The sequence below is a fragment of the Streptomyces candidus genome (assembly GCF_014207445.1).
GTDB classification, from domain to species: domain Bacteria; phylum Actinomycetota; class Actinomycetes; order Streptomycetales; family Streptomycetaceae; genus Streptomyces; species Streptomyces candidus.
Genome location: NZ_JACHEM010000010.1, coordinates 284,495 through 327,937, shown reverse-complemented (window position 1 = coordinate 327,937; position 43,443 = coordinate 284,495). Strand labels below are relative to the sequence as shown.

Sequence of the window (43,443 nt, the reverse complement as noted above, 5' to 3'; positions counted from 1 at the left end):
ACTCTATCAGACCGTTTCCAGTGCCGATTTTCTCGGTGCTTTCCAGGTTTTCCGCTCTCGCGTTTTCCCTTTCCGGCGGTTCCGACTCTATCAGATCCTTTCGGGCCTGATTCCCGGTCGAACTCGGGTTGCCTTCCCGGCTGTTGGGCCGTTCCGACGAGTGAGACATTAGCGGATTCCTGTACCCCGATGCCAATCGGGGTGCGTCCTCTCGAACGCGGATTCCTCATTTCGCAAAAGCGCATGGAAATGGAGAAGACAGGCGTCGACTCGTTGCTCATGGATGCTGCGGAATGGCTGCCCCGGGCCGGTGGGAACCGGTGCTCACATAGGACAACCCGCAGAACCTTACGGATGGGGTCGTCCGTCGTCAAACCGAGGGCCGCACCGGGCCTTCCAGTCAGTCCGACCAGTCGGTATGTTGCCGTTCAGTCGTGTGCTGTCGCCGTTCCGAGGAGGGCTCCATGTCCCAGTCCCCGCCAGTCGTACCGCGCGTGGAGGGCCGCTGCGACGAGCGGTTCGCCGCAGTGCGCAAGGCCTTTGAGGAGAACTTCCGGCAGCGCGACGAGTTGGGCGCTGCCGTCAGCGTGCGTGTGGGAGGGGAGGCCGTGGTCGATCTCTGGGGCGGCTGGGCCGACGCGCAGCAGGAACGCCCGTGGGAGCGGAACACGCTCGTCAACGTCTGGTCCACGACCAAGGGGGCCACCGCGCTCTGCGCACACATACTGGCCGATCGGGGCGCGCTGGACCTGGACGCGCCGGTTGCCGCGTATTGGCCGGAGTTCGCCGCGGCGGGCAAGGAAGGGGTGCTCGTACGTCATCTGCTGTCGCACCGCGCGGGGCTGGCGGGGCTGCGGGTTCCACACTCCGTGCGGGAGCTGTACGACTGGGACCTGACCTGTGGACGGCTCGCGGCGACCGAGCCGTGGTGGGAGCCGGGGTCGCGGTCCGGGTATCACGCGCTGACCTACGGGTTCCTCGTCGGCGAGGTGGTGCGCCGGGTGAGCGGGATGCGGCCCGCCGAGTTCTTGGAGCGTGAGGTGACCGAGCCGTTGGACATCGACTTCGCGATCGGACTGCCGGAGAAGGAGGCAGGACGCGCCGCCGAGCTTGTCCATGCGCCGGTGGGGTCTTCGAGCGAACAGCCGGCCGAACAGGCGGCCTTGTTCGCACAGCTGGAGCCGGTCGCCCTGGCCGCGTTGGTCAATCCCGGGACGGGCGCTCGCGAGGGCAATTCCCCGGAGTGGCGCGCTGCGGAGATCCCGGCGGCCAACGGGCACGGGACAGCTCGCGGCGTGGCTGCGCTGTACGAGGTCTTCGCGCGGCAGGGGCGGTGCGGTGACCGGCGGCTGCTGTCGGCCGACGCCGCCGAGCGGGTGCGCGAGGGACAGGGCGCGTGCCGGGACCTCGTGCTGGGGATGGGGTTCGCGCACGAGACGGAAATGGGGCTCGGGTTGTGGCTGAGCGGGGCGAACGCCTCGTACGGGCCCAACCCCCGGGCGGTCGGGCACGACGGGTTCGGCGGTTCGTGCGGGCTCGCGGACCCGGAGGCGGAGGTGAGCCTCGGTTACGTCATGAACCGCATGGGGCCGCACATCGCCGACGACCCCCGGAAGATGGCCCTGGTGGAAGCGGTGTACGCGTCGCTCTGAGGTGAGGCTTTCCGGCCGTCCGGTCCGTTGGTCCGGGGATCAGCCGGTGAGGGGCGAAGGGATGGGTCGGGTTCCCGGGGCGAGCGGGGATGCATGCCAGGTCGCGGGCTCGTGGACTGCGTTCGTTCGATGGGCGGGCCACTCCGGCCCGTGAAGTACCGGGCCTCTGCCCTTGTCGGGAGTGCGGCCCGACCGCGCGGCCCGACCGCGCCCGGGGCGAGTGCGGTGGGTGGGGGATGTGGTGGAGGCGCGTGTGACTCACGGCTCATGGGCCGGCCCGCCGTGGCGGCCTATTATGCAACTAGTTGCAGAAGAGTCGTCGCGTGAGCGCATGGAGGCGTCGGATGAGCCCGTCGAGTCGAGTTCCGTCGAACCCGTCGAACCAGTACCCCCACCTGTTGGCCCCGTTGGACCTGGGATTCACCACTCTTCCCAACCGCGTGATCATGGGCTCCATGCACGTCGGTCTCGAAGAGGCCGAGGGCGGGTTCGAGCGGATGGCCGCGTTCTACGCGGAGCGGGCGCGGGGCGGCGTCGGGCTCATGGTCACCGGTGGCATCTCGCCGAACGAGGCCGGTCGGCCGTATCCCGGCGGGGCCATGCTGACGACGGCCGAGGAGGCGGCACGGCACCGTGTGGTGACGGACGCCGTGCACGAGGCCGGGGGGCGGATCGCGATGCAGATCCTGCACTTCGGCCGGTACGCGTACCACCCGGAGCTCGTCGCGCCGAGTGCGCTCCAGGCGCCGATAAGCCCGTACGTACCCAAGGAGCTGAACGCGGAGGAGATCGAGGGGACCGTCGAGGACTTCGTACGGGCGGCCGGGCTGGCGCGGGAGGCCGGGTACGACGGCGTCGAGATCATGGGGTCCGAGGGGTACCTGATCAACGAGTTCATCGCCGCGCACACCAACAAGCGGACCGACCGGTGGGGCGGGTCGTACGAGAACCGGGTGCGGTTCCCGCTGGAGATCGTGCGCCGGGTACGGGAACGGGTCGGGCCGGACTTCATCCTGATCTACCGGCTGTCAATGCTGGACCTGGTGCCGGGCGGTTCGACGTTCGAGGAGGTCGTGGAGCTGGCGAAGGCCGTCGAGGCGGCCGGGGCGACGATCATCAACACGGGGATCGGCTGGCACGAGGCACGCATCCCGACCATTGCGACGTCCGTGCCGCGCGGGGCGTACGCGTGGGTGACCAAGCGGGTGATGGGGTCGGTGGGCATACCGCTGGTGACGACGAACCGGATCAACACCCCTGAGCTGGCCGAGGAGCTGCTGGCGGGCGGGTTCGCGGACCTGGTGTCGCTGGCGCGGCCGTTCCTGGCGGATCCCGAATTCGTGGCGAAGGCCGCGGACGGGCGGGCCGGGTCGATCAATACGTGCATCGGGTGCAACCAGGCGTGTCTGGATCACACCTTCAGCGGAAAGATCACCTCCTGCCTGGTGAATCCGCGGGCCTGTCACGAGACGGAACTGGTGCTGTCACCGACCCGGCTGCGCAAGCGGGTCGCGGTGGTCGGCGCAGGCGCGGCCGGGTTGGCGTGCGCGGTGACCGCGGCCGAGCGGGGGCACGCGGTCACGCTGTTCGACGCCGCGGACGCGGTGGGCGGGCAGTTGAACGTGGCACGTCAGGTGCCGGGCAAGGAGGAGTTCAACGAGACGCTGCGGTACTTCCGTAACCGGCTGGTGGAGTACGGGGTGGAGGTCAGGCTCTCCACCGCCGTGACGCCCGCGGTGCTTGAGGCGGGGGCGTACGACGAAGTGGTGCTGGCCACCGGGGTCACACCACGCGTCCCCGAGATCGAGGGGATCGGGCATCCGAGCGTCGTGCGGTACCTGGAGGTGCTGCGGGGCGAGGTGCGGGTCGGCGAGCGGGTGGCGATCCTCGGCGCCGGCGGCATCGGCTTCGACGTCGCGGAGTTCCTGACTGACGAGGGGGAAGAGGCGAGCCTGTCGCCGGAGGTCTTCTTCCGGCAGTGGGGCGTGGACATGGCGTACGAGGCGCGGGGCGGGCTGCGGGCGCCGGACCGGCCCAGGTCGACCCGGACGGTGCACCTGCTCCAGCGCAAGGAGACCAAGGTCGGCGCGGGGCTCGGCAAGACCACGGGGTGGATCCACCGCACCGAACTGGCACAGCGCGGCGTGACGATGGTCCCCGGTGCGACGTACGAGCGGATCGACGACGACGGCCTGCACGTGATCGTGGGCGGTGAGCGCCGGGTGCTGGCCGTGGACACGGTGGTGCTGTGCACGGGGCAGGAGCCGCGGCGGGACCTGTACGAGGAACTGGTGGCCGGGGGCATGCCGGTGCACCTGATCGGGGGTGCCGACGTGGCAGCCGAGCTGGACGCGAAGCGCGCGATCCGGCAGGGGACGGAACTGGCGGCCGGGCTGTAGGAGTGTGCCGGGTGCTGTGTGTGGGGTGCCGTGTGCGCGGGTCGGTTGGTCGGCCGGCGTTGGGGCGGGGCCTTCCGGATCCGGTCCGTCCGTTCTTTCACCCGCTGCCTAGGATGCGCTCATGTCACTCCCCCACGCGATCCTGACCGCCCTGCTGGAGAAGCCCTCCTCGGGGTTGGAGTTGACCCGCAGGTTCGACATGTCCATCGGGTACTTCTGGTCTGCCACGCACCAGCAGATCTACCGCGAGCTGGGGAAACTGGAGCAGGCCGGATTCATCCGGGCACTCCCCCAGGACGTGCCGACGCGGGGGCAGAAGCGCGAGTACGAGGTTCTGCCCGCCGGGCGCGAGGAGCTGGTCGCGTGGGTCGCCAAGAGCGAGGATCCCAAACCGCTGCGGGACGCTTTCGGGCTGCGGCTGCGGGCGGCGGCGATGGTGGGGACCGGGGAGTTGCTGGCCGAGGTGGGGCGTCATCTCGGCCTGCACCGGGTGCAGTTGGCGACGTACCAGGAGATCGAGAAGCGGGACTTCGGGCACCTGGCCGGGGGGCCGGACGGCCGGGCTGCGGAACGGACGGACGGCCGGACCGGGGAGCGGGCCGGGGGGCGGTCCGGCGGTCGTGCCGACGAGCGCGTGGGTGGACGGGAGGAGCGGTTGCAGCATCTGGTGCTGCGGGCCGGAATCCAGATGGAGCGCTTCTGGGTGGAGTGGCTCGAGGAAGCCGCGGCCGAGCTGCGGGAGTTGGACGGGTAGGGGCCGGACTCGGGCGGAAGGCCGGTCCGGCACGGCGCGGCACGAGTGACGGTGGGGCCGGGTCCCTTCGGGGCGCGGAGGACGGAAGGGCCGGGTGCTCTCCGGGTACGGGTGACGAAGGGCCGGGTCCTCTGGGGCCCGGCCCTTCGTTCGTGCTCAGACCCGGTTGCGGGACGCCCAGAACTCGTCGAAGTCGAGCCGGCCGTCGCCGTCACCGTCGTGGGCCTTGATGATGGCCTGGGCCACCGTCTCGGTCACGTGGAAGTCGCCGAGCTGTGCCATCAGGCTCTTGTACTCGGCGGCCGTGATGACCCCGTCCTGGTTCTTGTCGAACTGGTCGAACGCCTTGCGCGCCGACTCGATGTCGATGTCCGCCACGTGGTCCACCCCTTGGTGCAGTCAGGCCGGACGATCTCGGCCGTGCCAATCAATACGGCGTCAGGTTAGCGGCCCCGCGGAAGGCCGGATGGGGCGGGTTTGGGATCCGGTTTTCGGGGTCGTCGCGGGCGGCTGTGGTGGGTCGCGGGGGAAGGTGTCTGCGGCGGGGGGAGGGCTCGTTGCGTGAGGCCACGCGTTTCGGCGACGTCCGGAAGTCGGGGACGGCGGGGGCAGCGGTGTGGGCGGGTACGGGCGGTGCTTGGATCTCGTCATGACGGAGACGAGCGGAACGACTGGAACCACGAAAGCGCCGGGCGTCGGCAACTCCCTCGTGGGATTTCTCGACTCGGCGTCCCGAGGTGTGTTCCCGCCGCCGGACGGCGGCGTGACGGTGGTGCCGCAGGCGGAGGAGCGGGTGGCCGGGGTGCTGTCGTTCACCGCGCACTCGGTGATCTTCACGGACGCCGATCCTGAGTGGGTGCGGACGACACTGGCGGCGACGCCGTGCGATCCGCTGGCGGCGTCGATGAACCCCGTGTTCCTGGTCGCGCTGGCCGAACGGACCGGGCGGCGGATGAACGACACGATCGACATGCTGTCGATGGCTCCGGCACTGCCGGGACCGCCTGACCCGGAGCTGGGGCTGCGGGAGATCGACAACCCGGCTCACTCGCGGGTCGCACGGGCGAGGGCGTTCCGGGAGGGGGTACGGGTGTGGACGGCTGCGGAGGGTGGTGTCCTGGTGCTTGGGCGGGGCGTGGCGGGACGCTGGGAGGCGGCGATCGAAGTCGACGAGGCGGCTCGCGGGCGGGGCCTCGGACGTCGGCTGGCGCTCGCCGCGCGGCAGTTGGTGCCGGGGGCGGTGGTGTGGGCGCAGCAGCCGCCGGGGAATGCGCGGAGTGTGCGGGCGTTTCAGGGGGCGGGGTATCGGGCGGTGGGGTCGGAGGTGCTGATGGTGCGGGGGGATTTTGAGGGGTGAGAGGTGCCCCGGGGTGGGGCTGAGTGCGAGGCCGGGCTGAGGTCCGGGGCGGGACGCGGCAGGGGACGTGTGGGCGCGGGGCGTGTGGGCGCAGGGCGTGTGGGCGCAGGGGCGGGCGTAGGGGCGGGGGTTGCACCGTCCGGTGGGGCCGCCCCCTTGCCCGCCCGTTCCGCCCCCGGGGGGCGGCCCCGCCGCCCAAGGGGGTTACCGAAGGACGGTGGGGGCGGGAGGGGGTGCTCCTGGGGGGTTAGCGGAAGATGCCGGTGTGGCCGAGGGAGTAGCGGCCCGGTTGCGGGTAGACCGCGAGGCCGTGGGGGCCGTCGCCGACCGGGATGCGGGCCAGCTGGCGGCCCGAGGTGGTGTCGATGGCGTACACCTCGGAGTCGTATCGGCCCGCCAGCCACAGGACCTTCCCGTCGGCGGACACGCCGCCCATGTCCGGGCTGCCTCCGTCGGGGAGGCGCCACTTCTTGGTGAGCTTGTTCTTCGCGAAGTCGAACACGGAGATGGACCCCTCGCCCCGGTTGGGAACGTACATCTCCTTGGAGTCGCGGGAGATGTAGAGCCCGTGGCAGCCCTTGCCGGTGGGCAGGAGCTTGGGCGTCGTGAACTTCTCGCCGTCCAGTACCCACATGCCGTGGGCCATCATGTCGGCGATGTAGAAGGTTTTGCCGTCCGGGGAGATCTTGACGTCCTGCGGCATGGCTCCCTGGAACGGGAGCTTCTGCTGACCGACGACCTTCATCTTCTCCGTGTCGACCTTGAGCAGTTCGCCGGAGAACTCGCAGGAGACGATGAAGTAACGGCCGTCGGCGGAGAAATCGGCGTGGTTGACGCCCGCGCACGTGACCGGGACGGTCTTGACGCGGTTCATGGTGTGCGGGTCGCGGAAGACGAGTTCGCGGTCCATGGACGCCATCACGACGGCGTGCTTGCCGTTCGGGGTGAAGTAGAGGTTGTACGGGTCGTGCACCTCGACCGGCTTGCCCGCCTTGCCGTTGGCCGGGTTGATCGGGGTGAGGGAGTGACCGCGGTTGTTGTTGACCCAGAGGGTCTTCATGTCCCAGGACGGGACGACGTGCTGCGGCTGGATGCCCACCGGGATCGTCTCGATGACCTTGTACGTCTTGGGGTCGATGACCGAGACGGTGTTGGAGTTGGTGTTGGGTACGTACACGCGGGACGGGAAGTTGCGGGCGACCGGGGCGATGTTGCCGGGGCGGTTGGCCGCGTAGATGTCCTTGGGGTCCTGCACCGGGGGCATGCCGGGCAGGCCGGCCGGAGCGGCCTTCTTCGGCTGGTCGGGCGAAGTGGCGGCCTTGGAGCCGAGCGCTTCGACGCCGGTCCTGCCGGAGGAGGGTTCCGCGCCGCAGCCCGCGAGAGCGGTGACGGCGGCGAGCAGGACGGTGGCCGCACACCAGGGGCGGGTACGGGTGCGAGGACGGGCCGAGCCGTCCGCGGCGGGGGTGCCGGAGGCAAACGTGCGGGAGGCGGGGGTCGGGCGGGTCATGGCGTCAGCAGCTCCGTGGTGGTCACCGCGCGCAGCTTGCGGCGGTCGAGATCGTCGAGGAGGGCGGGCAGCGCGGCGACCGTGTCCGCGTACCCGAAGTGCAGGCTCACCACGGATCCGTTGCGGATCTCTCCGGCGACCTTGCGGGTGACGGCCGTCGCGCCGGGCGAGGTGAAGTCGAGGGAGTCCACGTCGTACGACAGGACATGGGGGTAGCCGGCCCGGCGCGCGAGGCGCTGGACGAGCGGGGTCGCGTACCGGGTGCGCGAGGGACGGAACCAGGTGCCGATCGACCCGGTGAGGCGTTTCAGCCGACGTGCGCAGTCGGTGATCTCGCGGTACGCCTCCCCCTCGTCCATCTCGGAGACGGTGAGGTGCCGTTGGGTGTGGTTGCCGAGGTCGTGGCCGCCGTCGAGGATGCGGCGCGCGAGTGCGGGGTGCTCGTCGAGCCAGCTGCCGACGGCGAGGACGGTGACGCGGGCTCCGGCCCGTTCGGCCTCGGCGAGGAGGGACTTGGCGATGGCGGGGTCGCCCTGGCCGTGGAAGGTCAGGGCGACCCGGGCGCGGTTCCGGGGACCGTGTTCGATCTGGACGGGGTGACCGGGGAAGCGGCGGGGGGCGGGTGCGGCGGCGGAACGGGGAGCGGGGCTGCGTCCGGTGCGACCGGCGGGAACGGCTTCCTCCCCGGAGCCGGAGCCCGGCCCGGAGCCAGTGTCCGAACCCGAACCCGAACCCGAACCCGAACCCGAACCCGAACCCGGACCCGAACCCGAACCCGAACCTGAACCCGCGCCCGGCCCGGAACCCGGCCCCGCCCCGGAGTCGGTCCCCCTCTCCCACCCGGAGCCATCAGTTCCGTTCGTGCCCCGGCCCCCGCACCCCACGGCGAACGTCCCCGTCAGGGCTGCTCCCGCCCCGGCGCGCAGCCAGGTACGGCGGGCGGTACCCGGTGCCGTGGCCGGTGGAGGGGGCGAGTGCGGCGGTGTGCGGGGTGCGGTCGGTCGTGCGATGGGGCTCACCTCGCCGGGCGGGGGGCGGAAGCTGCCCCGGGTGAGCACCATAAATGCGAAGAGGGATGAATCGAGCCATTGCCCTATTAAGGGCGTTTCGGGCTCATCGCCGCCGTGAAGGCGGAGTGCCACCGAAGCGTCGCAGCCAGGCGTCACGGATCAAGGAATCACGCAGCGAATCCCATACTTATGCAGTAAATGCGAGGTCAGTGGCCCACCTCACCAACGATTCACTTCTAAAGTGTGCTGTTACGCGGCGGTTTGCCCGAGTAGGTGCTTTTGGCTTGAAGCCTCCTGTCTGCCATAGTCGGACACACGAACTCCCCTTGACCCGAGCGTTCGTACTTCAGGCCCTGGAGCACACCCCCTTCGCTCCATGGCCCCCTTGGAAGCCCCCGTAGCGCGCCCCACCCCGGCGCCTGGGGGCTTCTGGCGTTCCACGGGCAGGCCTGCGGCCTCATCGGTCGCGGTCGACGACCCGCATTTCGAACCATGTGGTCTTGCCGCGCGGCAGCAGATCCACGCCCCATCGGTCGGACAGCTTGTCCACCAGGAACAGTCCCCGGCCGCTCACGTCGAGTACGTCCACGGGCATCAGGCACGGCAGGCCGCGCGAGGGGTCGCGGACCTCGATGCGGATCCAGCCCCGGCGGCGCAGTATCCGCAGCCCGAAGACCCGGGCGCCCGTGTGCCGCACCGCGTTCCCGACGAGTTCGGAGACGAGCAGGACGGCGAATTCGGAGACCTGCGGGGAGAGCCCCCACTGACGCTGCACGACGCACTGCGTCAGGCGGCGGGCCGTACCCGCCGATTCCGGCCGCGACGGCAGACGCACTTCCGCGTCCGCCGGACTCCCGAACTCCTCCAGTGCCGGATGAGTCCGTTCGTCCTCGTCGCTCGGCACCCACCGCGCAGCGGTCGCCTGCCCCTGCTGCCGCGGCTCCTCCACACCTTCCAGGCCCGCCATGCCCCCCATCATGGCGGGAGCCCTCGCGGTCCGGGGGCGTTCCGGGGGAATCCACCCCCCGGAACCCGCCCCCTCCACCGGGGCTTCCGGCATATGACGCGAGCACAAACTCGCCGGTAGCCCGGACCTGACCTGCGACTACCGGGCGCTTGCGAGTGATCACCCGCGGTGCGCGGGGAAGTCCGTCTTAACCCTCCCTTAAGCCTGCGCTAAGTGGAGCGCGCCGAATCGCACCGTGGACCGTGGGTCAACTCAGCTCCGTTCAGAGGAACTTGGCCTTGCCGGGGCCCTCGTCCACGAAGCTGCGCATCCCACGCTCCCGGTCCTCGGTCGCGAACAGGCCCGCGAACCAGGTGCGCTCCACGGCCAGCCCGGTCTCCAGGTCCGTCTCCAGGCCCGCGTCGACGCATTCCTTCGCGGCGCGCAGCGCGAGCGCCGGGCCCTGGGCGAGCTTCGCGGCCCAGGCGTGTGCCTGCTCGTACACCTCGGCGGCCGGTACGACACGGTCGACGAGACCGATCGCGGCGGCCTCCTCCGCCTTGACCATGCGGCCGGTGAAGATGAGGTCCTTGGCCTTGGCGGGGCCGACCAGGCGGGCCAGGCGCTGGGTGCCGCCCGCGCCGGGGATCAGGCCGAGCAGGATCTCCGGCTGGCCGAGCTTGGCGTTGTCGGCGGCGATGCGGAAGTCCGCGCAGAGCGCCAACTCGCAGCCGCCGCCCAGCGCGTAGCCGGTGATAGCGGCGACGACGGGCTTGGGGATGCGGGCGACGGCGGTGAAGGCCTCCTGCAGGCCTCGGGAGCGCAGGACCATCGCCGTGTGGTCCATGGCCTGCATTTCCTTGATGTCCGCACCTGCCGCGAACACCTTCTCGCCGCCGTGGATGACCACCGCGCGTACGTCCTCGCGGCGTGTCGCCTCCTCGGCGAGCTCGCGCAGGCGGTCCTGGGTGGCGACGTCGAGGGCGTTCATCGGGGGGCGCTGGAGGAGGATCGTGCCGACGCCTGAGGTGACTTCGAGGGTGACTGTCATACCGGCGAGGTTAGTCGGCACCGGCCCGGGAGTGACCCCCCGGACGGCCGCGTACGCGGAAGGGCCCGGTGCACGTGGTTCGGTGCGCCGGGCCCGGCCTTCTCCGCGTATCGGGAGTTACTTGGTCCACTCCGCCCAGGACATGTTCCAGCCGTTCAGGCCGTTGTCCGGGGCGATCTGCTTGTCCTGGGAGTTGGTGACGACGACGACGTCACCGATCAGCGAACTGTTCCAGAACCAGGCCGCCGGGGTGCCGCTGTCGCCCGCGCCGCGCCGGTCGCGCAGGCCGACGCAGCCGTGGCTGACGTTGGCGGAGCCGAACGTGCCGGAGGAGGCCCAGTAATTGCCGTGGATGAAGGTGCCGGAGTTGGACAGGCGCATCGCGTGCGGTACGTCCTTGATGTCGTACTCGCCGCCGAAGCCGACGGTGGCGCCGTTCATCCGGGTCACCTTGAGCTTCTCGCTGATGACCATCTGGCCGTTGTACGTCGTGGTGGCCGGAGCGCCCGCGGTGATCGGGATGGTCCGGACGAGCTTGCCGTCGCGGACGACCTTCATCGTGTGGGCCTTGGCGTCGACGGTGGAGACCTGGCTGCGGCCGACGGTGAACTTCACGGTCCTGGACTGCTTGCCGTAGACACCGGGGCGGCCCTCGACGCCGTCCAGGTTCACCTTGACGGTGACCTTGGTGCCCGCCGCCCAGTACTTCTCGGGACGGAAGTCGAGGCGGTCGTTGCCGAACCAGTGGCCCTCGACCGGCACGGACGGCTCGGCCGTCACCTTGATCGCCCGCTCGACGGCGTCGGGGTGGGTGATGCCCCGGGTGAAGCGGAAGGACACCGGCATGCCGACGCCGACGGTGCTGCCGTCCTCCGGCAGGAACTCGCCGATGAAGGTGTTCTTCGGGACGAGCGTGGTGAAGGTGGTGTCCTGCGCGGACACCCGGCCCTCCGCGTCCTTGGCGAGGGCGTGCACCTTGTACGTCGTGCTGGCGGCGAGGTGGTGGGACGGCTCCCAAGCGGCGCCGTCGGGGGTGATCCGGCCGTCGATCTCGTTGCCCTTGGAGTCGGTGACCTCGACCTGGGACAGCTTGCCCTTGTCAGCGGTGATCTTCAGGGCGCCGCTGGTGGCGACGTCCTTGGCGCCGTTCTTCGGGGCGACGGTGACGACCGCCCGGGAAGCCCTGGTGTCGGCCTGCCCGGCGGCCGGCTGCCGGTTGTCGGTTCTGCTGGTCTTGTCCGCGCCGCCGCCGCAGGCGGTGACCAGCAGCAGCAGTGCGCCGAGTACGAGCGCGAGCAGCCCCGTTCCGCTGCCGCGCCGACCTATTGCCCCGTGCCCGGTCCGAACCGGGATCGGCTGCCTGTTCAATGTGGAATTCTCCCCTCGCGCACCGGCCCTGACCAGGCCCGCACCCCCGCACGCAACTACCGCGCACTGTGCGCTAGATAATCACACCGGGTGCGGTGGGAGTCCCCTCACGTATGTCACCGTTCCGTCCCAAGTGCGCAGGGCAGGGCGGTCGGCGGCGGGTGCGGAGGGTCAGCGCAGGGCGGAGCCCGCCGTCCACTGCTCCCATCCCATGTTCCAGCCGCCGAGGCCGTTGTGGGGAGCCACTTTCGCGTCGGAGGAGTCGACGACCTCGACGACGTCACCGATCAGGGTGCGGTCGAAGAACCAGCCGGCCGGGGTGCTGCCGCTGCCCCCCTTCACGTCGCGCAGACCGATGCAGCCGTGGCTGGCGTTGGTCGAGCCGAAGACGCCCCTGGACCAGTAGTTGCCGTGCAGGAAGGTCCCGGAGGTGGTGAGGCGGACGGCGTGCGGGACGTCCTCGATGTCGTACTCGCCGCCGAAGCCGACGGTGCGGCCGTTCATGCGGGTCACGTCGTGCATCTCGCTGACCACCATCTTCCCGTTGTACGTGGGGTTCTTGGCGCTGCCGGCGCTGATCGGCAGGATGGACAGGACCTCGCCGTCGCGGGTGACGGTCATGGTGTGGTCGTCGGCGTCGACGAGGGAGGTCTGGTGGCGGCCGACGGTGAAGCCGACGCTCTTGTTCTGGATGCCGTAGACGCCGGGGGCGCCCTGGACGTCGCGGAGCCGGATGTCGGTGGTGACGCGGGTGCCGGGCTGCCAGTACGTGCGCGGCCGGAAGTCGAGGCGTTCCTTGCCGAACCAGTGGCCGACGACCGGCACCGCGGGCTGCGAGGTGACGCGGATGGCGCGCTCGACGGCGGCCCGGTCCTCGACCGGCCGGTTGAAGGAGAAGGAGACGATCATTCCGGTCCCGACGGTGGAGCGGTTCTCCGGCTTGAAGTAGCCGATGAACCGCTCGTCGGGGACGTGGGTGGTGAAGGAGGTCGTACGGGCGTGCCGCTTGCCGTCCTCGTCGAGGGCGACCGCGTGGACGCGGTACTTGGCCGCGAGGACGAGTTTCCCGGTGGCGGCGTCGGGCTGCCAGGTGCTGCCGTCGGCGCTGATGCTGCCCCGCACCTCCTGCCGCTCGGCGTCCTCGACGCGTTCCACCCGTACCCGCTCCAGCGTGCCGTCGGGGGCGCTGATCTCGATGCGGTCGTCGGCCCGGACGTCCTTGGCGTGGTCGGCGGGGCTGATCCGGACGGCCTCCTCCGGGGTGGGCGGTGCCCCGTCGAACCAGGTGGTGAGGGAGCCCGAGGAGCAGCCGGTGAGGGCGGCGAGGGCCGCCAGCAGCGCGGCGGCCGCGATCGGGCGGCGGGGGAGACGTGAGTGCGAGCGCCACTGTGGGCATGACAGCAGGGAGGACCTCATGTGGAGAGCCTGGCGGCCGGGACGCCGCTGTGCCTCTCGACTCGCCGGTCCCGACGAGCCGCGGGAGGCTGACAGGTGTCGAGCGCACCGGAGTACAACCTGGAAGTGGTACGGGCCGGCAGGGCCCCCACGGGTCCTGCGACCGGGACCGGGACGAGAGCCCTGGGCAACGGCCGGGCGTCGCAGCCCGCTCCGAGCCCCCGGCCACCCGTGTGGCCGGGGGCTCCCAATCCCCTGGGGGCCCGGTTCCGGGTCGGTCCTGACGGGGTGGCGGGCACCAATTTCGCGCTGTGGGCGGGAGGTGCGGAGGCCGTCGAGCTGTGTCTGTTCGACTTCGGCGAGGAGGGCGTCGAGGTCCGGTGCCCGTTGACCGAACTGACGCACGAGGTGTGGCACGGATTCGTGCCGGGGGTGCGACCGGGGCAGCGGTACGGGTTCCGGGTGCACGGGCGGTGGGACCCGTGGACGGGTGCCCGCTGGAACCCGGCGAAGCTGCTGCTCGATCCGTACGCGAGGGCGGTGGACGGCGACTTCGCCGCGCTGCCGCCCCAGGTGTACGGACACGTGCGGGACTGGCCGCAGCAGCATGTGGCCGACACGGTCCGCGACGAGCGGGACTCGGCCCCCTACGTGCCCAAGGGCGTGGTCGTCCATGACGACGACGACTGGGTGGACGACCGGCGGCCGAAGACGCCGTGGGCGGACTCGGTGATCTACGAGTTGCACGTGCGGGGCTTCACGATGCGGCACCCGGACATTCCTCCGGAGCTGCGCGGCACGTACGCGGGTCTCGCCCACCCGGCGGCGATCGAGCACCTCGTACGGCTCGGGGTGACGGCGGTGGAGCTGCTGCCGGTGCACCAGTTCGCGCACGAGGACCATCTGCTGCGGCGGGGGCTCAGGAACTACTGGGGCTACAACTCCATCGGCTACTTCGCCCCGCACGCGGGCTATGCGGCGTCGGGTACGGCGGGGCAACAGGTCGGCGAGTTCAAACGCATGGTGCAGGCGCTGCACGCGGCCGGGATCGAGGTGATCCTCGACGTGGTCTACAACCACACCGCTGAGGCCGGCGAGCTGGGGCCGACGCTGTCGCTGCGGGGCGTGGACAACCGGGGCTACTACCGGTTGCAGGCCGACCCGCGGCGGTACGCGGACTACACGGGCTGCGGGAACACGCTGCACGTCGTGCAGCCGCACGTGCTGAGGCTGATCACCGACTCGCTCAGGTACTGGGTGAACGAGATGGGGGTGGACGGCTTCCGCTTCGACCTCGCGGCGGCGCTGGCCAGGTCGATGCACGACGTGGACATGCTGTCGCCGTTCCTGGCGGTGATCGCGCAGGACCCGACGCTGCGCAGGGTGAAGCTGATCGCGGAACCGTGGGACGTGGGCAGCGGGGGCTACCAGGTCGGCGCGTTCCCTCCGCTGTGGACGGAGTGGAACGACCGCTACCGGGACGCGGTACGGGACTTCTGGCGGGGCGCGCTGCCGGACGTGCGGGACCTGGGGTACCGGCTGTCGGGGTCGAGCGACCTGTACGCGTGGGGCGGCCGGCGGCCGTACGCCTCGGTCAACTTCGTCACCGCGCACGACGGTTACACGCTGCGGGACCTCGTCACCTACGAGCAGAAGCACAACTCGGCGAACGGGGAGGGCAACCGGGACGGCACGAACGACAACCGCTCGTGGAACTGCGGGGTGGAGGGCGAGACGGACGACGCGGGCATCGCCGCCCTGCGGCGGCGGCAGCTGCGGAACATGGTGACGACTCTGCTGCTCTCCACCGGGGTGCCGATGCTGGTCGCGGGCGACGAGATGGGACGCACGCAGCGGGGCAACAACAACGCGTACTGCCAGGACAACGGGACGAGCTGGGTGGACTGGTCGCTGCTGGACGACCCGCAGTGGCGTGCCCTGTTCGACCTGACGTCCCGGCTGCTTGCCCTGCGGCACGCCCACCCGGTGCTGCGGCGGCGGGCGTTCTTCTCGGGCCGGCCCCAAGGAGTGGACGGGCTACGGGACTTGGCGTGGTTCACCGTACGGGGCGAGGAGATGACGCCGGCCGACTGGTACGCACCGGCGGCCACGATCGGCATGTACCTGTCCGGAACGGACATCCCGGGCCGCGACGAGCAGGGCAGGCCGGTGACCGACGACAGCTTCCTGGCGGTGCTGCACGCCGGGGAGGACGCGGTGGACGTCGTACTGCCGGGCCCGCCGTGGGCGGTCGCGTACGAAGTGGTGGTGGACACGTCCAGTGAGGAACAGGGGGACGCGGAGGGCGCCCGGCACGAGGGCGGCGCGGTGCTGACGGTGCCGGGGCGGGCGGTGCTGCTGCTGCGGGCGGAGAGGTAGGAGCGGCGCGGGCGGGGCTGCGGCCGGAACGGCGGATCAGGCGGTCGGACGCCTGCCGGTGCGGGTCATCCGAGGATGCCGCGTTCGTAGCCGGCGGCGACGGCTGCGGCGCGGTCGTTGACGCCTAGTTTGGCGTACAGGTGGGTGAGGTGCGTCTTCACGGTGGCCTCGCTGATGAAGAGGATGCGGGCGATCTCGCGGTTGGAGGTGCCCCTGGCCACCAGGGCGAGGACTTCGCGTTCGCGGGCGGAGAGGGGGGACGGCGAAGTGGCTGACGCGGGGCGGGGGTTGCGGACCCGGGTGACCAGACGGGCCGCGACGGCCGGGGAGAGCACCGTGCGGCCGGCGGCGGCCGCCCGTACCGCTGAGAAGAGTTCGTCGCGCGGGGCGTCCTTGAGGAGGTAGCCGGTGGCGCCCGCCTCGATCGCGGGAAGGGTGTCGGTGTCCGTGTCGTACGTGGTGAGGACGAGGACCTGGGAGGGAAGGCCGCGGCGCTTGAGTTCGGCGATGGCGGCCACTCCCCCGCCGCCCGGCATGCGGAGGTCCATGAGGATGACGTCGGGGGTCAGCGAGGCGGCCAGTTCGACCGCCCGGGGGCCGCTCTCGGCTTCGGCGAGCACCTCGAAGCCGGGGGCCGCCTCGAACATGCCGCGCAGACCGTCCCGTACGACGGGGTGGTCGTCGACCAGCAGGAGGGTGATCGGGACGGCGTCGGCGGCTCGGTTCTCAGGCATGGTTCACCAACGGTACGCGGGCGGAGATCGCCGTCCCGTAGCCGGGTTCGGACTCGATGCCGACGGTTCCGGCGAGACGCTCGGCGCGGGCGCGCATGCCGGAGAGGCCGAATCCGATCGTGCCGTCCAGGGCGGGGTCGAAGCCGCGGCCGTCGTCACGGACGTCCAGGGTGATCTCGTCGTCCATGTAGGACAGGGTGACGCCGACCCGGGTGGCGTGGGCGTGCTTCGCGGTGTTGGTGAGGGCTTCCTGAGCGATGCGCAGGAGGGTCGCCTGGATCTCGTCGTGGAGGGGCGAGACGGTGCCGGTGAGGGTGAACTCGGCACGCGCGGTGGCCTGCCGCGACCAGTCGTCGACGGTCTTCTTGAGCGCCTCGGGCAGGTCGTCGTGGACCAGCGCGGCGGGACTGAGGTTGCGCACCGAGCGGCGGGCCTCGCCGAGTCCGGTGCGGGCGAGGGCGGTCGCCCGGTCGATGTGGGTCTGCGCGGCGGGACGGTCCTCGGTGTCGGACGCGGCCTGCAGCTGGGTGACGACGCCGGTGAGGGCCTGGGCGATGGTGTCGTGGATCTCGGCGGCCAGGCGGCGGCGCTCGTCGGAGACGCCGGCCTCCCTCGCCTGGACGACGAGCTGTTCGTGCAGGGCGGCGTTCTCGGCGAGGGCCTGCTCCAGACGGGCGTTGGCGTCCTCCAGGGCGAGGATGGTGGCGGTCTTGGCCTCCCGGTCCTCCTCGGCCTTCTTGCCCATGTGCTCGAAGACCAGGGTGAGCGAGGCGTGCAGGACGAACAGGGCGGCGAAGAGGGGCAGGTGGCCGGCGGACTGCCCGTACGCCATGGTCACCGCCGTGGCGAGGAGGCTCATCCGGCCCCAGCGGATGCCCAGTTGGTAGTGGCCGGTGTCGAAGTAGCCGAGCACCGCGTAGATCGAGTAGAAGGGGTTGAGGTGGGTGAGGACGAGGGCGAGCGGGGTGCGGATGAGGTAGTACGCACGTGCCTGGGAGGGCTTGCCGTCCGGCAGGCACGCCCCGGTGCGCCAGGCCCACAGCTGAAGGACGACCGCCGCCGCGACCGCGGGGCCGGTGGCGTACAGCTCCGCACGGGTCATCAGTTCCTCGACCGTGAACAGGGCGATGCCGGTGGCGAGGACCAGCAGCGCGTACGGCCCCCACAGCAGGAACCGCTTCTGCAACTCGCCCTCGACGTTCATGTCCTGCGACCCCGTGTCCACGCGCCTATTCCCAGCGGAACCAGCGCGACGCGGCCCCGGTGAGCCCCGCCGCCCACAGGGCCATGATCCCCAGGTACGACCAGTTCGGCCAGGTTCCCAGCATGGCCTGGTCGAGCGCCTGTGCCGCGGCACCGAACGGCGTGAGGCCGACGACGGTCCGGAGCAGGTCCGGCATCGCCTGGACCGGCAGCCAGACGCCCGAGGTGAACATCATCAGGATGAAGGCGACGGAACCGATTGCGGTCGCTGCCTTGGTGGTGGCGGCGATGGCGGCCAGGGTCGCGCCGAGGGCGAGGGCGCAGCCGGTCATGAGCAGCATCGTCAGGACGTAACCGGGGCGGGAGAACGGCAGCGCGACGCCGAACGCCAGGCGCCCCGTCGTGATCGCGATCAGCGCGGAGACGATCATCGCCGCTCCGTGCAGGGCGATCTGCGCGCCGAGGATGGCGAGCGGACGTACCGGGGTGGTGGACATGCGGCGCAGGATGCCGCGTTCGCGGTAGCTGGAGAGTACGGGCGGCATCGCCTGGATGGACGCCATGATCATGCCGAGGAGAACGGCGACGGGCACGTACAGGTCGATCACCCGGCGACCGCCGAGGTCGGGGTTGCTCTCCCGGAAGGACGGGATCAGGCCCAGGATCACCAGGAGCGCCGTCGGGAAGCCGAGTATCCAGAAGAGCGAGCCCGGCTCGCGCAGGAAGAGACGGCCCTCGGCCTTGAGCACGGCGGCGAGTGCGGGGCCGCCCGGGACGGGGCGGGCGGTACGGGGGGTGCGCGGGGTACGGGGGGTGCGCGGGGTACGGGCGGGGGTGGCGGTGGTCATGGTTCAGGCGGCCCTTCCGGGTGTGGCGGACTCGTGCTCTTCGGTGAGGTCGAGGAAGGCGTCGTCCAACGTGGCGTCCACGACGCGCAGTTGGCGTGCGGTCACGCGCTTCTGGGCGAGGAGGGTGATGACGGCGTTGACGGTGGCGTCGGTGCCGGTGAGGGTCACCTGGTCGCCCTTGTGGTCGACGGTCGCGACCTCGGGCAGGGCCACCAGGTCCGCGTTGTCGAGCGGGCGGGACGGGACGAAGGTGATGACCGTCGAACCGGCGGAGCGGCGGATCAGGCCGGCCGGTGAGTCCATGGCCGCGACCCGTCCCTTGTCGATGACGGCGATGCGGTCGCAGAGGCGCTGGGCCTCCTCCATGAAGTGGGTGACCAGCAGGACGGTGACGCCGGAGTCCCGTACGTCCTCGATGAGCTTCCAGGTGTCACGCCGGGCGCGCGGGTCCAGGCCGGTGGTGAGCTCGTCGAGGACGACGGCCCTGGGGTTGCCGATGAGGGCGAGGGCGATGGACAGCCGCTGCTTCTGGCCGCCGGAGAGCTTGGCGAAGCGGGTGGCCAACTTGTCGACGAGACCCAGGCGTTCGGCGAGCGCACGCCAGTCGGCGGGGTTCGGGTAGAGAGCCGCGTACAGTTCCAGGGCCTCGCGGACGAGGATCTTGGGCTGGAGTTCGCTCTCCTGGAGCTGGCTGCCCAGAAGACGGGTGACCTCCTCGCGGTCGGTGACCGGGTCGAGCCCGGCGACGCGGACGGTGCCGGAGTCGGGGACGCGCAGGCCCTCCACGCACTCGACGGTGGTGGTCTTGCCCGCGCCGTTGGGGCCGAGGATGCCGAAGATCTCGCCCTCCTCGACGGTGAAGGAGACACCGTCGACGGCGGGGCGCCCGGCATAGGCCTTGCGGAGGTCGGTGACTTCGATGAGCGGCGTGGTCCGTTGCATGACAGGAGCGTCGCGCGGATCGGGGCGCGGCGGCATCGGCCATCGCGCTCGTCCCGGGCATCAACCGATCGGTTGACGGGAGGGCCGGTCGGGGGATGGGACCCGTACGACACCCTGAGATCCGTACGGCGCCGGGCCGGCTCGCACGGGTCGCGCGAGGCCCTCCCGTACGGCGCGGGCCGGGCGGTTCCTACGGCGCGGAGCGAGGCGTACGACGGCATGGGATGCGTGCGGCGCCGAGCGATGCGTACAGCACCCTCCGACGAGCAGGGACACCAGGGGATGCGTACGGCGCCCTGATCCCCTAGGGTTCGGCGGCAATCCGTACGACTCGCCGGAGCCCCTCGGCCCGGGTGGCACTGGCCGTCAAGTGTCCTTCGGGGCGCACACGGAGAGGGGTCCTACGCCTGAATACTCACTGGGCGTGGCGGGCTGCGGGCTCTTAGGCTCACCCCCGATGACTGATACGCATGCCTCCCCCGAGTCCGGCCCCCCGGGCGGCGATCCCGCTGCGAAGGCCGGACCGGCCCCGCCGCCTCCCCCGGCCCCGGCTCCCGCTCCGCCCGCGCGATCCGCGGTGCGCAGCCTGCTGCGGCTGTGGCCGTACGTCCGCCCTGTCCGGGCCCGCTGGGGCAGTGCGGCGGTGGTCGCGATCGTGGCCTCCTCCCTGGGCCTGGTGTTTCCGCTGGTACTGAAGTGGATGGTGGACGGCCCGATCGCCGACCGCGACCCGGCCGGGGTGTGGCTCGGCGCGGCGGCCCTGCTCGGGCTGGGCATCGTCGAGGCGGTGCTTTTCGGGTTCCGCCGCTGGCTGGTCGCCCGGCCACTGGCGGGTGTGGAGGCGGCGCTGCGGGCGGATCTGTACCGGCACGTGCAGCGGCTGCCGGTGGCGTTCCACGACAAGTGGGCGTCCGGGCAGTTGCTGTCGCGCGGCACGACGGACCTGATGCTGATCCGGATGTTCCTCGCGTTCCCGCTGACGTTCCTGATCGTCAACGGAACGACGATCCTGGTGGGCTTCGTGATCCTGCTGATGCAGGACTGGTCACTGGGTCTGGTGCTGACGGTGCCGGTGATTCCGTTGATGGTGCTGTGCGCGGTGTTCGAGACGAAGTACGCGCTGGTGTCGCGCAAGGCGCAGGACCAGGTGGGCGACCTGACGACGGTCGTCGAGGAGAGCGTGCTGGGCATCCGGATCATCAAGGGTTTCGGCCGGCACCGGACGCAGGCTGCGGCGTTCCGCGACTTGTCGCAACGGCTGCGCGGCACCGAGTTGGTCAAGGCGCGGCTGCTGGCCGGGATCCTCGGGCTGATCACGGTCATCCCGGAACTGGCCATCGGTGCCGCGCTGGTACTCGGCACGGTCCAGGTCGCGGACGGCCAATTGTCGGCGGGCACGCTGGTGGCGTTCCTGTCGACGGCCCTGGCGCTGCACTGGCCGGTGGTCTCGATGGGCTTCCTGCTGGCGATGAGCCAGGAGGCGGCGACGGCGGCGGACAGGTACTTCGAGGTGATGGACGCGCCGGAGGAAGGGGACTGGGCGGGCGAACGGGGCTCGGCGGGGAAAGAGGGCTCGGCGCGGGCGGAGGGCACCCGGCCCCGCAGCCCCGCCCCCCCACCGGACTCGGCTTCCCCGACCGCGAAGGTGCCCGCGCACGGCGGGCAACCGGCCTCCGGCGGGTTGCGCTTCGAGGGTGTGGAGTTCCGGTATCCCGACGCGCCCGCCGGTTCCGTACCGCTGCTGCGCTGTGTCGACCTGCACGTACGGCCCGGTGAGACCCTCGCGCTGGTCGGTGCGACGGGCAGTGGCAAGACGACGCTGACCGCGCTCGTGCCCCGCCTGCACGAGGTGACCGGCGGGCGGATCACGCTCGACGGGCGGGACGTCACCGCCATGTCGCGCGCGGAGCTGCGCGAGCTGGTGTCGGTGGCGTTCGAGGAGCCGACGCTCTTCTCGGCGACGGTCGGCGAGAACGTACTGATGGGAGCGGGTGAAGGGGCCCCGGACGACGGGGAGTTGAGTCGCGCGCTGGGCATCGCGCAGGCCGACTTCGTGCACCGGCTGCCCGACGGGGCCCACACCCAGGTCGGCGAGCAGGGGCTCAGCCTGTCGGGCGGTCAGCGGCAGCGGCTCGCACTCGCGCGGGCGGTGGCGGGCAGGCCGCGCTTCCTGGTGCTGGACGATCCGCTGTCCGCGCTGGACGTGCACACGGAGGCGTTGGTGGAGGCGGCGCTGCGGCGGGTGCTCGCGGACACGACCGCGCTCGTCGTGGCGCACCGGCCGTCCACGGTGATGCTCGCCGACCGGGTGGCCCTGCTGTCCGGCGGTCGGATAGCCGCCGTCGGTACGCATCAGCAACTGCTGCGGGACAACGCCGAGTACGCGTGGCTGATGTCGGGTGCGGGCGCGGATCCGGCGGCTGCGCGCGCGGCCGGGACCGCGGCGTCGGCCGACGGGAACGTACGACAGGGAGTGGACGCGTGAAGGCCGTCGACCAACAGGGCAAGCCTCCGGCCGCCGCGGCGCAGGACACGACCGGGACGAGCGCCACATCCGGGGCGCCCGAAGCGAACGGTACGTGCGGAGCCACCGGGGCATCCGGTGCCGACGCCACCCACCTCACGACCAAGGCCCCCGCCGCGCCCTGCATCCCTGACGTCCCCCTGGCCGCGTCCGGTCCCCCGGAGGGCCACGCTCCGGCCGTCGGCGATCCCTTCGACCGGGACGAGCTGCCCTCGCCGCCCGGCGCGACCATGCGCCTGCTCGGGTCTCTGCTGCGGCCACGGCGGGCGTACGTCGTCGTGTCCGTGCTGCTCCTGCTGCTCCAGCAGGCCGCCGTGCAGGCCGGGCCGCTGCTCGTCGCGTACGCGATCGACCGTGGCGTGCCCGCCTTCCGGCAGCAGAACTACGGGCCGCTCGTGGCCGTCGCGGTCGGCTACCTGCTGTGCGCGGTGGCTTCCGGCGCCCTCCAGTACGCCTTCTTCCGGATGTCCGCGCGCGTCAGCCAGGACGTGCTGCTCGACCTGCGCGGGCGCATCTTCCGGCACGGGCAGGCGCTCAGTGTCGACTTCCACGAGCGGTACACCTCGGGGCGGCTCATCTCGCGGGCCACGACGGACGTCGAGTCGCTGCGCGAGCTGCTGTCCGAGGGGCTTCAGGAGCTGATCGCGGTCGTCCTGGCCTTCGTGTACATCTCGGCGCTGCTCCTGTGGCTGGACCTGGGCCTCGGCGCGGTCGCCGTCGCGTCCTTCGTACCGCTGTACCTGCTGATCCGGCTGTACCGGCGGCGGGTCGGCGTGGTGTTCGCCCGCCGGTCGTCGGCGGTCGCCGCGGTGATCGTGAAGTTCACGGAGACGCTCAACGGCATCCGCCCGGTTCGCGCCTTCCGCCGGGAACGCGCGAACGACGAGGTCTTCGCGCGCCTGAACCGTACGCACGAACTCTCCAACGGCGACTCGCTGCTGGAGATGGCGCGTTACGTCACGGGATCCCGGCTCGTCGCGAACACGGCGGTGGCGGCGATCGTGCTGTGGGGTGCCCACCGGGTCGCCTCGGGTTCGCTGGCGCTCGGTGTGCTCGCCGCGGCCGCGCTGTACCTGCGGCGACTGTACGACCCGATCGACCGGCTGGGGATGTTCCTCAACTCCTTCCAGTCGGCGTCCGCGTCGCTGGAGAAGATCGCCGGCCTGCTGGCGCAGACGCCGGCCGTCCCGGAACCGTCCGAGCCGCGCTCGCTGCCCGTGCACGACTCCGAACACCCGGGCCGCGAGGCCCGGTTCGAGGGTGTGCGGTTCGCCTACCGCACCGGCGGCGAGGTGCTGCCGCGTTTCGACCTGACGCTGGCCGCCGGGGAGACGGTCGCGGTCGTCGGGTCGACGGGCGCGGGCAAGTCGACGCTGGCAAAGCTGCTGGCCCGGTTCTACGACCCGACCGAGGGTCGCGTACTCCTCGACGGAACCGATCTGCGGGACCTGGCGACACCCGAACTGAGGCGGGGCGTCGTCATGGTCACGCAGGAGGCGTTCCTGTTCTCCGGGACCGTTACGGAGAACATCGCGATCGGCCGCTCGGACGCCTCCCGCGAGGACATCGAGCGGGCCGCGAAGGCGATCGGCGCGCACGACTTCATCGTCGGGCTGCCGGACGGCTACGACACGGACGTGCGCAAGCGGGGCGGACGGATCTCGGCGGGGCAGCGGCAGTTGGTGGCGTTCGCACGGGCGCTGCTGGCGGACCCGGCGGTGCTCATCCTCGACGAGGCGACCAGCTCGCTCGACATTCCGGGCGAGCGCGCGGTTCAGCGGGCGATGCACACGGTGCTGCGCGGCCGCACCGCGGTCGTCATCGCGCACCGGCTGTCGACGGTGGAGGTCGCGGACCGGGTGCTGGTGATGGAGCACGGGCGGATCGTGGAGGACGGTCCGCCCGCCCAACTCATCGGCCGTGAGGGCCGGTTCGCGGACCTTCACCGGGCCTGGCGGGACAGTCTGGTCTGAGGTTTCCGTACGGACCGCAGCAGACGGCGTCCGCGGCCCCGGGCCAACCAAACGCTGGTCGACGCCTGTTCGTCCTGGTTGACCGGCTGTGGATCACTAACGTGTGGCGCATGAACGATTCGCACACGGATCCGGGGACCCCGGACTGCCGGAGCCCGCTGCGGTACCTGTGGTGGCTGGTCACCCGCCAGCCCCGTCGGATCACCGCCGGTGCCCTGTTGGGTTCCGCCTGGATGGTCTGCCTGACGCTGCCGCCGTACCTGCTGTCCCGGGCCATCGACGACGGGCTGGAACCCGGCCGGTGGCCCGTGCTCGTCGGCTGGGTCGCGGCGCTGTTCGGCGTCGGGGTGCTGAACGCCTGGCTGGCCATCATGCGGCACCGCACGATGACCCGGGTGCGCCTGGACGCCGTCTTCCGTTCCGTGCAGGTGGTGATCAGGCAGGCGACCCGGCTCGGCGGGTCACTGGCGGGTCGCGTGACGGCCGGGGAGGTCGTCACGATCGGCTTCGGCGACGTCGCCGGGATCGCCAACACGCTGACCATCACCGGGCCCGGCGTCGGCGCCGTCCTCGCCTACGTCGTGGTGGCCGTGCTGCTGCTGACCGTCTCGCCGCTGCTCGCCGTCGTGGTGCTGCTCGGCGTGCCGCTGCTCGTCGTGCTGGTCGGCCCGCTGCTGGGTCGCCTCCAGGGGGCCGAGGCGACGTACCGCGAGCAACAGGGCGCACTGGCTTCCCACTTCGAGGACATCGTCGGCGGGCTGCGCGTCCTCAACGGCATCGGCGGCAAGGACGTGTACGCCGAGCGGTACCGGCGCGGCTCGCGCAGGCTGCAGGAAGAGGGGTACCGCGTCGGGTCGGTGACCAGCTGGGTCCAGGCCCTGGGGGTCGGTCTTCCCACCCTGTTCCTCGGGGTCGTGACGTGGCTGGCGGCGCGGATGGCCGCGCAAGGGGACATCACGGTAGGCGAGTTGGTCGCGGTCTACGGGTACGCGGCGGTCCTCGTCGTGCCGGTCTCGTTCTTCGTCGAGGGCGGCCACGATCTCAGCCGTGGACTGGTCGCCGCGCGCAGAGTCATACGCTTCCTGTCGCTGGAGCCCGCTTCGGCGACCAGGGAAGCCACGCGCGACGCGCCCGCCTCGCCGTCCACGCTCCGCGACCCGGAGTCCGGCGTCGAGGTGGCTCCCGGACGGCTGACCGCGCTGGTGGGTGCGCGGCCGTCGGAGTCCGCGGCGGTGGTCGACCGTCTCGGCCGGTTCTCCGGGTCGGACGCGACCTGGGGTGCGATACGCCTGGACGACATCGACCTGACGCAGGTGCGCCGGCGGATCCTGGTCGCGGACAACGAGGCCGACCTGTTCGCCGGTCCGCTGCGCGACGTGATCGGCGGAGGGGACCGCGACGAGGAGGCCATCGGCCGAGCCGTCGCTGCGGCCATGGCGCGTGACATCGTCCGGGGTCTGCCGGACGGACTCGACTCCGCCGTCGACGCGCAGGCCCGCAACCTCTCCGGCGGCCAGCGACAGCGCGTCCGCCTGGCCCGAGCCCTGCTGGCGGACCCCGAGGTGCTGCTGGCGGTCGAGCCCACGTCGGCGGTCGACGCGCACACGGAGGCGGCCGTCGCGGCCCGGCTGCGCACCGCGCGGGCGGGCCGCACCACGCTCGTCACCAGCACGTCGCCGCTCCTCCTTGCCCAGGCGGACGTCGTGCATTACTTGGTCGACGGGTCGGTCACCGCCAGCGGCAGCCACCGCGAACTCCTGCAACTCCGTTCCGATTACCGCCGCCTGGTGTCCCGCGGCGCGGAGGACGAGGACGGCACGGGCGGGGGTCGCGCTCGTACGGCCGGCCCCGCCGAAGCTCCCGGCCCCACCGCAGGCCCCGCCGAAGCCCCCTGCCGCAGCGCCGACCGCACCGAGAACCCCGACGCCACGGCCGATCGCGCCGACCCCGTCGGCCGTGCCGGTGAAGACCCCCTCCCGCCGCTCCGGAAGGCCGTGCGATGACCGTGGAATCCCCGCCGGACGACCGGGTCCTGCCCGTTGCCGGGCCCGTCCGCGTGCGCCGGGCCGCGCTCCGGCTGATCCGGCTGGACGGCCGCGCCTTCGCCGTCGTCCTGGCCCTCAACGCGCTGGCCGCCGGAGCCGGCCTCGTCGGCCCCTGGCTGCTCGGCCGCATCATCGACGAGGTCAGGGCCGGAGCCGCGGTGTCCACGGTGGACCGCCTGGCCCTGGCCATCCTCGTCTTCGCCCTGGCCCAACTCCTTCTGGCCCGTTACGCGGCTCACCTGGGGCACCGCTTCGGCGAGCGGACCCTGGCGCGCATCCGCGAGGAGTTCACCGACCGGGCGCTCGCCCTGCCTGCCGCGGTGGTCGAGCGGGCCGGAACGGGCGACCTGACGACCCGCGGCACCACCGATGTCGCCGCGGTCGGCGCCACCCTCCGGGACGCCGGACCCCAGGTCCTCATCGCCGGGGTCCAGGCGTTGTTCATCCTCGGGGCGGTCTTCGCGCTCGATCCGTTGCTCGGCGCGTGCGGGGTGCTGGGCCTGCTCGGTATCTGGTTCGCCGCCCGCTGGTACCTGCGCCGGGCGCTCACCGCCTACCTTGCCGAGGGGGCCGCGAACTCGGCCCTGGCGGAACAGCTCGCGACCACCGCGGCCGGGGCGCGCACGATCGAGGCGCTCGGGCTGCAGCAGCGCCGCATCGCCGCCTGCGAGCGGGAGATCGACAGGTGCAGGAGGACGCGGGCGCGCACCCTGTTCCTGCGCAGTGTGCTCTTCCCCGCGGTGGACATCTCGTACGTCGTGCCCGTGGTGGGCGTGCTGCTGGCCGGCGGGGTGCTGCACGCGCAGGGCGCGATGAGTCTGGGCGCGGTGGTGGCTTCGGCGCTGTACCTGCGTCAGCTCTCGCAGCCGCTGGACGTCATCCTCCAGCAGATGGAGCAACTGCAGAGCAGCAGTGCGTCGTTCGCCAGGGTCGAGGGGCTCGGTGCGGCGGTGCGGGCCGCACCGGTCGCGGCTTCCGCTCCGGCCGACGACCGCATCGAGGTGGCCGGTGTGCGCTACGCCTACGAGGGCGGCGGCGATGTCCTGCACGGCGTGGACCTCACGGTCCGGCCCGGCGAGCGGCTGGTGGTCGTCGGCCCGTCCGGCGCGGGCAAGACCACCCTGGGCAGGCTGCTCGCAGGCATGGACAGGCCGCACACCGGCTCGGTGACGGTGGGGCGGGTACCGGTCACGGACCTGGATCCCGGCCAACTGCGGCGGCACGTCGTCCTCGTCACCCAGGAGCACCACGTCTTCCTGGGAACGCTACGGGACAACCTGCGGATCGCCTCCGCCCACGCCTCCGACGCCGCACTGCGCGAAGCGCTCGCCGCCGTCGGCGCGGACTGGGCCGCCGAACTGCCGGACGGGCTGGACACCGATCTGGGCAGCCCGGAACACCGGCCGGACGGCGCTCGGGCACAGCAACTCGCCCTGGCACGCGTGGTCCTGGCCGACCCGCACACGCTGATACTCGACGAGGCCACCGCACTCCTGGACCCGACGACGGCCCGGCACACGGAGCGGGCACTGGCCGCCGTACTCGAAGGCCGGACCGTCATCGCCATCGCGCACCGGCTGCAGACGGCTCACGACGCCGACCGGGTGGCCGTGCTGGAGGAGGGCCGGCTCACGGAACTGGGCACCCACGACGACCTGGTGGCGGCCGACGGCGCGTACGCGGCGCTCTGGCGCTCATGGCACGGCGAGCGGTCCCCGGCCTCCTGAACGGGTCACGCGCTGCGTGGGGACTTCGCCGCCTCGGCCGCCTCCGCCTTGGCGCCCCGCACCGCGGCGTCGGCCTGCTTCGCGGCTTCGTCGGCGACCGCGGCGGCGCCGAGCGCACCCGGCGGGCCGGCCGCGCCCGTGGCGCCCGTCGGACTCGGTGACCGCGCCTCCAGTTCCGGAGTGCGTCCCTCGTCGGGCACGGGGTCGCCGGTGGCCGCCTGCTCGGGCCGTACGGAGGGGGCCGGCGGTGAGGGGGCGCTCGCCGTCTGGTCGCCGAACGCTCCGGTGACGGTGCGGATCGCTTCGGTGAGCTCGCCGGGAATCACCCAGAACGTGTTGTTGTCGCTGCTCGCCAGGTGCGGGAGCGTCTCCAGGTACTTGTAGGCCAGGACCTTCGGGTCGGCGTTGTTGCGGTGGACCGACTGGAAGACCAGTTCCACCGCCTTCGCCTCGCCGTCCGCGCGCAGGACCATGGCCTGCTGGGTGCCCTGTGCCTCCAGGATGTCCTTCTGCTTGGTGCCCTCCGCCGTGAGGATTTTGGCCTGCCGTTCGCCCTCCGCGTGCAGGATGGCCGCGCGCTTGTCACGCTCCGCCCGCATCTGCTTCTCCATCGCCTCCTTGATGCTCTGCGGCGGGTCGATGGCCTTGATCTCGACACGGTTGACGCGGATGCCCCACTTGCCGGTGGCGTCGTCCAGCACCGCTCTGAGGCGGGCGTTGATCTCCTCGCGCGAGGTGAGGGTGCCTTCGAGGTCCAGGCTGCCGATGACGTTCCGGAGGGTGGTCACGGTGAGCTGGTCGATGGCCTGGAGGTAGTCGGCGACCTCGTAGGCCGCCGCGCGCGGATCGGTGATCTGGTAATAGAGCACGGTGTCGATGTTCACGACGAGGTTGTCCTCGGTGATCACCGGTTTGGGGGCGGAGGAGTAGACCTGCTCCCGGACGTCGAGCTTGGTGTTGACGCGGTCCGCCACCGGCAGGACGAGGTTGAGGCCGGGCTGCAGGGTCCGGTGGTACCGACCGAACCGCTCCATGTTGTAGCGGCGCGCCTGCGGCACGATCCGCACGGAGGAGGCCACGAGGAAGACGACGACGAGGGCCGCCACGATGAGGGGAATGACCACGGGATCCACTGCGTCCTCCGTTGCTACGGGCTTGCTGCGGGACTACGGGGGGTCTGCGGGTCTACGAGAGCTGCAGGGGTTGAGGTGTACGGCTCCACGGGTCGCGGTCCGCGGCGGCTCGACGGTGCACGGTCCCGGCGCCGGTGCTGCGGGCCCGGGTCAGGGCAGGAGTTCTCGTGGATAGACGATGGCCGTCGCCCCTTCGATCTCCATCACGTCCACGAGGGCTCCGACCGGGATCACCAGACTCTCGTCGAGAGCACGGGCGGACCAGTCCTCGCCGGACAGCTTGATCAGGCCATGCGATCCGGTCACCTCCTGCACCACCTCGGCCCGCCTGCCGATCAGCGCGTCGCTGCCGTCCCGGGCGAGGGGCTGCGTCGCCACGTACCGCATCGCCACCGGGCGCAGGACGACCAGTCCCACACCCGCAGCGACGAGGAACGCCACGATCTGGCCGAGCAGGCCAATGCCGATCCCGGCGACCACGGCCGCCACCAGAGCCGCCCCCGCGAGCAGCCCGAAGACCAGCGTCAGCGTGAAGAACTCGACGGCACCCAGTGCCGAGGCCGCGAGCAGCCAGAGGTACCACGGCATCGAATCGCCCTTTCCTGGGGGTCTTCTCCTCCAATCTACTCCCGACCCGCCCGGCGCGGCAGGTTGCGTGCCCCCGTACAGCCCCGGCCCCGCCGTCCTCGGGGGGCGGGACTGCTCGCCGCGGCCGGGACGTGATACGTACCCTCCGCCGACCCCGCGACCGGACCGAACAAATCCAGCCACTTGACCCTTCGTCGGCCACTCTCGCAGCACACGCCTTGCCGGTCCCCGCGCTCCCCCTCTGCCGATCGCCCCTTTGCGAAGGCGCGCCGCAATCCCCGGCCCCGGGCACGGCCATCACCCCTCCGCCCCCGGCGGACCTCCTTTGTCTTACGCACGGGCAAACGGTCCGCATACCGAACACGACCATCCGGTGAAGGAGACGAAACCGGCCAACTTATTGACGCGGTCCTGACAGCACCCGCTGCCACCTGCCACTCTTCCGACCATCCCGCGGACGTGCCTCTCCGCGGGAGACCGCGGATCGAGATGCCGCGACCCGGTGCACCACGCGCACCAACTGCTCTGCCTGCTCTGCAAGTTCAGCCCTGCCGACCTCACCCAGCCGGCCGGTACCCCCCTCGCAGAAGGAGTCCGCGTGAGATCCACGCTTCACAAGCGCGCCACCGCTACCGGCGCTCTTGTCGCCGCCGCAGCGATGCTCGCCGTAGGCGTCCAGACGGGTTCGGCCACCGCCGACACCGGCCGGGCCGCCGCCCCTCAGGGCTCGGCCGCGGCGGCCAACCCCGGGGCCGCTCCCGCCAAGCTCTCCCCCGCGCAGCGCGCGGCCCTGCTCGCCAAGGCGAACGAGACCAAGGCGGCCACCGCCAAGGAGCTCGGCCTCGGCGCGAAGGAAGCGCTCGTCGTCCGTGACGTCACCCAGGACGTGGACGGCACCACGCACACCCGCTACGAGCGCACCTACGACGGGCTCCCCGTCCTCGGTGGCGACCTGATCGTGGCGAAGAGCAAGGCCGACAGGACCCAGGGCGTCTCGCGCTCGACGACCGCGAAGCTCCAGGGCATAGCCGCCGCTCCGAAGGTGGCCGCCGTCGCCGCCGAGAAGCAGGCTCTCGGCCGGGCGAAGGAGGAGGGCTCGAAGGCGACCAAGCCGTCGATGGCCCCGCGCCAGGTGGTGTGGCTGGGCTCGGGCACCCCGGTCCTGGCCTACGAGACGGTCGTCGGCGGGCTGCAGCACGACGGCACCCCCAACGAGCTGCACGTGGTCACCGACGCCGCCACCGGCGAGAAGCTGCACGAGTGGCAGGCCGTCCACAACGGTGTCGGCAACACCCAGTACAGCGGTCAGGTCACGCTCGGCTCGACGCTGTCGGGCTCGACGTACACCCTCACCGACGCGGGACGCGGCAACCACAGGACGTACGACCTGAAGGGCGGCACGTCGGGCACCGGCACGCTGTTCTCCGGCCCGGACGACACCTGGGGCGACGGCACCCCGTCGAACCGGGAGACCGCGGGCGCGGACGCCGCCTACGGCGCGGGTCTGACGTGGGACTACCTGAAGAACGTGCACGGCCGCAGCGGCATCCGCGGTGACGGAGTCGGCGCGTACTCCCGCGTCCACTACGGCAACGCGTACGTCAACGCCTTCTGGCAGGACTCGTGCTTCTGCATGACGTACGGCGACGGCGCGAACAACCAGAAGCCGCTCACCTCGATCGACGTCGCCGCGCACGAGATGACGCACGGCCTCACCTCGGTGACCGCCAAGCTGGTCTACAGCGGTGAGTCCGGCGGCCTGAACGAGGCGACCTCCGACATCTTCGCGGCGGCCGTCGAGTTCAACGCCAACAACACCAAGGACGTCGGCGACTACCTGGTCGGCGAGAAGATCGACATCCGGGGCAACGGCACTCCGCTGCGCTACATGGACAAGCCGAGCAAGGACGGCTCGTCGAAGGACTACTGGTACGCGGGCATCGGCAACGTCGACGTCCACTACTCGTCGGGGCCGGCGAACCACTGGTTCTACCTGGCTTCCGAGGGCAGCGGCGCCAAGACCATCAACGGGGTCTCGTACGACTCCCCGACCTCGGACGGTCAGCCGGTCGTGGGCATCGGCCGCGAGAAGGCCGCGAAGATCTGGTTCAGGGCGCTGACCACCAAGTTCACCGCCAACACCAACTACGCCAACGCCCGCGTCGGCACGGTGGCCGCGGCGACCGAGCTGTACGGCGCGGGCAGCGCCGAGGTCAAGGGCATCGAGCACGCCTGGGCCGCGGTCAACGTCGGCTCCCGCCCCGGCGGCGGCGACCCGGACCCGGGCGGCAACGTCTTCGAGAACCAGACCGACGTGGCGATCCCGGACGCCGGTGCCGCCGTGACCTCCTCGATCGCGGTCAACAGGGCGGGCAACGCTCCTGCCACCCTCAAGGTGGACGTGGACATCGTCCACACCTGGCGCGGTGACCTGGTCGTCGACCTGCTCGCCCCGGACGGCACCGCGTACCGCCTGAAGAACTCCAGCTCGGGCGACTCCGCGGACAACGTGAAGGCGCAGTACACGGTCAACGCCTCCGCGAAGCCCGCGGCCGGCACCTGGAAGCTGAAGGTGCAGGACGTGGCGCGGCAGGACACCGGCTACGTCAACGGGTGGAAGCTGACCTTCTGATCCTGCCGGTCGCTTCTCGTACGACGCACGACCGACAGTGGTGCCCGGGACCGACGGCGGCCCCGGGCACCACCGCGTCGGGCTCACCGCATCAGCACGCCCGCGCCCTCGCCCGTCGCCTCGGTCGGCAGCACGACCAGCCCCGTCTCGGCCCCGCTCGCCAGCAGCCGGTGCGCGGGCAGCACCCGCACCGTGTACCCGTACGAACCGGTCCGGTCCAGGGCGAGCGGACCCTCGTACGTCCACCGGCCCTCCAGATCGGGACCGGCGGCAGGCTTCAGCGGGAAGCCCTGGGCGCCGGTGATCCGGTCCTGGGAGTCCACCCGGCCCGCGACGGCCTGCACCTCCACGTCGTCCGGTCCCAGGTCCCCCAGCCCGACGCGTACCCGCAGGGACAGCGTGGAGCCGAGCTCCGCCGTCCCGTTGACGGCGGTGGCCGCGACGGCCTCCACGTGGTCGACGGCGACGCCGGCCCAGGCGGCCCGCACCCGTGCCTTCCAGCCGGCCAGTTCCCGGGCCGCCTCCGGGTTCAGCGCCCGGTGGGCGCGGGCGGCCGGCGCGTACAGGCGCTCCACGTACTCGCGCACCATCCGCCCCGCGAGCAGCTTGGGTCCCAGGGTGGTGAGGGTCTGGCGGACCATTTCGATCCAGCGGTCGGGAAGCTGTTCGCGGCCCTTCTCGTAGAAGCGGGGGGCGACGCGCTGTTCGATGAGGTCGTACAGGGCGTTGGCCTCCAGGTCGTCACGGCGGTCCTCGTCCGTCGCGAGGCCGTCGGCGGTCGGGATGGCCCAGCCGAAGTCGGGCTCGAACCACTCGTCCCACCAGCCGTCCAGCACGGACAGGTTGAGGCAGCCGTTGAGCGCGGCCTTCATCCCGCTGGTGCCGCAGGCCTCCAGCGGGCGCAACGGGTTGTTCAGCCACACGTCGCAGCCGGGGTAGAGCTTCTGCGCCATCCGCATCCCGTAGTCGGGGAGGAAGACGATGCGGTGGCGGACGCGCGGATCGTCGGCGAACCGCACCAGCTCCTGCACGAGCCGTTTGCCGCCGTCGTCCGCCGGGTGCGCCTTGCCCGCCACCACGATCTGGATGGGCCGCTCCGGGTGCAGCAGCAGCTCCATCAGCCGGTCGCGGTCGCGCAGCATGAGAGTGAGGCGCTTGTACGAGGGGACGCGGCGCGCGAAGCCGATGGTGAGGACGTCGGGGTCCAGCACCCCGTCGATCCAGCCGAGTTCGGCGTCGACGGCGCCCCGCTGGAGCCAGGAGGCGCGCAACCTGCTGCGCACCTCCCCGACCAGGTTCTCGCGCAGCGCGCGGCGCAGCTCCCACACCTCGGCGTCGGGGATGTCGGCGACGGCGTCCCAGCGGGAGGAACCGCCGACGGACAGCGCGTCCTCGGTGCGGCGCGCACCGATCTGCCGGGCCCCGAGCCGGACGACCTCGGGAGCCACCCAGGTGGGGGCGTGCACCCCGTTGGTCACGGAGGTGATGGGCACTTCGTCGGGGTCGAAGCCCGGCCACAGGCCCGAGAACATCTGGCGGCTGACCGAACCGTGCAGCGTGGAGACCCCGTTGGCGCGCTGGGCCAGCCGCATGCCCATCACCGCCATGTTGAAGAGGTTCGGTTCGCCGCCGGGGTACGTCTCCATCCCCAGCCGCAGCACGCGCTCGACGTCGACACCCGGCAACTCCCCGTCGTGGCCGAAGTGGTGGGCGACGAGCTCGCGGTCGAAGCGGTCGATGCCGGCCGGGACGGGGGTGTGCGTGGTGAAGACGGTGCCGGCCCGCACGGACTCCAGCGCGGAGTCGAAGTCCAGCCCCTGCTCGCCGAGTTCACGGATGCGTTCCAGGCCGAGGAAGCCGGCGTGGCCCTCGTTGGTGTGGAACACCTCCGGCTCGGGGTGCCCGGTGCGCCGGCAGTACGCCCGTACCGCACGCACCCCGCCGATGCCCAGCAGCATCTCCTGCAGCAGCCGGTGTTCGCTGCCGCCCCCGTACAGCCGGTCGGTGACGTCCCGCTCCCCCGGTCCGTTCTCCTCGACGTCGGAGTCCAGCATGAGCAGCGGGACCCGGCCCACCCTGGCGATCCACACGTGTGCCCGCAGCGCGCGTCCGCCGGGCAGCGCGAGGGAGATCTGGCAGGGCGTCCCGTCGTCCTCGCGCAGCAGACTCACCGGCAGCTCGTTGGGGTCGAGCACCGGATAGTGCTCCTGCTGCCAGCCGTCCCGGGACAGGGACTGCCGGAAGTACCCGTGCCGGTAGAGCAGGCCGACCCCGATGAGCGGCACCCCGAGGTCGCTGGCCGCCTTGAGGTGGTCCCCGGCGAGGATGCCGAGGCCTCCCGAGTACTGCGGCAGGGCCGCCGTCACGCCGAACTCGGGCGAGAAGTAGGCGAGGGCGCGCGGGAGTTCGCCGCCTGCGTGCTCTCCCTGGGTCTGGTACCAGCGGCTGCCGTGCAGATATTCGGCCAGGTCGTCGGCGGCGGTCTGCAGCTGCCGCAGGAACCGCGGGTCCTCGGCCAGCTCGGCCAGCCGGGCGGCGGAGACGCTCCCCAGCAGCCGTACCGGGTCCTCGCCCGAGGCCTGCCAGCCCGCGGGGTCGATGGACTGGAACAGCTCCCGGGTCTCGGTGTGCCAGGACCAGCGCAGGTTCCGGGCGAGGTCGCTGAGCGGGCGGAGCGGATCGGGGAGGACGGGACGGACGGTGAACCGACGAATTGCCTTCACGTGACGTGACCACCTTCGCAGGAGCAGCAGGGTCAGTGGGTTCCGGGCAGCACAGGGGCACGGATGCGCCGTGCGGCGCGGCCGTGGTTCCCCCTCCGAAGGTAATGCCGTTCTCCGTCCACGATCCACGGCGCACGACCGGCGGGCGGGGGCGACGGGTTCCCCGCCCGGCGCCGGACGCACCCCCTTCGTGAACGCGGTGGCCGGTTCCGCCGCCGCGGCGGCCGGCCCGCGCGGGCCGCATTTCCCGGGGGTGGGAGCGGTCGGGGGGCGCACGAGGGGCGGCGGCGCGGGGCGCGGGATCCCGCCGTCCGGGAGGGGCTCGATCGGTTCGACCGGGCCGGCTTGTCCCTCGGCGCGTCGTGCACCTGGCCCGCGGGCGTCGGTGCGGGCGTCCAGGTCCGTGTCACCGGCACCGGGACCCGCGCCGACCGGGTCCGTTCGGGCGGGCGGAGTGCGCGGCCGGGCCCGTTCGGGCCCCGGGCGGCAGCACCTGCGGGCGCGCACACGGGCGACACCGCGCGGGTGACGTTCCCCCGCCCTTCGGCGGCGTCCGCGCACGCCGCGGACGGTGCGGCGCGCCCCGGCCGTCCACGGATGGGCCGCGCCCGCCGAGGTGAGCGGTGCGCCCACCGACCGGGTGACGGGGACGGGGCGAAGGGCTCCGGCGACGGATTTCCCCGCCTCTCCTTCGAGCCAATAACTGGCTGACCGAAAAAGGCAGTTGAGTGAACGTCTCGCGTCGCTTTCGGCGTGGTCGCGCCGTTTTCGAGGCGCCGTCCGGGGCACGCGCCGTTACGCGTCAGTAGTTGACACCGCACCGGATTGATCCCCCGATGTGTAGGGGAAGTCTCCCCCCGGTACTCATGAAAAGAACGTCTGAACGGGTGCCCCGCCCCACCCCGTCAGCACCCCCGTCAGCCCAGTGAACGCGGACAGGTGAGCCCATGATCGGTCGTATCCCCGTCCTGGACGTCCTTCCCGCCGTGGACGGCGGCAGAAGGCCGGCCAAGGCCGTGGCAGGAGAAACGTTCCAGGTCTCCGCCACCGTCTTCCGTGAAGGTCACGACGCCGTGGCCGCCAACGTGGTTCTGCTCGATCCACGGGGCCGGCCGGGCCCCTGGACCCCGATGCGGGAACTGGCCCCGGGCACCGACCGGTGGGGTGCGGACGTGACCCCGGACGCCGAGGGCATGTGGTCGTACGTCGTGGAGGCCTGGGGGGACCCCGTCTCGACGTGGCGCCGGCACGCCCGGATCAAGATCCCGGCCGGGCAGGACACCGAAACGGTCCTCGCCGAGGGCGCCGAGCTGTACGAGCGGGCCGCGCTCGGCGTGCCGAAGCGGGACGGCCGCGAGGCGGTGCTCGCCGCCGTGGACGCCCTGCGCGACGCCGACCGCCCGGTCGCCGCCCGGCTCGCCGCCGCCCTCACCCCCGAGGTGGACGCCGCGCTGAGCCGCCACCCGCTGCGCGAGCCCCTGTCCGCCTCCGAGCCGCTGCCGCTGCTCGTCGAGCGCAGGCGGGCGCTCTTCGGTTCCTGGTACGAGCTGTTTCCGCGCTCCGAGGGCGCGCACGTGCCCGAGGCGGGTGTCGCGGGCCGGGGGACGGCCGCGCAGGCCGCCCCGGGGCCGGTCGTCAGCGGAACCTTCCGTACGGCCGCCGAGAGGCTTCCCGCGGTCGCCGCCATGGGCTTCGACGTGGTGTACCTGCCGCCCGTCCACCCGATCGGGAAGACCTTCCGCAAGGGGCCCAACAACACTCTCTCCGCGAGCCCTTCGGACCCGGGGGTGCCCTGGGCGATCGGTTCCGAGGACGGCGGGCACGACGCCGTCCACCCCGACCTCGGCACCTTCGACGACTTCGACCACTTCGTGTCCGTCGCACGCGGCCTGGGCATGGAGGTCGCCCTGGACTTCGCCCTCCAGTGCTCCCCCGACCACCCGTGGGTGGCCGAGCATCCGGAGTGGTTCCACCACCGGCCCGACGGCACCATCGCCTACGCCGAGAACCCGCCGAAGAAGTACCAGGACATCTACCCGATCGCCTTCGACCACGACATGGACGGGCTGGTCGCCGAGACGCTGCGGATCCTGCGGCTGTGGATGGGCCACGGCGTGCGGATCTTCCGTGCCGACAATCCGCACACCAAGCCGGTCGTCTTCTGGGAACGGGTGATCGGCGAGATCAACCGCACCGACCCCGACGTGATCTTCCTGGCCGAGGCGTTCACCCGGCCCGCGATGATGCGCACACTCGCCGCCGTCGGCTTCCAGCAGTCGTACACCTACTTCACCTGGCGCAACAGCAAACAGGAACTGACCGACTACATGCTGGAGTTGGCGCACGAGACGGCCTCGTACATGCGCCCCAACTTCTTCGTGAACACCCCCGACATCCTGCACGCCTATCTCCAGCGCGGCGGCCGTCCGGCGTTCGAGGTGCGGGCGGTGCTGGCCGCGACCATGTCCCCCTCCTGGGGCGTGTACGCGGGTTACGAACTGTGCGAGAACGCCCCGGCCAAGGAGGGCAGCGAGGAGTACCTCGACTCCGAGAAGTACCAGCTCAGGCCGCGGGACTGGGAGTCCGCCGAACGCCAGGGCCGCACGATCACGCCGCTGATCACCAAGCTGAACCGGCTGCGGCGCAAGAACCCCGCCCTCCAGCAGCTGCGGAACGTCCACTTCCACCACACGGACAACGAGCACGTCCTCGCCTATTCGAAGAGCGGCACCAGAGGCGACGGGGAATCGAACACCGTTTTGGTGGTCGTGAACCTCGACCCTCACCACACCCAGGAGGCCACGGTCTCGTTGGACATGCCGGCGCTCGGCCACGACCGGCACGAGACCGTCCCGGTGCGCGACGAGCTCACCGGCGAGACCTACCACTGGGGCAGGGCCACGTACGTGCGCCTGGAGCCGGGCAGGACGCCCGGGCACCTCGTCACCCTGCGACCGTCCCCGCTGACCGGAGGGTCACCCACATGATCGTCAACGAGCCCGTCCACGACACGTTCGAGGACACCCCCGCCAAGGACCGCGATCCCGAGTGGTTCAAGCGCGCGGTCTTCTACGAAGTCCTCGTCCGGTCCTTCCAGGACAGCAACGGGGACGGAGTCGGCGACCTCAAGGGCATCACCGCCAAACTGGACTACCTCCAGTGGCTGGGCGTCGACTGCCTCTGGCTGCCGCCGTTCTTCATGTCGCCGCTGCGCGACGGCGGCTACGACGTCTCCAACTACACCGCCGTGCTGCCGGAGTTCGGCGACCTCGCCGACTTCGTGGAGTTCGTCGACGCCACGCACCAGCGCGGCATGCGCGTGATCATCGACTTCGTCATGAACCACACGAGCGACCAGCACGAGTGGTTCCAGCAGTCCAGGAGCGACCCGGACGGGCCCTACGGCGACTACTACGTCTGGGCCGACGACGACAAGCAGTACCAGGACGCGCGGATCATCTTCGTCGACACCGAGACGTCCAACTGGACCTTCGACCCGGTCCGCAAGCAGTACTACTGGCACCGCTTCTTCTCCCACCAGCCGGACCTCAACTACGAGAACCCCCGGGTGCAGGAGGAGATCATCTCCGCGCTGCGCTTCTGGCTGGACCTCGGCATCGACGGCTTCCGGCTCGACGCGGTGCCCTACCTCTACCAGGAGGAGGGCACCAACTGCGAGAACCTGCCCCGCACCCACGACTTCCTCAAGCGGGTACGGGCGGAGATCGACGCCTCGTACCCGGACACCGTGCTGCTGGCCGAGGCGAACCAGTGGCCGGAGGACGTCGTCGACTACTTCGGCGACTTCTCCAAGGGCGGCGACGAATGCCACATGGCGTTCCACTTCCCGGTGATGCCGCGGATCTTCATGGCGGTGCGGCGCGAGTCGCGGTACCCGGTCTCGGAGATCCTCGCCAAGACCCCGGCGATCCCGCACAACGCCCAGTGGGGCATCTTCCTGCGCAACCACGACGAGCTGACCCTGGAGATGGTCACCGACGAGGAGCGCGACTACATGTACGCGGAGTACGCGAAGGATCCGCGGATGCGCGCCAACATCGGCATCCGTCGACGCCTCGCACCGCTGCTGGAGAACGACCGCAACCAGATCGAACTGTTCACCGCCCTGCTGCTGTCGCTCCCGGGCTCCCCGATCCTGTACTACGGCGACGAGATCGGCATGGGCGACAACATCTGGCTCGGCGACCGTGACGCGGTGCGCACGCCGATGCAGTGGACGCCCGACCGCAACGCCGGGTTCTCCTCCTGCGACCCGGGCCGGCTGTCGCTGCCGACGATCATGGACCCGGTGTACGGGTACCAGGTGACCAACGTCGAGGCGTCCATGACCTCGCCGTCGTCGCTGCTGCACTGGACCCGGCGGATGATCGAGATCCGCAAGCAGAACCCGGCCTTCGGACTGGGGTCCTACACCGAACTGCCCTCGTCGAACCCGGCCGTGCTCGCCTTCCTCCGCGAGGCTCCCTCCACGAGGGACGGCGAGGACGACCTCGTGCTGTGCGTGCACAACTTCTCGCGGTTCGCGCAGCCGACGGAGCTCGACCTCCAGGCCTTCAACGGCCGCCATCCGGTCGAGCTGATCGGTGGGGTCCGCTTCCCGGCGATCGGTGAGCTGCCGTATCTGCTGACCCTGGCGGGACACGGCTTCTACTGGTTCCGGCTGCGGAAGGCCACGACCTCGCTGGTCCGGCCGCCGAAGCGGAAGCTCTGAGGGGCAGCGGCGAGCCGCTACGGAAAGTCAGCTCCCCGGCGGTACCGTTTTCCCCGTCCCGCCGGGGGCACCCTCACTTTCGTACGTCGCACACATGACGTCACCCGCGTACCCGTCAAGTCCCGTACAGCCGGACAGCTTTGCCGCGATCCGGGACACTCCGCACATTCCCAGGTGTGCCCGGGGAAAGGACGCGATGCCATGTCCGAGGCACCCTCCGCCTCGCCGCACACCCCCCTGCCCGCAGCCGTCCCTCCGCTCACCGCTCCCTCGGTCCCCCCGCACGCCTCGTCCGCCCTGCTCGCCTCGCTGGCCCCCCTGCTCCACGAGTGGCTGCCCAGGCAGCGGTGGTTCGCGGGCAAGGGGCGCCCGGTCGACCGGTTCACCCTGGTGTCGGCGACCGAGCTGATGCCGCTGACCGGCTCTCCCGGGCTGCTGCATCTCCTCGTACGAGCACATCAGCCGCAGACGGCGCCGCCGTCGGGCTCCCGCGGTGCGCCACCGCCGGCCGACTGCTACCAGCTCCTGCTCGGAGTGCGCCGGTCGCTGCCGACCTCCCTCGCTTCCTCGCTCATCGGCCAGGTGCAGGACGGGCCGCTGTCCGGGCACAGCGTGTACGAGGCCATGGAGGATCCGCGGCTCGCCACCCTGCTGCTCGAACGGCTGCGGGTGCCGGGTCCGCTCGGTTCGCTCCGCTTCGAGAAGGAGCCGAAGGCCGACGTGCAGACCGGGCTCGCCCCGCGCGTGCTGGGGCTCGAACAGTCCAACTCCTCGCTGGTCTACGGAGATACGTTCATCCTCAAGATTTTCCGGCGACTGCACCCCGGCGCCAACCCCGATCTGGAGCTGCCGCTCGCCCTCGCTCAGGAGGGCTGCGCGCGGGTCCCCGAGCCGGTCGCCTGGTTCGAGGGCGCGAATCCGGACGACCCGTACGAGCCGTACACCCTGGGCCTGCTGCAGCCCTTCCTGCGCGAGGCCCAGGACGGCTGGCAGCTCGCCCTGCGCCACCTGGCCGACGGGCGGGACTTCACCGACGAGGCCCACGCGCTGGGCCGGGCCACCGCCGAGGTGCACACCGCGCTCGCCGCCGCGCTGCCGACGCTCTCCCTGGGCCGTCCGCAGACCGAACTGCTCGCCGACCAAATGACCGACCGCCTGGACACGGCCGTCCAGGCGGTGCCCGCACTCCTCCCGTACGCGCCGGGCCTGCGCCGGGCGTTCGACGCCTTACGCAGGCTGAGCAGCGCCGGTCCCGCGGTCTCCGCCCAGCGGGTGCACGGCGACCTGCACCTCGGGCAGGCACTGCGCAACGGCGACGGCGAGTGGTCGGTGATCGACTTCGAGGGCGAGCCGGCGAAGTCGATCACCGAGCGTCGCCGCCCGCAGCCGGTCGTCCGGGACGTGGCGGGAATGCTGCGCTCCTTCGACTACGCGGCCCGCACGAACCAGCCGTGGAACCCCGAGTGGGCCCAGCGCTGCCGCGCCGCCTACTGCGAGGGGTACGCGGCCGTCTCCGGCACCGACCCGCGCACCATGCCCGAACTGCTGCGGGCCTACGAGACCGACAAGGCGGTGTACGAGGTGCTCTACGAGGCCCGGCACCGGCCCGACTGGCTCGCGGTACCTATGGCGGCGGTCCAGCGCCTGGCGACGACCTGACCCCCCGGCACGACCTCTCTGCTGAGCTCCTGAGGAGGATGCACCCGTGACCCCCCGTTCCACCCCGCCCTCCGGCGAGGACACCCCCCGGCCGACACGCCGCACCACTCCCGCGGCGACCACGCCCGCGGCCGCCGCACCCAAGGCACCGAAGGCCCCGAAGGTGCCCAAGGCCGCGAAGACGCCGAAGGCCCCGAAGCCGAGGTCGGCGAAGGCCGGGACGGGCAAGGCCGCCAAGCCGGGCCCCGCCGGGACCGCCACCGGGCCCGCGGCCACCGACGCCCCCGCCACGGACCCCGCACCAGCCGCCTCGGACCTCGCGCCCGCAGCACCCGCACCCGCACCCGTCGAGCGCGCTTCCGCCACCACCGCGCCCGCCGAGCCCGGCCCCGTCGCCGTCGCGCCCGCCAAGCCCGGTCCCGCCGACGCGCCCGTCCCCCTTCCCGGCCGGAGCGCACCCCCCGCGCCCCTGCCCGAGCAGGGCGGGCAGGCGCCCGTCCCCGGTCAGGGCGTGCAGCCCGCGCCTCCGCTCGGCGCCGACGACCGGGGCCGGCTGCTGTCCGGAAGCCACCACGAGCCGCACGGTGTCCTGGGCGCGCGTCCCGAGGCGGGCGGCGGCGTCGTGTTCCGGGTGCTGCGGCCGTACGCGAAGGGCGTCACCGTCCTGGCCGAGGGGATGCGCGCCCAGCTTCTCGACGAGGGCGACGGGTTCTTCGCCGGGGTGGTGCCGCTGGACGCCGTACCGGAGTACCGGTTGCTGATCACCTACGACGACAACGAGATCGAGGTCGACGACCCGTACCGCTTCCTGCCCGCGCTGGGCGATCTCGACCTGCACCTGATCGGCGAGGGCCGGCACGAGGAGCTGTGGAAGGCCCTCGGTGCGCAGCCGCTCGTCCACCAGTCCTGCACCGGCACCCGCTTCACCGTGTGGGCGCCCAACGCCCGCGGGGTGCGCGTCGTCGGCGACTTCAACTACTGGGACGGCACCGGGTATCCGATGCGTTCGCTCGGCGGGACCGGGGTGTGGGAGCTGTTCCTGCCCGGGGTCGGCGAGGGCGCGCTGTACAAGTTCCAGATCACCCGGCCGGACGGCTCGTTCACGATGCGCGCCGACCCGATGGCCCGGCGCACCGAAGTGCCCCCCGCGAACGCGTCCGTCGTCACCGACTCGGACTACCAGTGGCAGGACGCCGAGTGGATGGCGACCCGGGCCGCGCGTCCGGTGCACGAGGCGCCGTTCTCCGTCTACGAGGTCCATCTGGCCTCCTGGCGACCCGGCCTGACGTATCGTCAGCTCGCCGAGCAGCTTCCGGCCTACGTCGCCGACCTCGGCTTCACGCACGTCGAGATGATGCCGGTCGCCGAGCATCCCTTCGGCGGGTCCTGGGGCTATCAGGTCACCGGGTTCTACGCACCGACCTCCCGGATGGGCGGCCCCGACGACTTCCGCTTCCTCGTCGACGCCCTGCACCGGGCCGGAGTCGGCGTGATCGTCGACTGGGTGCCCGCGCACTTCCCGCGCGACGACTGGGCACTCGCCGAGTTCGACGGCCGTCCGCTGTACGAGCACGAGGATCCGCTGAAGTCCGCGCACCCCGACTGGGGCACGCTCGAATTCGACTACGGCCGCAAGGAGGTGCGCAACTTCCTCGTCGCGAACGCCACGTACTGGTGCGAGGAGTTCCACATCGACGGCCTGCGGGTGGACGCGGTCGCCTCGATGCTCTACCTCGACTACTCGCGCGAGGAGGGGCAGTGGGTGCCCAACCAGCACGGGGGTCGCGAGAACCTCGACGCGGTGGCCTTCCTCCAGGAGATGAACGCGACGGTCTACCGCCGCAATCCCGGCGTCGTCACCATCGCCGAGGAGTCCACCGCCTGGGACGGCGTCACCCGCGCCACCCACCACACCGGCCCCGGCGGCTTCGGGGGCCTGGGCTTCGGCCTGAAGTGGAACATGGGCTGGATGCACGACTCCCTCGGCTACGTCGCCAAGGAGCCGGTGCACCGCAAGTACCACCACCACGAGATGACCTTCTCGATGGTCTACGCGTACAGCGAGAACTACTGCCTGCCCATCTCGCACGACGAGGTGGTGCACGGCAAGCGTTCCCTGGTGAGCAAGATGCCCGGCGACTGGTGGCAGCAGCGCGCCA

The 43,443-nt window shown here is 71.5% G+C and carries 28 protein-coding genes (1 of these 28 running past the window's edge); 14 read left to right on the top strand and 14 right to left on the bottom strand.

Translation table 11 applies throughout. The annotated features are described in order from the left end of the window. The first annotated feature begins 464 nt into the window (after positions 1-464). The 3 genes from HNQ79_RS20660 (at position 465) to HNQ79_RS20650 (ending at position 4,805) form a co-directional block, all read left to right on the top strand. On the top strand, positions 465-1,652 hold the full coding sequence (locus HNQ79_RS20660; RefSeq protein ID WP_185033177.1) for a serine hydrolase domain-containing protein: 1,188 nt from the start codon (positions 465-467) through the stop codon (positions 1,650-1,652). Positions 1,653-1,996: 344 nt separating this feature from the next. Next, positions 1,997-4,051, top strand: coding sequence for an NADPH-dependent 2,4-dienoyl-CoA reductase (locus tag HNQ79_RS20655; RefSeq protein WP_185033175.1), 2,055 nt, complete (start codon positions 1,997-1,999; stop codon positions 4,049-4,051). Between the two features lie 121 nt (positions 4,052-4,172). After that, complete coding sequence (locus tag HNQ79_RS20650) at positions 4,173-4,805, top strand: PadR family transcriptional regulator (protein ID WP_185033173.1); 633 nt, start codon at positions 4,173-4,175, stop codon at positions 4,803-4,805. Between the two features lie 156 nt (positions 4,806-4,961). On the opposite strand, the gene HNQ79_RS20645 is transcribed toward HNQ79_RS20650, so the two are convergent. Beyond that, positions 4,962-5,174 (bottom strand): EF-hand domain-containing protein, encoded by a 213-nt coding sequence (locus tag HNQ79_RS20645; protein ID WP_373312622.1) that lies wholly within the window; start codon positions 5,172-5,174, stop codon positions 4,962-4,964. Between the two features lie 280 nt (positions 5,175-5,454). Between HNQ79_RS20645 and HNQ79_RS20640 the strand changes: the two genes are divergently transcribed. Then, positions 5,455-6,162: a GNAT family N-acetyltransferase gene (locus HNQ79_RS20640; RefSeq protein ID WP_221507947.1), complete on the top strand. Its 708-nt coding sequence runs from the start codon at positions 5,455-5,457 to the stop codon at positions 6,160-6,162. Positions 6,163-6,409: 247 nt separating this feature from the next. Here the strand turns inward: HNQ79_RS20640 and HNQ79_RS20635 are convergent, their stop codons facing one another. The 6 genes from HNQ79_RS20635 to HNQ79_RS20610 all read right to left on the bottom strand — a co-directional run bounded on the left by HNQ79_RS20635 (position 6,410) and on the right by HNQ79_RS20610 (position 13,463). After that, positions 6,410-7,672, bottom strand: coding sequence for a YncE family protein (locus HNQ79_RS20635; protein ID WP_185033169.1), 1,263 nt, complete (start codon positions 7,670-7,672; stop codon positions 6,410-6,412). After that, positions 7,669-8,598: a polysaccharide deacetylase family protein gene (locus tag HNQ79_RS20630; protein WP_229923696.1), complete on the bottom strand. Its 930-nt coding sequence runs from the start codon at positions 8,596-8,598 to the stop codon at positions 7,669-7,671. Before HNQ79_RS20630 ends, HNQ79_RS20635 begins: the two co-directional genes overlap by 4 nt. A 541-nt stretch (positions 8,599-9,139) precedes the next feature. Beyond that, on the bottom strand, positions 9,140-9,649 hold the full coding sequence (locus HNQ79_RS20625) for an ATP-binding protein (protein ID WP_185033165.1): 510 nt from the start codon (positions 9,647-9,649) through the stop codon (positions 9,140-9,142). A 262-nt stretch (positions 9,650-9,911) separates the two neighbouring features. Next, positions 9,912-10,679, bottom strand: coding sequence for an enoyl-CoA hydratase/isomerase family protein (locus HNQ79_RS20620; RefSeq protein ID WP_185033163.1), 768 nt, complete (start codon positions 10,677-10,679; stop codon positions 9,912-9,914). A 117-nt stretch (positions 10,680-10,796) separates the two neighbouring features. Continuing rightward, positions 10,797-12,047: a L,D-transpeptidase gene (locus tag HNQ79_RS20615; protein WP_185033161.1), complete on the bottom strand. Its 1,251-nt coding sequence runs from the start codon at positions 12,045-12,047 to the stop codon at positions 10,797-10,799. Positions 12,048-12,218: 171 nt separating this feature from the next. Beyond that, positions 12,219-13,463, bottom strand: coding sequence for a L,D-transpeptidase (locus HNQ79_RS20610; protein ID WP_185033159.1), 1,245 nt, complete (start codon positions 13,461-13,463; stop codon positions 12,219-12,221). A gap of 75 nt (positions 13,464-13,538) precedes the next feature. Here HNQ79_RS20610 and glgX point away from each other — a divergent pair, with 75 nt between their 5' ends. Further along, complete coding sequence (gene glgX, locus HNQ79_RS20605) at positions 13,539-15,821, top strand: glycogen debranching protein GlgX (protein WP_185033156.1); 2,283 nt, start codon at positions 13,539-13,541, stop codon at positions 15,819-15,821. A 65-nt stretch (positions 15,822-15,886) separates the two neighbouring features. On the opposite strand, the gene HNQ79_RS20600 is transcribed toward glgX, so the two are convergent. From HNQ79_RS20600 to HNQ79_RS20585, 4 genes are read right to left on the bottom strand one after another with little or no spacing between them, the layout of a single operon-like run. Beyond that, the gene (locus tag HNQ79_RS20600; protein ID WP_185033154.1) at positions 15,887-16,555 is read right to left on the bottom strand and encodes a response regulator; all 669 of its coding nucleotides are present in this window, start codon (positions 16,553-16,555) and stop codon (positions 15,887-15,889) included. Continuing rightward, entirely contained in the window at positions 16,548-17,759 is a 1,212-nt protein-coding gene (locus HNQ79_RS20595) for a sensor histidine kinase (RefSeq protein ID WP_185033245.1), read from the bottom strand. Before HNQ79_RS20595 ends, HNQ79_RS20600 begins: the two co-directional genes overlap by 8 nt. A gap of 25 nt (positions 17,760-17,784) precedes the next feature. Beyond that, complete coding sequence (locus HNQ79_RS20590) at positions 17,785-18,606, bottom strand: ABC transporter permease (protein WP_185033152.1); 822 nt, start codon at positions 18,604-18,606, stop codon at positions 17,785-17,787. A gap of 3 nt (positions 18,607-18,609) precedes the next feature. Continuing rightward, positions 18,610-19,548, bottom strand: coding sequence for an ABC transporter ATP-binding protein (locus tag HNQ79_RS20585; RefSeq protein ID WP_185033150.1), 939 nt, complete (start codon positions 19,546-19,548; stop codon positions 18,610-18,612). A 457-nt stretch (positions 19,549-20,005) separates the two neighbouring features. Here HNQ79_RS20585 and HNQ79_RS20580 point away from each other — a divergent pair, with 457 nt between their 5' ends. The 4 genes from HNQ79_RS20580 (at position 20,006) to HNQ79_RS20565 (ending at position 27,817) form a co-directional block, all read left to right on the top strand. After that, on the top strand, positions 20,006-22,033 hold the full coding sequence (locus HNQ79_RS20580) for an ABC transporter ATP-binding protein (protein WP_185033148.1): 2,028 nt from the start codon (positions 20,006-20,008) through the stop codon (positions 22,031-22,033). Between the two features lie 179 nt (positions 22,034-22,212). Then, a complete protein-coding gene (locus tag HNQ79_RS20575; protein WP_229923698.1) occupies positions 22,213-24,045 on the top strand; it encodes an ABC transporter ATP-binding protein in 1,833 nt (610 codons plus the stop codon). A 110-nt stretch (positions 24,046-24,155) separates the two neighbouring features. After that, a complete protein-coding gene (locus HNQ79_RS20570; protein ID WP_185033146.1) occupies positions 24,156-26,048 on the top strand; it encodes an ABC transporter transmembrane domain-containing protein in 1,893 nt (630 codons plus the stop codon). Then, positions 26,045-27,817, top strand: a complete 1,773-nt coding sequence (locus HNQ79_RS20565; RefSeq protein WP_185033144.1) for an ABC transporter ATP-binding protein — start codon at positions 26,045-26,047, stop codon at positions 27,815-27,817. The genes HNQ79_RS20570 and HNQ79_RS20565 overlap by 4 nt, the downstream gene beginning before the upstream one ends. A 5-nt stretch (positions 27,818-27,822) precedes the next feature. Here the strand turns inward: HNQ79_RS20565 and HNQ79_RS20560 are convergent, their stop codons facing one another. Both HNQ79_RS20560 and HNQ79_RS20555 read right to left on the bottom strand, forming a co-directional pair. Further along, positions 27,823-28,950: an SPFH domain-containing protein gene (locus HNQ79_RS20560; protein ID WP_185033142.1), complete on the bottom strand. Its 1,128-nt coding sequence runs from the start codon at positions 28,948-28,950 to the stop codon at positions 27,823-27,825. 150 nt (positions 28,951-29,100) lie between these two features. Next, the gene (locus HNQ79_RS20555; protein WP_185033140.1) at positions 29,101-29,538 is read right to left on the bottom strand and encodes an NfeD family protein; all 438 of its coding nucleotides are present in this window, start codon (positions 29,536-29,538) and stop codon (positions 29,101-29,103) included. Positions 29,539-30,136: 598 nt separating this feature from the next. On the opposite strand from HNQ79_RS20555, the gene HNQ79_RS20550 reads away from it, so the two are divergent. Next, positions 30,137-32,170 carry a M4 family metallopeptidase gene (locus HNQ79_RS20550; RefSeq protein ID WP_185033138.1) on the top strand — a complete coding sequence of 678 codons (2,034 nt, stop codon included), beginning with the start codon at positions 30,137-30,139 and terminating at the stop codon, positions 32,168-32,170. A gap of 83 nt (positions 32,171-32,253) precedes the next feature. Here HNQ79_RS20550 and glgP read toward each other — a convergent pair whose 3' ends face one another. Then, a complete protein-coding gene (gene glgP / locus HNQ79_RS20545) occupies positions 32,254-34,893 on the bottom strand; it encodes an alpha-glucan family phosphorylase (RefSeq protein WP_185033136.1) in 2,640 nt (879 codons plus the stop codon). A gap of 947 nt (positions 34,894-35,840) precedes the next feature. Between glgP and HNQ79_RS20540 the strand changes: the two genes are divergently transcribed. From HNQ79_RS20540 to glgB, 4 genes are all read left to right on the top strand, one after another. Continuing rightward, positions 35,841-37,880, top strand: coding sequence for an alpha-1,4-glucan--maltose-1-phosphate maltosyltransferase (locus HNQ79_RS20540; protein ID WP_185033134.1), 2,040 nt, complete (start codon positions 35,841-35,843; stop codon positions 37,878-37,880). Then, the gene (gene treS / locus HNQ79_RS20535; protein ID WP_185033132.1) at positions 37,877-39,625 is read left to right on the top strand and encodes a maltose alpha-D-glucosyltransferase; all 1,749 of its coding nucleotides are present in this window, start codon (positions 37,877-37,879) and stop codon (positions 39,623-39,625) included. Before HNQ79_RS20540 ends, treS begins: the two co-directional genes overlap by 4 nt. A gap of 201 nt (positions 39,626-39,826) precedes the next feature. Continuing rightward, on the top strand, positions 39,827-41,284 hold the full coding sequence (locus tag HNQ79_RS20530) for a maltokinase N-terminal cap-like domain-containing protein (RefSeq protein WP_185033130.1): 1,458 nt from the start codon (positions 39,827-39,829) through the stop codon (positions 41,282-41,284). A gap of 46 nt (positions 41,285-41,330) precedes the next feature. After that, positions 41,331-43,443: the 5' portion of a 1,4-alpha-glucan branching enzyme gene (glgB, locus tag HNQ79_RS20525; RefSeq protein WP_229923686.1), read on the top strand. It continues 548 nt past the right edge of the window; the window shows 2,113 of its 2,661 coding nt (coding positions 1-2,113); it begins with the start codon at positions 41,331-41,333; its stop codon lies off the right edge, out of view.

Coding starts and splice junctions, on each gene's coding strand:
- HNQ79_RS20530 (WP_185033130.1), top strand. CDS start 39,827: ATGTCCGAGGCACCCTCCGCCTCGCCGCACACCCCCCTGCCCGCAGCC.
- HNQ79_RS20600 (WP_185033154.1), bottom strand. CDS start 16,555: ATGCCTGAGAACCGAGCCGCCGACGCCGTCCCGATCACCCTCCTGCTG.
- HNQ79_RS20650 (WP_185033173.1), top strand. CDS start 4,173: ATGTCACTCCCCCACGCGATCCTGACCGCCCTGCTGGAGAAGCCCTCC.
- HNQ79_RS20570 (WP_185033146.1), top strand. CDS start 24,156: ATGAACGATTCGCACACGGATCCGGGGACCCCGGACTGCCGGAGCCCG.
- HNQ79_RS20660 (WP_185033177.1), top strand. CDS start 465: ATGTCCCAGTCCCCGCCAGTCGTACCGCGCGTGGAGGGCCGCTGCGAC.
- HNQ79_RS20610 (WP_185033159.1), bottom strand. CDS start 13,463: ATGAGGTCCTCCCTGCTGTCATGCCCACAGTGGCGCTCGCACTCACGT.
- HNQ79_RS20640 (WP_221507947.1), top strand. CDS start 5,455: ATGACGGAGACGAGCGGAACGACTGGAACCACGAAAGCGCCGGGCGTC.
- HNQ79_RS20635 (WP_185033169.1), bottom strand. CDS start 7,672: ATGACCCGCCCGACCCCCGCCTCCCGCACGTTTGCCTCCGGCACCCCC.
- HNQ79_RS20585 (WP_185033150.1), bottom strand. CDS start 19,548: ATGCAACGGACCACGCCGCTCATCGAAGTCACCGACCTCCGCAAGGCC.
- treS (WP_185033132.1), top strand. CDS start 37,877: ATGATCGTCAACGAGCCCGTCCACGACACGTTCGAGGACACCCCCGCC.
- HNQ79_RS20590 (WP_185033152.1), bottom strand. CDS start 18,606: ATGACCACCGCCACCCCCGCCCGTACCCCGCGCACCCCCCGTACCCCG.
- HNQ79_RS20555 (WP_185033140.1), bottom strand. CDS start 29,538: ATGCCGTGGTACCTCTGGCTGCTCGCGGCCTCGGCACTGGGTGCCGTC.
- HNQ79_RS20565 (WP_185033144.1), top strand. CDS start 26,045: ATGACCGTGGAATCCCCGCCGGACGACCGGGTCCTGCCCGTTGCCGGG.
- HNQ79_RS20625 (WP_185033165.1), bottom strand. CDS start 9,649: ATGGCGGGCCTGGAAGGTGTGGAGGAGCCGCGGCAGCAGGGGCAGGCG.
- HNQ79_RS20580 (WP_185033148.1), top strand. CDS start 20,006: ATGACTGATACGCATGCCTCCCCCGAGTCCGGCCCCCCGGGCGGCGAT.
- HNQ79_RS20540 (WP_185033134.1), top strand. CDS start 35,841: ATGATCGGTCGTATCCCCGTCCTGGACGTCCTTCCCGCCGTGGACGGC.
- HNQ79_RS20620 (WP_185033163.1), bottom strand. CDS start 10,679: ATGACAGTCACCCTCGAAGTCACCTCAGGCGTCGGCACGATCCTCCTC.
- HNQ79_RS20595 (WP_185033245.1), bottom strand. CDS start 17,759: ATGAACGTCGAGGGCGAGTTGCAGAAGCGGTTCCTGCTGTGGGGGCCG.
- HNQ79_RS20655 (WP_185033175.1), top strand. CDS start 1,997: ATGAGCCCGTCGAGTCGAGTTCCGTCGAACCCGTCGAACCAGTACCCC.